The organism is Candidatus Wallbacteria bacterium (genome assembly GCA_028687545.1).
GTDB lineage: Bacteria > Muiribacteriota > JAQTZZ01 > JAQTZZ01 > JAQTZZ01 > JAQTZZ01.
The window spans coordinates 1-57,671 of the sequence record JAQTZZ010000007.1 but is presented as its reverse complement, the minus strand read 5'-3'; the positions used below and the strand labels follow the sequence as shown (position 1 = coordinate 57,671).

The following is a 57,671-nucleotide window of genomic DNA, read 5'->3' as shown; positions in this document are numbered from 1 at the left end:
ATTCCATCAACTGTGTACCAGGCATCGTTATGGTAACTCAGATAATATCCCCCGATGACCCACATTTTATTATCAAACACCACGCTGGTGTGTCCAGATCTGGCTGCAAAAGCAGCACTCGCAGTCGCCTGAGTCCAGGTTGCTCCATCAACTGAATACCAGACATCGTTACTAGCATCATTATTTGGCGCAGTCACGCCACCTATGACCCACATTTTATTGTCAAACACTAAGCTGGTATGAGATATGCGTTTAGAAAATGCCGCGTTTGAAGTGACTAAAGTCCAGGTTTTACCATCTGATGATGACCAAACATTGTTTGTATAGCTACTGTTGTCAAATCCCGCGATCACCCACATTTTGTTATTGTAAACTAAACTCTGGTGGTCAACGGCGTATGAACCGGTTGCAGAAGTTTCGCAAGTGTAGACTGCTCCGTAAATCGCAGAAAATGCCATGCTCTCCACGCTGTCACCTAAAGGCATTGTTATCTCCTTGGTTGCCGGGGTGTTCCAGTTGGTAGTCGCTTTGCACTCGATGGTGGCAGGAAATCCTCCCGAAACCGGCGCGCTCGTGCCGCTGTTGCGCCAGGATCCTTCGCCGGCCAGTCGCCATTGCGCACCTTGCGTAACGGCCAGATCCGGCGTCAGGTTGACTGTCAGCGTGTAAACGACCACATTGATTTCTATGGTCCCATTGAGCGTAACCGCTCCTTCGGTGTGAGTGGTTGTGAAAACCGCTTCTTCAACAGCACCTGGAGCTGTATAGAGATTGCCCACCAAACTGCCGCTGCCGGAAGTTTTGGTCCAGGTGATGTTCCGGACAACAGAGGTTCCATCATTATAATAGACTTCGGTAGTGGAAGGCAGAGTATAGGAAGTACTGACCTCAATCGTTGCTTCATGGGTGGATAGAGCCAGATTCACCGGTGTTTTCGCAGCACCGGACAGTTCCGAATACCAGACGTCATTTTTCTCGCCGCTGGAATCTCCTGCGATTACCCACATTTTGTTGTCAAACACAAGGCTCGTATGAGTGTCTCTTGGGGGGAAAGCGGCATAGGCAGTAGCCTGAACCCAATCCACTCCATTGATAGAATGCCAGACATCGTTTTTCTGGGCCCCGTCCGTTACTCCTGCGACTTCCCAAATATTATTGTCGTAAACCAGGCTGGCAAGGCAGCTTCTGGCGCTCCAGGCTGCGCTGGCTGTAGCCTGTGTCCAGTTGATGCCGTTTGTCGAATACCAGACATCATGCAGATCCCCGGTTTCTCCGGAATATCCACCGATCACCCACATTCTGTTGTCATAAACTATGCTGGAATGATAGCTTCTGGCGGAAAAATCAGCATTCCCTGTTGCCTGTGTCCAATTTATTCCGTCAGCCGAGTACCAGACATCATTTTTATCGATTTCCCCATCATTTCCGCCGATCACCCAAATTTTATTGTCAAAAACAAGGGAAGCATGGAATGCACGTGCTGAGAAGCCCGCTGTTGCAGTAGCGGATGTCCAGGTGCAGCCATCTGCAGAATACCAGACATCATTTTTCTTGTAGTTATATTGTTCCATACCGCCGATCAGCCACATCAGATTGTTGAATACTACGCTGGAATGATAACCTCTGGCGGAAAAACCTGCTCCAGGATAATTTGTTTTGACTTCAGTCCAGGCAGTTCCATCAGTGGAAGACCAGACATCGTTCTTTGGGCTGCTGACCATCCCATCTACCATCAATGTCCCGCCGATCACCCACATCTTGTTATTGAATACCAGACTGGAATGAGCTTGCCGCTTAGAAAATGCTGCGCCTGCGGTTGCCTGTATCCAATCTGAACAGAGCTGGCGAACCAGCAGATGCGCGGTGATTGTTTTGCCGTTTCCGGTGTAGCTGACCTCGATCGTGTCCACTGCCGGATTCGGTGCAGTGTAGATGCCGGTAGTGACGTTTCCTACCTCTGCCGCAAAACTCAAGCTGCCTGTTTCAGAGCTGGTCCCATTGGAATCGTAGATTGTGGCGGAAATCGAAGCAAGATTGCTGGTACAGCCTGCATAAGTTTCAAGAGTAACCAGATTCAGCGTCATGTAAAGAGGCGTGACTTCTACAGTGCCGCTGTCTGAGTACCAGACATCCTGAAGATAATCACCGTTGTCATCCTGCCCTGCAATCAACCACATTTTATTTTCATAGACGAAACCGGTATGCAAGCTCCTAGGTGTAAAATCCGCACTGGCAGTGGCTTGAACCCAATTCACTCCATCAGTGGAATACCAGATATCGTTAAAGCAATTGGATTCATCACAGCCGCCTATCACCCACATCTTATCATCATAGACAAAGCTGGTCTGGGCGCAGCGAGGGGAAAATGCAGCATTGTCCGTAGCTTGAACCCAGTTTGCCCCATCGGTTGAATACCAGACATCATTATAATAAGCTCCGCCTTCACCGTAGCAATATCCTCCGATTACCCACATTTTGTTGTCATAGACAAGACTTGAGTGGCTGCTACGGGCAGAAAAACCATTTCCGACAGGCTGCAACTGAACCCAGTTTGCGCCATCTGTTGAGTACCAGACATCGTTCAAGTAACCGTCGCCAATACCACCGATCACCCACATTTTGTTGTCATAGACAAGGCTTGAGTGGCTGCCACGCGCAGAAAAACCATCTCCGGCAGGTGGCACTTGAGTCCAGCTTGCGCCATCCGGGGAACACCAGACATCGTTCAAATAACCATCCCAGGCGCCACCTATCACCCACATCTTATCATCATAGACAAGGCTGGTGTGACAGTAACGTTCGGAAAAAATACTGCCTCCTGGTGTATGGAGATTCCAGACTTTTCCGTCTGCCGAGGAATAGACGTCATTTACTAAATATGGGTCTTCAGCTATCTGTCCGCCAATCACCCACATTTCGTTTTGGAAAACCATGCTGGAATGAGATACACGCGGGGAAAAATCTGCACTTTCTATTGCCCGATGCCAGACTGCACCCTGGCCTACGACCCGGATTTCCATTGTCGAAGTGAGAGTGGAATAAGTTGCGGAAAGTACCGCTTCCCCTGTGGTTTCTGAAGCTGTGTAAACATTGCTGGCATAGCTGCCGCTGCCTGAAACTTTGCTCCAGATGATGTCATGAACAGTGCATGAACCGTCATTGTAATAGACTTCAGTAGTGGAAGGCAGAGTATAGGAAGTATTAAGCTCGATCGTGGCTTCGCGGGTGGACAGGGCAAGATTCACTGGTGTGACCATTGCTGTGCCATTGCCTGAGTACCAGACATCATTTAAATAGCCGTTGATATCTTTCCCTCCGATCACCCACATTTTACTGTTGTAAACTATACTTGCATGGCAGTCTCTGGCGGAAAAATCCGCATTCGCTGTAGCCTGTATCCAATTCACTCCATCCGTGGAATACCAGGCTTCATTGTTGGAAGAATTCCCAGACATGTCCATAGAAACTGGCCCGGATGGGGAGGCAGGCATACCCGCTGATGAACTGCCACCGATCACCCACATTTTATTATCGTAAATCATGCTGGAATGCTTGTTTCTTGCAGAAAAATTTGCACTTGTTGTGGCGCAGGTCCAGTTTTCCCCGTCAGTCGAATACCAGGCATCATGCAAACAGCCGTTGATATCTTTCCCTCCGACCACCCACATTTTGTTGTCATAGACTATGCTGGAATGACCAAATCTTGCTGTAAAAGGTGGATCTGCTGCCTGGGACCAGTTAATTCCATCCGCGGAAAACCAGATATCCTTCATGGGGCTGGAGTAATCCTGACCGCCGATCACCCACATTTTATTGTCAAAGACCAGGCTTGAGTGGCTGCCGCGTGCGGGGAATGCTGCGGATTCTGACGTCAGAGTCCAATCTGCGCCATCTTCTGAGCACCAGACATCGTTGTAAAAACAGCCAGCCCCATAGCTGCCACCGATCACCCACATTTTATTCTGAAAGACCAGGCACGAATGATTAGAACGAGCAGAAAAATCATTGGTAGTTTGTTTCTGAGTCCAATTTGCACCGTCAGTTGAATACCAGACATCATTTTTATACTCGTTATCATTTCCTCCGATCACCCACATTTTGCTGTCATAGGCAAGGCTTGCATGATCAGATCGAGCAGGAAATTCCGCGGTTGCTGCAGCCTGATGCCAAAGCGAACCCTGGCTGACAACCTTGATTTCCATAGTCGTGTTGAGAGTGACCAGGTTTTCAGTGTAACTGGCCTGCAGTTCAATGGTATCAGTAGTTCCCGGGGCTTTGTAGCTGTTGCCTGACAGCGTTCCCTTGAGTGAAGGATTGCTCCAGCTGATGTTCTGAACGAGGAATGATCCATCATTATACTGGATCTCAGCAGTGGAAGGCAGTGTCAGGATTGAATTGACTTCGATAGTCTGCGACTTCTGCGCGAGCGGCAGATTGACCGGAAAATCCAGAGCAGTGGTTTCGCTGTACCAGACATCTTTTGTAACAGCAGAGCCGTTGCTGCCTCCGATCACCCATGTTCTGTCATAGAAAACGATGCAGGGAAGGTCCTGCCGTGCACTCCATTCAGCTGCAGCAGTTGTTTGGGTCCAGCTTGCGCCGTCAATGGAATACCAGATATCGTTCAAACCGCTGGTGGCGTAACCGCCACAGATCCATAACTTGTTGTCAAAAGCAAAACCTGCTTGACCCCATCTTGGAGTCCAGGCAGCTCCTGAAGTGACCAGAGTCCACGATTTGCCGTCAGTGGAGCACCAAACGTCGTTTAAATTACCGGAACCGCTGCCGCCGATTACCCACATCTTATTATCGTAAACAATGCTGGAATGATTGTTTCTGGCGCTGAAACCTGCGCTGGCTGTAACAAGATCCCAGCTGGCCCCGTCTACAGAACACCAGACATCATTGTGATTGAGACTGCCGTCGTAACCACCGATCACCCACATTTTGCCCTGATATACCAGGCATGAATGACCCCATCTGGCGCTCCATCCAGCAGTCGCAGCCTGTGTCCAGCTGCTGCCGTTTGCCGAATACCAGACATCGTTTTTAGCGGTAGTTCCGCTTTCCCAGCCACCCAGAACCCACATTTTATTATTGAAAACAACACTTGCATGTGCGCATCTTGGGCTCCAGTCTGAAGAAGTCGCGATCTGGACCCAGGAGATTGCATCAGTGGATGACCAGACATCATTTTTATCCGATGTGCCTCCGCCACCGATCACCCACATTTTCCCGTTGTAATTTAAGCTTGTATGGGCTCCACGGCTATCCCAGGGTGCTGCAGCGACAGCCATGCTCCAGGAAGCACCGTAAATAGCTGAGTAAGATCGGATCTCGATACTGTCAGCTCCAGGCATGATCGCAGAATAAACCCCTGGCCTGGTCCAGTTGGAGAGAGTTTTGCATTCGATGGTATAGCTTGAACCCTGCTGGATTTCAATTGTAGTTCCTGTGTTTTTCCAGGTCGCCCCGCCATCTGAGCTCCATTGAGAACCTGCTGCAACAGCACCTGCAGGTGACAGATTTATTGTCAGAACATGTAAGATCGCAGAATAGTCCCCTGTCTTTATCTCATCGCTGCCGCTCATCGCGCCAGTAATTGACTGAGGTGGATTGAAATTCGGGACTGTTTTGAAGGTGATTTCATAACTTGAGGCCTGCTGAATTTCAACTGTAGCTCCAGTATTTTTCCAAGTAGTACCACTATCAGCGCTCCACTGTGCACCGGCAGTGACAGCCCCGACAGGGGAGAGATTGACTGTCAGAACATGGTAAATCGCCGCATAATCCCCGGTTTTCACTTCATCGCTGGCGATTGCGCCTGTGATCGCAGAAGGAGTATTGAAATTTGCAATCTGTTTGAAGGTGATTTCATAACTAGTACCCTGTTGGATTTCCAGGGTTGAACCGCTGTTTTTCCATGTTGTGCCGCTGTCCAGGCTCCACTGTGCGCCGGCAGATACGGCCCCGGCAGTGGAGAGATTGACAGTCAGGATATGGTAAATCGCTGCATAATCCCCTGTTTTCACCTCATCGCTGCCGCTCATTACGCCAGTGATCACTGGTGGCGTGTTGAAATTTGCTGCCGGTTTGAAGGTGATTTCATAGCTTGAGGCCTGCTGAATCTCGGCTGTAGCGCCGCTGTTCCGCCAGGTAGTACCTGAATCCAGGCTCCATTGCGCGCCGGCTGCGATTGCAGAACCAGGAATGAGGTTGACTGTCAGCACACGATAGACAGGCAGATAGTTCACTGTTTCCACTGTATCCGAATTTCCCATGGTTTTGAGCAGATTCGCTGGAGTCGCATAGCCTGTTATGTTTTTGAAAGAGATTTCATAGGTCGAGGTTTCGGCAATTTCAGCTGTGGTTCCGCTTGATTTCCATGTGTTTCCGCTGTCCAGGCTCCATTGGGCTCCTGCAGTCACCGCTTCTACAGGAATGAGATTGACTGTCAGCAGATGAACCGGCCAGGCCGATACTGTCAGCACAAAATTCCTGGTCAGTGTAATTGTGTCTGTTACACAGGCAGCAGTAATTTCAGCTGTGCAGGGATAGGCTGCGGCAGTATAGATCAGACCTGCCAGGCTGCCCGGCCCTGCCTTGACCGCCCAGCTCAGGCCTGCTTCAATGGTCCTGCCGCTGTCATACACTACTTCGCCTGAAGCAGGAAGGCTGAGAGTTTCGGCTGGCAGCAGAGTGGTTTTGGGAAGTGTGACAGTCAGGTTCAGCGGAGTCTGAACAATATTGATCATGAAAGGAGCAGTTCTTGTGATATCGCCGTCAGTACTGATAAAGGTGATTTCCGCTGTCCCTGAGACTGCAGTTGCAGTGTAGGTGGATCCTGACAGCTGACCGCTGCCTGACAGAGTATAGGAAATACCTGATGCGGTGGCAGAGCTGCCGTTTGAATAATGGGCGCTGACAGTGATCTGGGAGAGGTCGATCACTGCATCAGGAAAAACGGTTTCACTGGTGGATGAAAGTGAGATATAGGAAAGAAATGGCTGTCCGATTGTGCCGAAGACAGGGCTGCTGCCGGCGCTGGAGCTGCTTATGAAGCGCTGAGGGCTGGTGCCGTCCGAGTGCATGATGAAAATGTTGTCGGCTCCAGAGCGGTCGCTTGTAAATGCGACCAGAGTCCCGTCAGGCGAAAAGCTGGGGTTTCTGTCGTCAGCAGCATTATTGGTCAGACGCGTGAGCTGAGTCCCGTCCCCGTGCATCAGATAGATCTCATTGTTCCCGCTGCGGTTACTGACAAATACAATCTTGCCGTCAACTGAAAAGCGCGGCTCAATCTCTGATGCTGAATTGTCGGTCAGCCTGGTCACTGCGCTGCCGTCATTCCGCATCAGATAGATTTCATTGTTTCCATCCCGGTTTGAGCTGAATACTAATTTCTGCCCGTCAGTAGAGAATCCAGGATATTCGTCGTCTGCCGGATTGCCGGTCAGATTCACTTGATTTCCTCCGTCAGAGTCCATCAGAAAGATTTCGCCGATCCCTGCAGTTTTTCTGACAAAGGCGATTTTAGATCCGTCAGGGGAATAAACAGGCTGTCCGTCGTCAGACCCTGAGGTGAGGGCAGTCACAAGAGTACCGTCGATATACATTTTGAAAATCTGACCATCCAGATTGCGGTTACTCTGGAAGATCAGTTTGTTTCCGTCAGGGGAGAAGGATGGGAATCCGTCGATCCAGGAATTTGAGGTCAGCTGCGTCTGCTGCAGTCCGTCAGAGCTGCTGAGGCAGATCTCGGAAGATGGACCGGACAGCAGATTGTAAGCAAGCCGCCAGTTGCCGCTGGGCGGGACTGGTGCCAGCACATGCAGCGTCAGGTCCAGGCTGCAGATAGTGCCTGCCAGGTCAGCCGACAATGTCAGGACAACTGTGCCTGGAGAATCAGGAGCAGTATATAAATTGTTCGCAATGCTGCCTCCGCCTGATTTAACGCTCCAGTTGAAATTCATGATCTCCACTGTGCCGTAGTCGTCGAAAACTCCGATCACGCGGGTTGAAGAGAGATCCAGACTGTCTGCCGGGTAAAGACTCTGTTCAGGCAGAGTGGCCAGCAGTGCGATAAATTGCGGCTGATGCAAAGTGACTTTATCGGATGTGCCGAGCACTGAACTCTGGTTGAAACCATAGTCTATACCAGCCTCAGCGAGCTGTGTGGTGGCGAAACTGTTGCCCTGATAGAGGTTTGTGGTGCCTGAGTCATTGACAGTACCGGGAAGCACGTTGATTTTCCCCTTCAGTCCGCAATACTGAGGCTGATTCTGGTCGTCCAGGGCGATTGCGAACAGGGTATAGCTGTTTCCTGCCAGTACTTTCACTTCACCGCTGTGCAGGCTGTAATTGAAATCAGCGAACCCTCCGAACGTCATCAGGTAATCCCCGTTTCTCATCTTTTTTCCGTAATAAGCTGAGGGAGAGAGAGTAGGATCAAACTGTTCTGCGCTTACTTCTCCAGTGACAGGAGAAAGATGCCAGAAAATCAGGATTATTTTGGCTAGATTTACCGGAGTTTTCTGGCTTGCTCCGTTTTTGAGGTATGAAGCCTGGGTAAATTCAAGGTTGATTTTGACCGGAACTTCTATCTGAGGAGTGGTTGATACCAGGTCGCTTAGAATGCCACCGCCACCGCCTCCGCCACAGCCGTAAATTATCAGCGAGATCAGGATCAGAAAAGAAAAGATGATCGATGCGATTTTAATATTTGTCCTGGCCTGCATTTCGCCTCCCAAAAAATAAATTTTAAAATAATGATTAAGGTAATCTGATTAAGGATAATCTAAACAATGATCAAGAATCAATCTGAAAACTATTCGAGACAAATTTTATGAAGAAAAATGAAAAATCAGACCTTCCAGACACAGACGGGCTGATTTTCAATGAAATTTCAGATCAGGGTTTGAGGATTTCTCCGTCATTTGGACAGAATTTCCAGTGAGGAAGAGCTTCCTTGCCGCAGACCGAACAGTTTTTTTTCTGGCCGACCGCGATTTCGCGCAACAGTTTATTAAGCAGGGCCGGGTCAAAGTTCTTTTTTTGCGACACGTAATCCTCCAAAAGTAAATCTAAGACTCTTTAGTATTTTATCGGAACATCTGGATTTAATTTTACTGCACCCGACTACCAAAGAAATTTCAGGCAACATACAGGGGAATTGCCGATTTTCTTGACTATCTGGTGGCGTTTTAGTAAATTTATCTGCAGATTGATTCTTTTGTAAGAGGCTCTATGTATAAGTTTCTGGATTACCTTGAAGATGATCAGAAGAGTTGCGTACTCGAAGATGACATTGCAGTTTCTGCAGGTGCAGGAGCCGGAAAAACCAGATCTCTCATCTATAAAATAATCCACCTGATCGAATCAAGGAAAATTGCTCCTGAGAAAATCCTGGTGATTGCCCCTGACCTGTTTTCGATCCGCTGCCTTAAAGAGGAAATGGAACTCTTTCTCGCTTCTTCACTCTCCAGGATCAAATTTTCCACCATTTCAGCTTTGGCAATTGATTTTTACCGGTTCCTGAGCGGAAAAAAAGGTACGGTTTACGGTTATGCAGATCTCTGCGAAAATTCGGAACTGCTGCTCAAACTGAACGAAAAGAAACGTGAAGAATTTCTCTCAAACTGGTTGAACTTTTACCAGAGTGGTGGTGATATCTCAAAAGACGAGGAATTTCAGAAAATCAGGCAGGAATTTGAAGAAAAACTCAGCAAACTGAGCATCTCTGTACCGGAAAAACTGATCTATGACGCCTATCATTCTGAAAAGAAGAAGCTGGATGATTTTTTCCTGGAAAAGGAATTCCTGATCCTGGACGGACTGGAATTACTGACACCTGCCGAATACGAACTGTTCAAAACAATCGCAGACGGCAAAAAAATCTGGGTCACTACAGACGGGGAATATTGCATTACAGCAGGCAGCAGACTTTCCACAGCCAGAAAAGACATCTCCATTACTGAAGCCCGTAAAGGTGAGCGGCTCAAATGCGCTGCCGGATTCGGCAAGATCAGCGAGGGACGAGTCGAGGAAATAGAGAAGAAGAATTATCAGGGACTGGTAATCAGAATTTCTACCAAAGGCGGCAGAGAGGTTGTGGTAACCCCGAACCATCTAATGTTTGCCCGCATGAGCGAGGGTGAAGGATATAGAGTCGCTCTGGTCAGGGACAAAAACGGCAGCTGGCTTTCATTGCTTGAACACGATTTTGAACGCAACCATTCCAAAAAAAAAGAAGCCATAGTCAGAATCTGGATTTTAAGGACTTTCCGGGATTCCTCCAAAGCCCTTTATTATCAACAATATCTTTCCTGCCTTTACGGGATCCCGTTTTTTTCGACAGTGCAGCGGTTGAAATCAAGCGAGGTTCTCAAATTTAAGGAAGCCCTGGAACTGGATCAGAAAGTGGAACGCCTCAAACGGGACTTTTTCCTCTATGATTCTTATCCCCATTATGCATTACAGGGTCCTGACGGCAAGCATCTGAAAATGATTTTTTTCGGCGGTGAATTCAAGGAACGCTGGCATCAGCATCTGCTTAAACTGAACGCTGATCCCAAGATTTTCGATCGCGATCTTAAGCCCATCAAATCCAAGGGTGAAAACTGGTATGTCCAGACTGAAAAGAAGAAATTCGAGGATGCCTTGAAGTTCGGCGCAACGCTCAGTTCAATCGAAACCCTGGAAACCCTCAAACTGATCAAGGCCACAGACGGAGCCCCGTTCCAGTTCATGCCGGCAAGCCATGTCCAATCCGGCATGTGGATCCCGGTAGTATGCGGGGACAGGATCAAAGAAGATACCGTTGCATCAGTGGACTGGATGGAATACAACGGTGAAGTATTTGACCTGAACCTTCCTGATTATAGAAATTTCGTGGTGGAAGGAATTGTGGTCCATAATTCTTCTCCTGCGGGATTCAAGGGGCAGTTCAACTCCCTGAATGCCCTTATAAAGGATTTTCCAAATCTGAAAACCCGGAAGCTTACCAGGAATTACAGGAACAATCCGCAGATACTGTCTTTTGCAAATGAATTCCGAGAGGAAAAAATGATATCTTCCCAGACTGAGGAATCCGAACCTCAATCCAGAATCGTTCTTTATAATGCCCACGACGAGCATGGTGAAGTAAATTATATCATCGACAAGATCCAGGCCATTATTTTCAAAGAAGGCCGGGCTTATGCAGATTTCGGGATTCTCTACCGCCTGCCCCGCCAGGCTGACGTTTTCGCGGAACAATTCAATAAGAAAGGCATTCCCCACCGGATCATCAGCAGCGAAAATTATTATATCTATAAAGAAATCAAGGATCTCATCTCATATTTGCGTGTGATTTTCAATACTGAAGATGATCTCAGCCTGAAGCGCATCATTAATGTACCACGGCGTGGAATCGGGGAACGGACCATTGACCTGATCGAAGAAAACATGAAGAAAACCGGCTCGTCTTTTTATGACTCTCTGAAAGCCGTGCTGCAGCTGAAAGAATTTCCCCTCAGATTCGTGAAACAGGTCGAAGGTTTCAGGGACCTGATTGAGGAACTGATCGTGGATTCAGGAAAATTTTCCCCGACCGAGTTTGTTGATGTAATGATCAAAAAGAGTGATGTGATCAGTGAGATCTCCAAAGTCAACAGCAACAAGTCCTTTGATGCGATCAGCAATGTCAAACTGTTCCCTGAAAAAATGCGCGCCTTTTTTGAAGGCCATGCCGATCGTAGTCTGATCGATTTTCTGGATTACCTAGTGATCCAGAATCCGCTTGATGATTATTGCGAGGAAAATGCGATCCTGCTTACTGATTATTCGATAGTCCACCAATTGAATTTTCCGGTGCTTTTCCTGCCCGGGCTTGAAGACGGGATTACACCCTACAGGCTTTCCCAGGAAAGTAAAAGAGAAATGGATCTGTTCCTGAGAGCTCTGGCTTGTGGGAGGGAGCGGATTTTTCTCAGTTACGCTTCCTATCGCAGGCTCCCTGGGGAGCAGAGCAGTGGAAAATTGACACCTTTCCTCTCCAAGTGTCTGGGCAAGATTTTTACGGAGGAAAAAGAAGAACAGTCCGCAGATACCAGAAAAGCAGTGGCTGACGCCGGTAAGAAAAACATTAAAGCCGGGGTTCAGATCGGAGACATGGTATCTCACAGGATGTGGGGTCGCGGCGTGATCACTCAGATCGACGGGTCAGGTGAAGAAGCCATGCTGACGATCGAGTTTGAGAACGAAGGTCAGAAAAAACTGATGATGAAATACGCGCCGCTGCAGAAGATGTGAGTTTATTAGATGCCTGTTTATAATTTGAAACCGACGCACACTGAATGTTTCGATAAAGCCCTGGAAAAGTTTCAACCTGAAACCCCTGAGGACAATCTCAGGAAATGCTCGATCGAATTCATCACTTATGATTCGGACGAATCTTTGCTTACTTTCCGGCTGAACCTGCAGGACAACATTTCCAATCAGGCAGAATTGTTTCTGAAAAAGGCACTCGCCGAGATTTTCCCGGGTTATAAGGAGGTCAGGCTCTCATATCGGAAGAAAGAAACACCTTCGTTTCCGACCGTCAAACCTACGGCAGAGAAAGCAACCCCCCAGCAGAAAAAAAATTCCTCTTCTCAACGGGCGATAATGATCTCCGAACTCGCTGATTTTGAAGGCAAGCAGGTCACGATTTACGGGGAGATAACTCAGATTGAAAAGATCGAGACTAAGAGCGGTACCAGTTTCATAAAGTTGGATGTCTATGATTTTACCGATTCCATTTGCGTGAAAACATTCAAGAAGGATAATTTTTCGAGTGAAAAGGGCGATTTCGTAATGGTGCGCGGCAAGGTGGAATTCGACAAATTTGAACAGGAGCAGGTAATCCTGGCGCAGAGGATCGAAGCTTCCGAACCCGCGAAGAGGGTGGATACTGCCCCGGAAAAAAGGGTTGAGCTGCATATGCACAGCAAGCTGTCCGCGATGGACGGCATGAGCGACATTGGAGAAATTGTTGCCACTGCCAGGGAATTCGGGCACAAGGCCATTGCTCTCACTGATCATGGGGTTGTACAGGGTTATCCTGATTTTTACGAAAAAGCTAGGGAGGCGGGACTCAAGCCGATTTTCGGCATGGAAGGTTATCTGATCGACGATTCAGACAAGAAGAGCGACCTGAAAAGCGCCAGGCGTAATCATATCAATATCCTGGTCAAGAACAGGACCGGCCTGAAAAATATTTATAAACTGGTTTCTTACTCCCATCTTGACGATTTCTACAAGAAACCGCGCATCAGGAAGAGCCTGCTGCTCTCTCACCGTGAGGGGCTGCTCCTGGGTACGGCCTGCGAAGCCGGAGAATTGACCAGAGCTTATCTGGAAAGCCCGGAAAATACCGATCGCCTCCGCTCAATTGCAGGATTCTACGATTTTCTGGAAATCATGCCCAAATCCAACAATTTGTTTCTGATACGGGAAGGCAAGCTGCACTCTGAACAAGACCTGGAAAGGATGAATCAGGCATTCTTCCAGCTGGCGCTGGATACGGGAAAGCTCTGCGTGGCGACCGGAGATTCCCATTACATCCACCCCCATGATGCGATCAACCGTGAAATCATACAATTTACTCAGGGATATGAAGAATCCTCCAATCAAGCCGGGTTATTTTTCCGCACTACAGACGAAATGCTCGCTGAATTCAATTACCTGGGTGAAGAAATGTCCAGACTGGCAGTGATTGTCAATCCTGCATTGATCGCGGCGCAGATCGAGGAGATTGCCCCGATCCCCAAGGGTTTCTACCCGCCAAAGATCGCCAATGCAGAGGAGGAGTTGAAAAAGATAGTCTATGAAAATGCCAGGATGCGTTATGGCGATAAGCTTCCAGAGATCGTGGCAAAGCGTCTGGAAAAAGAATTGACACCCATCTGCAAACATGGATTTTCCGATCTGTATTACATTGCACATAAGATAGTGAAATTTTCAGTTAACAGAGGCTATCAGGTTGGTTCAAGGGGGTCTGTCGGAAGCTCTTTCGTTGCAGCGATGGCCGACATCACTGAAGTCAACCCGCTGCCCCCGCATTATTTATGCATGGATTGTGGATATTCCGACTTTGAGCATGGAATCGCAGTTGAATGTGGAGCAGATCTGCCTGACAGGAATTGCCCGAAATGCGGGGTGAGGTGTCAAAAGGAAGGCTTTCTGATTCCTTTCGAAGTCTTTCTGGGCTTCGAGGGCGACAAAGTGCCTGATATAGACCTGAACTTTTCAGGGGAGATTCAGGCAGAGGTCCATCGTTACACGGAAAGCCTCTTCGGAGCCAATAAGAGTTTCAAAGCAGGCACTATCAACACATTCCAGGACAAGGCAGTCAAAGCCTGTATCGATAAATATGTCCGGGAAAAGGGGATCCCGCTGCGTAAGGCTGAGGTCAGGAGACTGATCAATGAATGCGTAGGCATCAAACGTACCACCGGCCAGCATCCAGGTGGAATCATCGTGCTTCCGGAAGACAAGGAGATTTTCGATTTCTGCCCTGTGCAGCATCCCGCTGATGACAAGGGCAAGCAAGTGATCACCACTCATTTCGATTATCATGTGATGGATAAGCAGCTGGTTAAGCTGGACCTGTTGGGGCACGACAATCCCACGATCATCAAGATGCTAGAGGAAACCACCGGTCTTAAAGCAGATCAGATCCCTCTTGACGACAGGGAAACTCTGAAACTTTTTCAGGACGTGAAGACTCTGGGAGTCCCGGAATTCGGCACTTCATTCGTACGCCAGGTGCTGGAAGACGTCAAGGTCAAGAATTTCGGCGACATTGTCAGGGTCTGCGGACTTACCCACGGCACGGATGTCTGGCTCAACAATGCTAAAAACCTGGTGGAAAAGGGCAAGGAATTTTCCAGTGTAATCACCATGAGGGACGACATTCTGAAATATCTGGTTTCAATGAAACTTCCTGAAAAGACAGCGTTCGAGATCATGGAATTTGTAAGAAAGGGTAAATTCAACAAACTTAAGCCGGAACAGATTGCATTAATGCAGGAAAATGGCGTTCCTGAGTGGTACATAGAGTCCTGCAGGAAAATCAAGTATCTTTTCCCCAAGGCTCACGCGGTGGCTTACGCGGTAGCCTCGTTCCGGATCGCCTATTACAAAGTCCATCATCCGCTGGCTTTTTATTCCACTTATTTTTCGATCAGGCCGGACGTTTTTGATTATGAGAGTGTGATCTGCGGTCGTGAGGGGATCAGGAAAAAAATCAATTATATCAGCACTCTTTCCAAGGAAGAAAAAACCAAACGATACGAGGATTTGTCGGGGATCCTGGAAGTGGCTTTTGAGATGTGTGAGCGAGGTTTCGATTTCCTGCCGATTTCCCTGGAGTCATCGGATTCGAACCAGTTTATCGTCAGGAATGAAGGTCTGACCTGCCCGTTTTCAGCCCTGGATGGGGTCGGATCTCAGGCTGCGATCAATATCGTCGAAGCCAAGAAGGAAAAACCGTTCAGTTCTGTGGAAGACTTGCAGATCAGGGCCAAGCTCAACAATACCGTGATCGAACACTTGAAAAAGGCTCATGTCTTCCGTGATCTGCCTGAGACTGAGCAATTGTGTTTCTTTTAGCAGCTGGCAAGTTACACTTGCCCTGATAGTTATGCGCTGGAAGTGGGAAGATCACTACATTACGTTGGTTATTGATTATGAAAATCGGCATTCTAACCATGTATTACCCCCCGGAAGTTGGCGCTCCCCAGCGCAGACTGTCCGAACTTGCTGATTTTTTCGTAAAAAACGGGCATTCAGTGACAGTGTTCACTACATTTCCGAATTACCCGGATGGCAGGTTGAAAGGGAAGTATGATCAGATTTTATTCAAAAATGAAATCAACGGAATCAGAATAATCCGCAGTTATTCCCATTTCCGAACGGATCCCGGGATCTTTGATCGACTGGCATCCCATCTTTCGTTCATGCTAAGTTCAAGCATAGCACTAGTTTTTTCGCCGCAGCTTGACCTGCTGATCGTGGAATCACCGCCGCTGTTTCTGGGCCTGACCGGGGTGTTCGCCCGAATCTTCAAAAAATCGCGGATGGTGTTTCACGTATCTGATCTCTGGCCCGACAGCATCAGGGAACTCGGGGCTTTGAAGAATGAGAGCTGCTTGAAGATGCTTGAATGGATCGAGGAATTCATCTACCACCGCTCTGCCGCTATTGTGGCTGTTACAAAGGGGATTCACCGGAATCTCAAGCGCAGAGGATTCAAGAGGCTCGCATTCATCCCAAACGGTGTGGACCTCGACCGGATCACAGTGCGAGCTGATAAATGCAGCCTGACTCTTGATAGATTCGGGCTTACCAGCACGGATTTTATTGCATTGTATGCCGGGACTTTTGGACTCGCTCATCCGCTGGAACTGATTATTGAAGCGGCCAGCAGGCTGGAATTCAAGCTGCCTGATCTGAAGTTTCTGCTGGTCGGCGGAGGGGCAAGGTTTGAGGAGATCAGGGCTCTGGCTTTTAAACTCTCAAACGTGATTGTGGTACCGCCTGTTCCCATGGAGGAAATGGACGGACTTCTGTCTGTTGCCGACACTTTAGTGCTTGCACTGAAGGATCTCCCGCTTTTTTCAGGAGCTCTGCCGTCGAAAATTTATGAAGCAAACGGAGCGGGAAAACCGGTTCTGGCACTGTTGGACGGCGAGACAAGAAGTTATTTCGAGAAATCCGGGGGAGGCGAGGCGCTGGGTTTTGGAAGAGCCGATCAACTGGCCGGAAGGCTTCACTATTATTATCATCACAGGGAAGAGCTGGCTGTGATGGGCCGGAAAGGCCGTGCCTACGTAGAACAGAAATACAGTCGTGAAGCCCTGGGACGAAGGTACCTGCGGCTTTTCGAGCGGATCATGAAAAAAAGACATCAGTAAAATGAATTTTTCCTACATAACAACTTACTAACTTACCAACAGACAAACTTCAATTCATGAACAGGCAGTAACAGATATCATCTGTACTAAAGTGTCCCTGATTTCACTTCCCCGGATGATTTGATTTCTGCCGTGGCTGCAGCATCCGCCTGAGCAGAAGTTTCAATCGTTGTTTCTGTGGTTGTCTCAACGGTTGTTTCCACAGTTCCAAGCAGGATCTCACTGGTGGCAGAAGGAACCGCAGGAGCTGCAGGAACTTCCGGGGATTGAACAGTATTCACAGGCTGAGGCTGTGGAACAGCAGGAGCGGGCGGCTCATTTTTCGGCTGTTCGACTGGTCTGACGGTTTCAGCTGGCTGAGCAGGAGCTGAAACAGTTTCCGCAGTTGCTGCAGGCACAGGGACCTGAGGTTGTGCTGCGGTAGAGGTCTGCTGCGGAACTGTATTTTGAGGAGCAGGCGTACCTTGAGGAGTAGCCGTCTGAGCTGGGGCCGGGGCAGTGGTGGGTTCAGGCTGGGATGGAGTAGTGGTCGGGGTCGTTGGAGCAGTTGGCTGAGGTTCCTCTTTCTTGTTTTTTTTCAGGAGCAGATCCAGCAGTTTCTTTTTCCCTGTTTCCACAGCTGCGTTGATCGCCACTTTTTTGCTGATATTGATCAGGTTTTCCGCCAGATTAAGGTCGGGCGCAGTCAGCGTTCCCTTGATGCTGAAGGGAAATGTAAAGTCTTTTGAGCCGAGTTTATCGGTAAGTTTCATCTGTTCAATCAGTTTCTGCTTGAAAGTAATTTCTGCCTCTGCGTTCATGTTCCAGGCCAGGTCCATGTTTCCATGAGTAGTGATCGCGAGCATGTCGGAGTCGATTCTGCTGTTCTGGCTGGAAAGTATGCCATTAGCGATTGCAACGTTCCCCGCGAACTCGGAAGTCGTGATTTTTTCCAGAAAATCGGCCTTGAAATATTTGCTTAGCATCTGGGACAGCTTGACCAGAACCGGCAGGGACTGGATAGTTCCTTTGCTGACCTGGTAATCCATCTTGCCTGTGACGGTCTTGATATCGGAGCCGCTGCCGGAAATTCTGCTGTTATCGACACTCACCGTGCCCAGGATGTTGTTCCGGAGCGGAGTATTAAGGGAGAGAAAATCGTTGACATCAGCATCTTTCAGGCTGACCCTGAAATCGTATCCAATCGGGGTTTTATTGACTTCAACTGTACCCTCGCCCACTGAAGTACCCTTGAATGTATTGAATTTCAAGTCCCTGATATGCAGCAGCCATGTTTTATAGGCAAAGGAGCATTTGGCGGATAGCTCAGAAATCGGACACAGCAGATTCTCGCCGGGTGCCTTGGGATAGATGATTCCCAAGGAATCGGATTTAAGGTCTGCATTGATCAGAAAGTCGAGGATGTCACCCTTGAGACTCCCTGTTGCATTGGCTTCACCGGTGAAGTTCAGACCGCCGAATGCGAAATTCTGCGGGAGTTCCGCCAGATTGTAGCCTGGAATCTGGAAAATGAAATTGAGGATTCTGAAATCCGTGATGTCTCCGGAAACAGTAGCCGTACTATTCAAAAGCTTTACTGTTGTCTGAGGGATTTTAACTCCCCGGCCGCTGACAACTATGTCTGTCTTGGGTATTTCAAGTCTGTTCTTAAAATTCGGGGGTATGAAAGAGAAATCCCTGACAGCGACAGTCCCTGAATAATCCGGCAGTTTAAGCGCACCGGTTTTAGCGCCTGCGGGAGGGAGGCTGCCTTTGACCTCGAAATCAAGGGTCACTTTGCCAGCAGGTTTATATTGATCGAGGATCGGCTTGTATCCCTTGGGAATGAAAGAACTGAGCTTTTCCATCACCAGTTGGGAGCTCTTGATTTTCAGGTTCAGCACAGGCTTGGAAAAATTGGTGACAGTACCGGATACATCCAGATTGCCGTCAGGGGTTTCCAGCTTCAGACTGGAAATGTTGCAGGCATTTTTCTCTATCCTGCACTTTGCTGCGATGCTAAGCTGCTGTGGATAGAACTTCGGGACCGATATTCTCAGGGTAGAATCGTTCATATCCAAAGAATTGATGCTGATTTCAAAGGAGCCTTTTTCATTCTTGAGCATTCCCTTGAGGTCGGTTTTGAGGGAAACTGCTCCAGAGAGTTTGAAATCTGATCCGAGAGTTTCCATGATGTCGGATTTATTTAGATCTGCAAATATTTTTACCATCCTCATGATATCATTCGTGATATTGAAATTATCAGCATCGAGATTGAAGTTTAACTCTCCTTTTCCCTGATAGTCGGAAATGTTCCCTGACAGCTTAAGCTTGTTGCCGAAAATCTGTGCAGTCAAGCCGGGAGTGGAGATGTTCTTACTGTCAAGTTTGACCTGTCCGCTGATGTTTTCCAGTTGTACGCCGTAATCAGGGATTCTGAAAGAGGCATTGTCCAGGCTGATGCTTCCCTGCAGAGTGAGTTTTTCGGGTTCTGCCAGATTGGCTGCAGCGAGATCAAAGCCGGTATTTCCATTTGCTGCTAGCTGCATTGCTTTTTTTACCGGCAGTTTGCCCAGGTCGATTTTTTTACTGCTCAGCTTGAGAGAGCTGTCCTTTGATGACATATCCGTGTTCAGATTGAAGGAAACTTGATTTTTGAAAACATCCAGGTTGCCGTCAGCTTTCAGTTTGTTGTCGACAAGGGACAGGCTGGAGTTGATGTTTTCGAGGGTCAGCGCCGACTGGGTGAGATACACTCCGAGGCCGGAGTCCTGATAAGTGACTCTGCCCTTGCGGATCCGGATGTCGCTGAAATTCAGTGAAAAATCACCGGCTGAAGCTGTCAGCGAGCAGAGCGCCAGCTGCTGATGAGGCAGTTCGCCAAGCAGATCGGAAAAGTTGTATTTCCCATCCTGCAGCTTTTTCAGCCTGATATCCGGATTCTGAAACAAAAGTTCAGTCACCTGGATTTTCTTCTGGATCAGAGCTGAAATAGAAAGCTTCAAAGAAAGGCTCTGACAGGAGATGAAATTTTCGCTGTCACCCTTTTCACCTACTTTAACTCCTGCCAGATTGACGGAGAGCGGGAAAGGTGTGATATCAAGGCTTTCAATCGTGATGTTGCGTTTCAACTGCTCAGAAATCCTGGCGATTGCCATTTCCTTGATCTTATCCTTGGGGACAAGGTAATAAGCTCCAGCCAGGACAAGACAGAAAACAACGGCGATCACGCTAAGAAAGATCAGAAGTTTCTTCATAAAGAAAAACCCTCGCTACTCTTTGATTAATATTACAGGTGATTTCATAGCTGATGGTTCCCGCGATTTTTGCCCACTCAAAGGCGTCGAAACGCAGGGTTCTGCTTTTTCCCATCAAAATCACCGGTTCTCCGGTTGAAAAATCAGGATCAGGTCCGATGTCCACCATGATCTGGTCCATGCAGACCCTGCCGATCTGCGGGTAGAATCTGTCCCTGATGATCACCTTCCCTTTGCCCGAAAGATGACGGTTGTAGCCATCCGCATAACCGGCCGGCAGAGTGGCTACGCAGGTCTCACGCTCTATCTGGTGTGTGCGCCCATAACTGATGGTTTCGCCGGGATAGCAGCGCTTGATGAAACTGATCCTGGTGACCAGCGTCATTACAGGTTCAATCGGCACTGATCCGCTGACTTCTCCGGAAGGCGGATATCCGTAAAGCATGATGCCTGGTCTCACCATCTCCAGATAGGTCTCCGGAAGATCAAGGATCGCACCGCTGTTCGCAGTGTGCCGCAATTTGATGGAAAGCCCGGATTCGGATAGTTTTTCACAGATCGAATGGAAAATTTCAAGTTGTTCCAAAGTAAATGTCTTATCTTTGACATCGGAAACCGGGAAGTGAGTCATGATCCCTGCGATCTGCAAATTCTTCAAGTTTGCGATTCCTTGGATTTCCTGAACACATCTGCTGCTGTGGAAGCCGATGCGCCCCATCCCGGTATCAAGCTTGATTTGAATCTTAGCTGTTTTTCCGAGAAGTTTGGCCTGCCTGTCGATATCAACAGCCAGCGAAGTATCAGCTACTGAAATCTCAAGGTCATGCTGCAGGGCCACTAAAATCTCCTCAGGCAGGCAGGGGCTGAACTTCATGATCGGCAGATGGATCCCTGCTTCCCTGAGCTCAATCCCTTCAGGGATTGTCGCCACTCCGATGTAATCCACAATTCCCGATTTCTGTGCTTCATGGGCAAGTGGAACTGCGCCATGTCCGTAGGCATTAGCCTTCAGAGCCACACAGATCCGGCAGTGCGGGCCGATTTTCTTCTTGATGGCCTCGAGATTCTGGCGGAAGCGGTTTACATGGATATAGGCTCTGGTGAGCTGAATCATTTTGAAAGTTTGAGAAATGTGTTCAAATCGTCTACGAAAGTGTCCACCTCGAAGCCATGCGCAACCAGTCCGTCCTTGAGACTCTCGAAAGTCGCAGCGAAACAGCCGATGCACCCCAGGTTGTGCTGGGAAAAGAAGGCGATGGCTTCAGGATATTTCTCGAGAATGCTTGTTATAGTCATGTCTTTGTTGATCATGGTTTTCCTCCTGCTGCAGATGGGTGGATTTTAACAGGGGAAAAGGTGTTTGTCAAAATTTGGAAATTTTACTATTCTGAGTGTATGATGATAAAAGGGGCAGACATGATAAAAACAATCTTTTTCTTGATAATGCTTCTGGTGTCAAGATCCGGTCTTTATGCTGCACAGACAGGCGAGCTTGAATCCGGTTGGATTGAAAACACGCCACCAGGGATGGATTTTTCGCTGAAAACTCCTCCAGACTGGCTCTCCCATACTGAACAGCCGGGTTCCGCGTTTCAGGTGCTGGCTCCAAAGGAAGACACACTGGAGTCGATGCCCCGCAAATTCAGCGTCCGCACAGAGAGGGTGCCTGTGGGAATGACACTCAATGAATATCTGACTGATTCCGAATCTGAAATCAGACAGTTTACCGGATACAGGCTGCTGTCAACGCAGGAGATCAAAATCTCTGATCAGACTGGTGTCTGCATGCTGTTCATGTACAATCTCGGTTCCCTGACCCTGGAAGTGAATACCTGGATCACGCTCAGAGACAGGAGAGCGTATGTAGTCACTGCCACTGCCGAGGAATGGCGGTTTGCCCGGGCTCTGCCTCTTTTCCGCCGGATTTTTTTGACTTTCAAGTTCACCAGGGTCCAGGAATCCGGCAGAAGCGGGAGCATGGAAGTGGACGCTTACAGAGACGGACGATATTACAATTACAGATATGGATTTTCGCTCGAACCCCCGACAGGCTGGGCTAGACCTCCCAAGTTCATGGGCTTCATTTTTTCGGCAGTGGCTCCTCCGGACGGAGCTATGGATGCTTTACAGGAAAACATGAATCTCAACTGCGAAACCACGGGAGAAGTATCACTGGAACGTTATTCTGAAAGGACCTACTCTGGAATCAGAAACCTTCTGAGCGATGTTGAAATCATTGATTCCGGCGAGATCTCAGCCGGGGGTTTAAAAGCCAGATTCATGGTTTTGAAATATCTGATGGGCAAGCTTGAAATACAGGCGATGCAATTCTTTTTATTGCATGAAGGCAAAGCCGTTCTGGCTACGTATGCTTCTGAACCGAAGGCGTTTGGAAAATACAGAGCTGTATTCGAAAAATCGTTTTCCACTTTCAGGACTGAGGAGACCAGGGTTTTCAATCACAGCAACGAAATCAGGATTTCGGGATACTATGAAAATTATGACCTGGGTTTCAGCGTGAGCTATCCACCTGACTGGGAACTCAATCAAGGCGTGATGGGAACACAGATCATGGTAGTAAGCCAGCCGGCAGGTGATAATGATACTTTCCGGGAATATTTCAATCTGATCCTGGAAGAGATCCCTGCAGGAATTTCAGAGGCTGAATTTCTAAAAAACGAAAACCGCAACCTGCAGGCCATGCTTCAGAAATTCACTGTTTACAGCAGAGGAGAGGATAATATTTTCGGTTATCCTTCGCACTGGATGGTGGCGACATACAGGATGGGAGTAGTAGAGATAGAAGCCCTGATAATCAGGATTGTCAAGGATAACAAAGTTTTTTCATTCACATTCTGCTCTGAGCCGTCGTCCTTTGAAACCTATTTTCCGATCTTCAAGGACATCGCAGGCAAGATCAGGATATTTTAATCAAGACAAGAATTTCTTGAGGAAATACCAGCCTTCTTTTCTGAATTCAAATAGAAATTTGAGCAGGTCCCTGAATCTGTGATTGCGCAGATAAAGATAAAGATAAGAGCTGAGTTGAAACAGTTCCAGAGTGCGGCGGGATAAATTATCAAGTTCCAGAGCATTACCAAGCTGATTGTTGTAATCCGAAAATCTGCGGGTGATCAGTCTTAGACCTCCGTAATTCATGGCCGCGAGAACATTATAAACAGTACCAGGATAAGGAGTACCGATGGAAATTGATGCCATCTCCGGATTGGTTTTGCCGATCAGGGTCATTGTTTTCAAAATAGAGTAGAGATCTTCGTTTGGAGCTCCAAGAATGAAATTGAGGTCAAGAGAAATTCCAGCCTGTTTCACCATTTTCGCCGCAGACAGAATCTGATTTCTGGTTATCCCTTTTTTCCATTCCTCTAAGATTCCAGGATCACCGCTTTCCGCGCCTATGATCAATTGCCAGCAGCCTGAAACCTTCATCTCAGATAAAAGTTCCTGATCCAGCAGATCTGCTCTGGTGGAAGCCGCCCATTTCAACTTGTGCTGAAGATTTTGATTTCTGATGGCAGCCAGCAACTGCAGTGTATATTCTCTGTCCAAAGTGAAGGATTCATCTGCGAATTCCAGATAATCGAAGCTGTAATCACGGAGCAGTGTCGCGATTTCGCTTGCGACATTTTCAGGAGTTCTCCTGCGCAGATTCCTGCCAAGTACAGATCCGCAGAAAATGCAGGAAAAAGGGCAGCCCCGGGAGGTCATCACGAACATTTTTCTGAAATGGCCGGTATATCCGCTGTAATCGGGAAGAGGCAGCTTGTCTGTATCACTGCAAGCCTTCACAAGAGGGCCGTGATAAACAACTCCCTGCTCGCGGTAAAAGAGATTGGGAATCCTGCAGAATTCAGATGAAGATAATTTATCGCAGGTATCGCTCACAGTTTCTTCTGCTTCCCCTCTTGCAACAAAGTCGAGGAAGGGATAATAAGAAAGCAGCTGCCTGGGCATGGCATTGGCATGGCTGCCCCCGAAAATCACGGGGATGCCGGCTTCATGGAGAGCTTTGGCTATCACGAGACCGCGGGAAAAATCGAAAGTTCGAGAAGTAATGCCGACGAGATTCGGCTTTTCAACTCTGCAGGCCTGGATCGCCTGGGCTGTGGAAAATCCGTTGAATTTGGAGTCTATGATCTTGCAGTCATGCTTCCTGGAACGCAATGCCCCACAAAGGTACCCGAGACCAAGATGCGGATATTGACGGTACTCATGGAGATGTTCGCCATTGCTGGGAGAGGGAGGATTGATCAGGATCACTTTCATCTTTCCATCTTATCACATGGAAAGATATCAGATGAAGGATTTCATGGAAAAAAGAAAGACTTTTGGTAAAAATGCAAATTCATTTTACGGGAAATATTTACCCGTTAAGAAGCATTATACGGTAAAAAATAAACGAATCTGTTTAGTTCGGATTTCTAATTAAAGGCATTGAAATGCATTATTTGAAACAGAAAATAAGATTGGTACAATTATTGCTAAATAATCATTGCTAAAGCGTGTTTTACTAAAACTCAATACTTGAATTTATACTAGTTTAATGACTAAAGCGTTAACTGCTAAAATTTAGATAAAAGTTGGCAACCTGGTTTTGCTAGAAGTACTCGGTAGCCCAGACGTATACGGGAGTTTTTAACCTGCCTTTTTCGCTCCCGTTGTTTGCCTGGATTACCGGCACCCGCAAAGGTTGCCTCTTTTTTTTGTAAACAGTTATAAAACCCGAGCTCCATGCGAGGGGGTTATTACTGTTTAAAATCCCCGAAGTTCCACCGCAGAGTGCGGAGGAACTGAGCGGGATAACTCAATTATAAAATTCTCAGATAATCCAACCGTAGGGGTAACGCTCGCCGTTACCCGTTTGCCCCATGGCAGTTCGGGCACCCGCAAGGGGTGCCCCTACAATTTCCCCAGATGCAGCAGCGGCAGATATTTCCCGTTGTGGAACAGATTCGTCTCCAGTTCACCGCAGAAACCGCAACCATTACAATATTCGTTCATATCTGAGAGGCCTGCGATCTTCTTGACCCAGTCCTGTTCAGTGATCGAAGGCAGGTCGCTTGGTGATTGATCGGAAAATTCGCAGGGAGTGATTTTACCATCGCTGCGGATACTGAAAAAAAGCTTGCCTGCGCTGCAGGAAAGTTTTCCAAAATCCGGGCTGGAATAAATATGCAGAAGGCCAGTCAGCGAATTTCTGATAAAACCTGACCTGGCAGTTGTTTTCATCATCATCAGCTGATCAAGGGCATTCTTGAACTCTGCCTTAGCAGGTTCAAGTTCGCGTAAAAAGGTAATGCCGTGATGCTTCAATGGCTGAAAACCTACAAAAGTACCGTAGATGCCTGCCAGATCCACAATTTCAGTCAATCTATTGATATTGAGGCGGTTGAGGGTAGTGGTGATGTGGAATCTGATGCCCTCTGTATCGCAGGTCTCCATTTCCCTGATGATCCCGCTGAAACTGCCTGGAAAAAATAGACGGTCATTCACTTCCTCAGTGCCGTCCAGCAGGAAATTCACATGGTCCAGCTTGTTCCTCAGCTCTCCCAGTGAGTCAAGCAGGCAACCATAAGAAGTGGCGGTGATGGTGATCCCGTTTTTTATCAATTCCTGAAGAAGAGGACCTGATTCACTTACTGGGATTTCAGACAGGCCTTCCAGTATAACCTTGAAGACACCGAGTTTCTTGAGCTCTGGTATCACATCGAGAAAAATGTTCACCGGTATCCGTTCAGAGATACTGCCAGGTTTTGAGAGATATTGGATCCTGCTTTCTGACAGCGTTAGTTTAACGGAAAAGGGGAGCTGCCTGCCCAGCAGCCTACGCAGAAAAATTTTGCCTGCTTGAAGAAATTTCATGAGAAAATGATATACAGTTGAATTGTTTTTCTCAATCTTTAACAGTAATATCTGTCTATAGTTGTTTCAGGCAGCGGACGGTACGGATTGTTTAATAAAAATATTCTGGTATAATCTACTCAAATGAAGAAGTTATTGATTCTGCTTATTTTAGCCATTGTTGTAAGTGTATTTTCTGCTGAGCAGCAGATCTCTCCCGAAAACAGCATTAATCTGCTTTTCACTCTGGCGAAATTCTATGCCAGGTCCGAGCAGTATGACAAAGCAATCCAGAAACTGCAGGAAATCCTGAAACGCGACCCTGAAAATCTAAAAGCAATCCAGCTGCTGGAAAAATACAAGAAAATAGGAGAGAACTCCAAGGGTACTACTCAGAACGAAGGTACTGTTGAAATTGTGCTGTCTGTCTATGAGCAGAAAATTGTAAACGAAAGAGAAGGCCGGGTCAGTGAGCTGATCAGTGTCGGGGATTATGGAAAAGCCCTTGAGCTCCTCAAGGAGATGATCAAGCTGGTTCCCAGGTATCCGAAGTCATACTATCAGAGCGGAATTATCTATATCAACCTTGGCAAACCTGCTGATGCGCTGACATTTTTCGAAAAGACCCTGGAAATTGAACCGAAAAATCCTTTTTCCTGGTATTACAAAGGAGTGGCTCTGCAAACCCTGGGGAAAACCAAGGAAGGGTTTGAAGCTATGGACAAAGCGATTCATCTGGCTCAGACAAATGTGATGTTCAGAGCCAAGATAGGATACTATTACATGCGTTTCGGCAATTACAACCTGGCTGAGCAGTATTTACAGGAGGGGTTGAAGATTGATCTGAAAAATGAAGAAGTCCTTGGATATCTTGGAGAAATCGCTCTTCTGCATCGCGAATACGAGAATGCCCTTAAATACTTCAATATTCTGGCAGACATGCACCCTGATTCGTTACCTGTAATGATGAATCTGGCGTTCGTCAAAACCAAGAAAGGCGAGATCACTGATGCGGAATTGATCCTGGACAGATTCAAGACCAATGAGGGTCTTGAGGAATATCAATTGGTGAAGGGCGTGCTCCTGATGGCTGAAAACCAGCGGAATCTGGGGATCGATATTCTGGACAAGCTGGTGTTGAATGACCCTCAGAATATCAGGGCTCAGATCGTATTGTGCGAATTTTACTGGCAGATGGCCAACTATGAAAAGACCAAGGATTATTCAGAGCGGATCGTAAAGTACGATACCTATAATTACATAGCCAATATCTATCTGGCTCAGATCTATGAAAAGCAGTCCCAGAACGAAAAAGCTTTTGCCATCTACTCCATGCTCTATCAGAAAGGAAATGCAAGCATGGAACTTTATGAACGCTATGGACAGATGCTGGCTGGAAATGGCTATTTCGCACAGGCGATTGAGATTTATCAGAAAGCTCTTACCCTTGCCGACGAAGCCAAGAAGGAGTACCTGAAAGGTGAGCTTGCCAAATGGCAGGATCTCTATTATAAGCAGGTCAATCCTCCATCCACCATCCAGGACGATTCAAACAGTGGAAGTTCCTCGTCGGATAGTTATTCGTTTTAGCATTAAGGATGCATCTTTCAATTCAATCGCTTGTTCACTGCTTGAGGTTAGTATGTTTGTATGTTGGTATGTTAGTATGTTTGTATGATTTTCTTACAACCTACTAACATACAAACATGTCAACTTCGTTCGTGAAAGAAGCGATCGTTTGTAAAACAATGAAATATGATTTTAATCATCTACGGCCCGACAGCATCTGGTAAAACCTCCCTGGCGGCTGAAATTGCCCGTAGATTCGGGTCCTATGTGATTTCGGCCGATTCCATGCAGGTGTATCGGGGTATGGATGTCGGGACCGCGAAGCCTGGAGCGACGGATCTCAAACTCTGCCGACATTTTCTGCTTGATCGGTGCAATCTCGCAGAGCGTTTCAGCGCAGGCGATTTTGTACATGAATGCCTGGCAATTCTGGCAGAAAACAATACGAGCCTCCCGGTCGTAGCCGGCGGTACAGGCCTTTATCTTTACAGCCTGATCAACGGGATCCACGATTTTCCTCCGATACCTGAACGTCTTAAATTAATGGTTTCTGAAATGACTATGACTGAACTTAGTACTGAATTGCTGAAAGCGGACCCGGTAACTTCAGCCAGGATCTCAGCTCACGACAGGAAGCGGCAGGAGCGGGCACTGTCCATCATCCTGCATACAGGGAGAAAATATTCCTCCTGGATCCATTCTGACGAAAAGACCGTGCTGCGTCAGAAGTACCTGATGATTAATTTGACAATTCCGAGAGACGAACTTTATAATAAAATAAAATTTCGAGTAGAGTCAATGTTTTCTAACGGCTGGGTGGAGGAAGTCAGAAATCTTCTGGAACATTACCCTGAAGATTCATACGGCTTCCGACAGGCCATCGGCTACAGGGAAATCTGCCGCCATCTCCGCGGCTTGATAGACCTGAAACAGCTGAAAGACCTGATTAAACAGAAGACATGTGCCTATGCCAAACGCCAGCTGACCTGGTTCAACAAATTCCCCCATGGGGTGTTGACGGACAACCGGCAGCCCGGAGAAACTCTGAAAAAAGTGGAAAGCCTTTGCAGAGAATTCCAATCCGGAAAGATTTAAGATAAAGTTAATAATATACAGGGGGAATAAATGGCCAAAAAGATCAATCTACAGGACAACTTCTTGAATCAGGTGCGTCAGGACGGCATGGAAGTTACGATCTTCCTGACTAACGGGGCCAAAATCAAAGGCATGGTGAAAGGCTTTGACAGTTTCACGCTGGTGGTTGAAGTGCTTGGAAAGCAGGAACTGATTTTCAAGCATGCCATTTCCACCATTGTGGCCGGCAAGAAGGTGAAAAACCTGTTCCAGTATGAAGACTCCGACGGAACCGGCGATCAGTCCGAGGACTCCGACGAGAATTGATATCACTGTCATGAACTTATAATTGGTCTACCGGTCATTTTGATTTTGAGATTCGGATGAGATTTTATATTTTCTTTTTATCATTTTGAGCCGATAAAACAAATAACCGGTGCTGGAGACCGGGGGAGGAAACATGCTCTCTGAATTTATTGGGCGCAAAAAGATCGGCCAGATCTTTCTGGAAATGGGTGTCATTTCCCAGGATGTTCTGGCTGAAGCCTTAGAAAAGCAGAAGGAATCCAGCCAGCTTATCGGACGAACCCTGATCGAAATGGGATGTTTCGATGATGTCGTACTGGCGCGCGCCCTGGCTAAACAGTTCGGTGTACAGTTCCATGATCTGGAAGAATTCTTTGTTGATCCCAAGCTTGTGGAAATGCTGCCCGAAGACCTGATCAAGCTTTATAATTTTGTGCCATATACAGTTACGGACAACCGGATGACCATCATTGTCTACGATCCGGGCAATGTGGCGATGTTCGACGCTATCCATATCGTCACAGGCATGGAGATCGATTATCTGGTCGCACCTGAATCCAAATTAAGGAAGACCATTGAGGATTTTTACACTGTCAGCACCGAAGAGCAGAAAACCCTCAATGACGTGCAAGTGAATGATATCCTTGATGACGTGAACGTGGAGATGGCCAAGGATGGAAAAGGTGCTGCGAGCGGAGACCGTGAAAAGAAGGAAAATCTGCTGGCAGCTGCAGATCAGAAGCCGATCATAGCCCTGGTCAACAAAATTCTGCTGGAAGCGATCAAGGAAGGCGCGTCAGACATTCACATCGAGGCTGAAGAGGATATTCTTCAAGTCCGCTACCGTATCGACGGGAATCTTTACAACAAAATGCCGATCGCCAAGAAAGCGATGGGCGCGATAGTCTCCAGGATCAAGATCATGGCCAACCTCGACATCGCTGAACGCAGGCTTCCCCAGGACGGAGCCTTCACAGTGATTTTCGGAAAGAGCAAGGTGGACTTCCGTCTCTCGATCCTGCCTTCGATCCACGGTGAAAATGTAGTTTTGCGTATTCTGTCCAGGGAAAACATCCTGCTTGACTTGAGGACGCTCGGCTTCAACCAGAAGCAGTATGAAATTTTCACCAGAAATATCAAGAAACCATATGGAATGAACATTACTTCCGGACCTACAGGATCCGGAAAAACAACTACGCTTTATGCAGCTCTCAATGAGATCAAGGATCCTGAGATCAAAATCATCACGGTTGAGGACCCGGTCGAGTATCAGTTGGCTGGTGTCCAGCAGGTGCAGGTCTTTATCAATAAAAATGACCCGCAGCGGTCGCTGACCTTTGCCTCAGGTTTGAGGTCGATCCTGAGGCATGACCCTGATGTGGTGCTGATCGGAGAAATTCGAGACAATGAGTCTGCTGAGATCGCCATCAACGCAGCCCTTACCGGTCATCTTGTTTTCTCCACTCTCCACGCCAACAACTCCCTGGACGTGATCGCGAGACTCGCGACCCTTGGCGTAGAAAAATATCTCCTGAGTTCCGCGCTGAACATGGTGATCGCCCAGCGGCTGATGCGCAGGCTATGTACATGCAAGCAGCAGGAAGAGGTGTCACAGCAGACGTTTCAGAATCTGGGATTGAATTATGAAGAGCAAAAGGACAAAGTGTTTTACAAGCCTGTAGGCTGTGAAAAATGCAGCAGTGTGGGTTACAAGGGAAGAATCGCGATTTACGAAATCCTGAACGTGACTTCCGAAATCAAGGAAATGATCCTGACCGGTGAGAATATTTATGAGATCGGGAGAATAGCGCGCAAGCAGGGATTCAACACTCTGATGGAAGCCGCTTTTGAAAAGGCTCAGGCAGGAATCACCAGCCTGGCAGAGGTTGCAGACTACATAGTTGACTGACACATGGAAAACTTAAAAAAATACTCTAAAATTGCTATGCTGAAATCGTTGATTTTTCCCAACAACGAAAAAATCGCAATTGATATCGGAACCAGAAGCATCAAATACATCGAGATCAAGAAACCAAAAAACACAACTGATCCGATCGAAGTGTTGAACTTCAAATCTATTCCTACACCCAACGACAGTCTGCTGGCGACATATACCGAAAATCCGGTCGTGAATCCGGGAGCCATCCAGGATGCACTTGAGTATCTGTCTAATTCCTGCAGCCTTAAAAACCGCGACACGAACCTGGTGTTATACGATTCCACGGTGATCATCAACTGGCTGAGCTTGAATCCCGGTCCCACTGATGTGATTCAGAATCTTGTGCTGGAAAAACTCTCGACGTTCCTGCCTGTTCCGGTCAGCGAATGGTTTGTCGATTTCGCAGTACTCGAGGAAAAAAAGGATTCCAAGGTGATCATCAGTGAGGCGATGCTGAAGAACAATCTGTTCGAGTTTGGAAAATTGATGCAGCGCACTGGTTTCAACCCGGTTTCCATAGACATCAGTTCATTCAACGTCGTGAACTCATTTCATAAATATCTGATGGAGGCTGAGAACGCTAAAAAGAACATTGCAGTAGTCAATATGGGACACAACAATACCACTGTGATGATTTTCAAGGAAGGGGTGTTGAAGAACCTGCGAAGCCTTGGTGTCGGCGGCAGGGATTTCACCCAGAACATCATGGAAAGCAAGGGATTGACCTTTGAAGATGCCGAAAAATACAAGCACGAGGAATTGTTTTTCCTCTCCGACGCCTCGGAAGACCAGAATAAGAACGAAAATTACAACATCATCAAACCCAGTTTCGGAAAACTGATCAAAGGAATGTATGATTCATTCGATCATTATCTGGCTAAATTCAGGGAGTTCAAGATTCATGAAATCATACTTTCCGGAGGGGCAGCCAATTTTACCAACATCAGATTTCTGATTCACAGACATCTCAATATTCCTGCCAAGAACGGATCAGAACTGCTGAATTTCAAGTTTCAGGGTAATGAAATGCTCGAAAACGACAAGAATCTGTTTTCTTCTGCTGTTGGAGGTCTGCTCAGGGAATCATGAAGATAATGATGGATCTGCTTCCAATCCAGTACAAATGCGAAAAGCGGGATTATCTTGCAATCGCACTGCTCGTTTTTACCGTTGCCGCCGGAAGCACTTTGACTTTGCTGGTCTTTTTGTCCATGCACACATATTACAAAGTACTTGAAAGTTCCATCCAGTCTGATGTAGCAAGGATGGAATCAGATCTCTCCAGTTCCAACCAGCAGGCAGACGGTTTGAAAGAGCGTCTGAGTGCCATCTCGTTTGATGCTGAAGGACAGCTGCACCTGAACGATGAGATCGAGGCTTTCAACAGAATCGGCAAAGGCTTTGCCTGGAGCAGATTTTTCAACCGCCTGGAACAGGCTATCCCGAAACGTGTCTGGATCAAGGCCTTTGATATTACCAGTCTCCCTCATTTCACGATGGTCTGCGAATCAGCCGATCAGATTCTCCCGATCGTCTTCGAACAGCAGATGATGCTGGACAGCAAATTTTTCAAGAATGTCTTTCTGGGTGATACAGTACTTGATAAAAAAAACATGGCAATTGTTTTCAGGATGTCTTTCGATTACTGCGGAGAATAAAGCGTGAGAACAAGAAGTACCTCTTTATCTGAAAAGTACGCAATCTATGGAGGAATCATAGGAGCGATACTGATCAGCCTTCTGGGAGCCTTTATCACCTACCGCAGCTATTCCACCAAGATTTCCGAACTGAAGGCCAGAAAAGAAGAAATGGCAAGCAAGGAAAACCAGTTGTCCCAGGAGCTTTCGAAAGTCAAGGCTCAGATCCAGGGTTTAAACGCACAATTGAAGGATAAGCAAAGCAAAATTTCTCAGGAAAAAGCTGATTTCGAGAAAAAAAAGAAGGAGATTGGTGAAATCATCCAGAAAATTCCACCAATCTACATGAAATCACTTCTGCGCAAGAGCATTCTTGAGAAAGCCAAATTGCTGAATATTGATGTACTGAAATACAGCGCAAGAGAAGTCACTCCCGAAGAATTTTCGAACCTGGACTTTTTCCCGCTGGAATTTTCAATGGAGATTGCAGGGGAATATGCCTCGATCAAAAAACTGATCAGCTATCTGGACACAGTAATGGAACTGAAAGACGTCAAGGATGAAAGCAGGCAATGGAGATTCATAGTGACGATTCCACGCGAGGGAGGATTAACTCTGGTTGACCCGAACACCAGGTTTTACGGACCGGCGATTCCAAACGCTGGCCCGGCCCCTGCCGCGGGTGGGCCGAACCAAGGTACGCAGGAAATCAAACTCGATACTCTGGAATTGAATACCTTCACCACATACAGGGAAGGGCTGCTGATGGACGACAAGCTCGAAGTCAAACTGATCCTGATCACATATTTCAGGAAGGATACATAGATGCCGAAGCAAAAGATGATCATTTACGGCGGTCTTGGTCTCCTGGTGATTATTGTAATCATCCTGAAATTCACGGTTTTGCGCAAAAACGCAGTCGATACCGCAGATATGACCGGAGCCCAGGCGCCTGCCCCGGTTGCTGAAGCTCCCCAGACATCCCTGAGAAACATCACCCCTCAAACTGCGGTGAATCCGGTACCTCCCAAACCACAGGCCGCGCAGCCTGGAGCGCCGTCACAGACTAAACCTCCGGTCAAACGTGAGTTTCACGGGTATTCTCAGATAAACGATGTATTTCAGTCAAGTTCCGAGATCACGGTTGAAACCCAGATCGAAGTGATCCAGAATGTGTTCCAGGACTTTAAGAGATCGCTGGAGCAGAAAAACAAAGCCAAGGCTGCCCGGTTGAAGGCCGACGAAGCCATCAGCAATCTGATGGCTGTTATCTCCAAGCTCAGGGAGACCAATCGACGCGCCATGGAAAAATACCTGGAGTCTCCCAAGAATTATGTGGATCTCGCGGACAAGAATTTTGCTGACGGCAGTTATCTGGAGGCTGAGAATTACGCCTACAAGGCTGTCAACCTTTGCGAATCCATGAATGTCAACACTCTGGAAAAACTGATCCGGGAAACGATCACCTTCAAATACAAAGGCTTTTACAATGTTGGGGAACAGAAAGTAGCTATCCTGCTTATGATCAGGAGTGCGAGCGGAATCATCGAAGGTACTACGAAACAGTATATTAATGTGAAAGAGGGGGATTCAATCAATGTCAACGAATACAATAATTTCAAGATCGACACCATTGCCCCTGAAAATGTTCAGATGACAAATATTGCTGAGAATAAGAAGCTGAGCCTGGATTTCGAACTGAGCCAGACCGGCAAGGAGAACAAATAAGCGATGGCTGACTTCATCTATGAAGGTACGAACAAGAATGGAGTGACCATCCAGGGGCGGCTGGAAGCCCTCAACAAAGAAGAAATTAAGAAAATTCTCGACCGTCAGGGGATTTCTCCTACTAAAATCAAACCCTGCCCTGAACTGACGCTGAAAGAAATGCTGACCTCCGGTTCTTTCAGTATCAGCACAAAAGACATCTTCCTGTTCACTAAATATTTTGCAATCGTCCTCAAGGCAGGAATTCCAGTGATCAAGGGTCTCTCGATTTTAAGGGACCAGACTGTAAATCTCCGTTTCAGGCGGCGCCTGAGCAAGATCATTGCCAAGGTGGAAAGCGGATCCTCCCTGCATCAGGCATTCGAACTTTTTCCCGACATATTCACACCTATGTACTGCAGCCTGCTCAAAGTCGGCGAAGAATCTGGGCTGCTCTACGAGATGGTCTTGAGGCTGGCCAAATACATGGAAAAAGCCAATACGCTTAAGCGCAAGGTCAAGGGTGCAATGATGTATCCGGCTGTCATCATGAGCGTGGCTTTCTGTATCGTATGTTTCCTGCTGACTTTCGTAATTCCGAGATTCGCCAAGATGTTCCAGAGTTTCGGTGCGGACCTGCCGATGCCTACCAGAATTCTGATCGCAGTTTCCGATTTTTTCAAAGCCCATATCGTCCTGATCCTGCTTGTGATTGGCGCTGCAATATTTACTTTCAGATATCTAAGCAAAACAGCTGCAGGCAAGTATTTCCTGGACGGACTGGTCCTGAAGCTTCCGGTTGTAGGCACACTGGCCCTGAAATCAGCCATCAATGACATCACTAAAAACCTGGCAGTATTGCTGCGGAGCGGAATCCCGATTTCCAGAGCTCTGGAAATCACTGTCTCTGCGATCGATAATATCATCATTAAAAACCAGATCATTACAGTCAAGGTCGATATCGAGGCCGGCGTGGGTATCTCCCCGGCTTTCAAGAGAGCTTCCTGCATTCCGTTCATGGTCTCTGAGATGATCAATGTGGGTGACACCACAGGTACGCTGGAGGCAATGCTTGACAACATTTCAGAATTTTATGAGGAAGAAGTCGACAACCTGGTCAATAATATGACTGCACTCGTGGAACCGCTGTTCATCGTATTCCTCGGTGGTGTGGTCGGTTCTATAGTAATCTCCATGTTTCTGCCGATATTCAAGATATCGAGCGCAGTAATGAAAAGTACACAGCAATAAGCCAAGGAGAAGATATGAAAATTCCAGCGCGAATCATGTTGGTGATTTTCCTGAGCCTCATCAGTGCGGCTTTCTGCGAGGAACTGACCAAGACAGATGTCCTGACCCTTGGGAAATCGGCAATCCTCAAGCTGGAATTCAAGTCCAAACTGCCTGTTTATAAGACCATCAACGCTGGAGAATTCCTCCAGATTGATTTCATGGACGGAGAATTCGACGGTGAAAAGACATATCCTGTCTATAAGAATAATCTGAAACTTTATCGCATAATCCCGCTGCCTGAAGAAAAGCTTTTACGCGTGAAAGTTGTGTTGTTTAAGAGCGTGGAACCTGTGATCGAGGAGAATGGATCTGCACTCACCATCAAAATCGGTGATTCGGAAGTTTACGGACCTGTCAAAACAGCCGAAAAAGAAGCGGTCGACGGCGAAGCTGTGGCTGGAAAATATTATCTGAGAGCTCTGGAACTGATGAAAGTGAAGGAATGGGACAGGGCCCTTCAGTATCTCGAAGATGCCAAAGCCAAAGCGCCTGACAACAGCCGGATCGTCGAAGCCTACAACATCTGCCAGACCAAGCTGAATAAATTCCAGGGAATGCAGACTGAGTTCACTGATGCTCAGAAATATTACGCCTCGGCTGAATACGAGAAAACCCTGCAGATCCTTGAAGTGATGGTGAATAAATATCCGGACTTTCTGGAAGCCCGCGAACTTCTGATGAAAACTTATTTCAAGACCAGGAATTACGAATTCGCAGTCCGCGAAGGCAATAAAATCCTGGAGCTGAATCCTGTTTACGACAATAAAGAAGAGATTCTGGACCTGCTCAGAAAGTCCGAAGACTATCAGAAGCTGAAATGGGGCGTTTCCAGGCTGACCTTCACCTGCAACGAAGAACCGATCGAAGATGTGCTTTACGCTCTTTCGAAGGAAACCGGGATGCGCTTTAATTATCTGGGAGACAAAGACCTGAGAATTTCTCTTTCCCTTCAGGACGCCACTCTCGACGACCTGATTGCTTCGCTGTTCAAAAAAAACCATCTGGAATACGAAATCAAGGAAGGAATTGTAAATATCAGAAAGGCCGTGCTGCCTAATGACCTGGTCAACGGCCTGAAACTTTTCCTGCCGCTCGGTAACACTCTGAAGGCTCTGGCAGAACTCCTGAACATCAATGTGATCCTGAATCCGGAAATCGACATGGAAAAGTCCGTCAATCTGAATATCAGCAACGCCAACATCGGCAAAGATGAACTCTTTGACCTGATCCTGAAGAACAACGACCTGGTGAAAGTTGCTTACAACCAGAATACTTTCTTTATCGCACCCAAGAGTATCGCCAAGCAATATAATTATCAGGACCGACATTTCAGAGTCTTCAAGTTTGCCAACATCGAACCTGAGGAATTTCTCGGTATCATCAAGAGCATGAGTGAACTCAATCAGAGACTGGATTTCTCAAACATAGTGGTAGCTGATCTGGATGAGAACAGCAACATCATTGCCACTACTCCTACCATGGTTTACAAAACAAAATACAGCAAAGACGACCTTGAACTTGTCACATCGATCAAGGAAAAACTGGAGAAATTGAATCCAACGAATCAGCAGGCAGTTAAGAAAAAAGCGGCAGAAACCGAAACCACCGCTATCGAAGAAGTCGCTGCAAAGGAAGAGCAGAAGGCTGAGCAAAAGAAAACAGAAGATCTGATCAGGCTCGAGGGAGAGCAGCAGAATATTTCCAAGCGAGTCAATCCAAGCATTCCAAATCAGGATAGTGTTATTTCCAGCAGCAACACTGTAAATCCTTACACCAGGGATTTTAAGAATTTCAATTCCCAGGGAGCTGAGCTGAACAAGACTGTTCTGCCTTCCCGAAAAGTTAAAGCGCTGCTTGTGTATGAGAGTGAAGAGAATCTGAAATTACTGGAAAAACTTGTGCAGGATTTCGATCTGAAGCGCCCGCAGGTAATGATTGTGGTGAAAATCATCGATGTAAATACTTCAGTCAATCAGAAACTCGGGCTGTTACCTACATTTGATGGTGAAACGAATAAAATCCAGATGAAAAAACTGGGAAACATGTCCAGGATTCAGCTGGATGCCACGCTTGATTTCCTGGAATCAAAGCAGTATCTGAAAACCCTGTCGAATCCAACGATCAGGGCGCTCGATGGGGCAGTCGGTGTCGTTCAGTCCGGCAAGTCACGCACAGCCAAGCATGCGGAACTGAAACAGGTGCTTGAATCAGAACCTGTAGGCGGCGGAAACACACAGAGTTTTCAGCAGAATCAGCGTTGGGTCAACATGTGGGTATATGAAACGATCCAGTCAGGCATTGAAATGAAAATAGTCCCGATCGTGCATGAAAACAGCGAAGTTACTCTTGGAATCAATTTGACTCAAACAGATAAAGGAGCCAACGGTTCTGAAGACGACATCAGGGCTTATCTGGCATATCCTGGAGAACTCGTTGTTTCCAAACCGGATGTGCTTGAAACCAGAAAGTACAATACTGATATCAGGATGAAGGATGGTGAAACAATTATTCTGGGCGGCTTGATCTCTGAAAATCAAACAGATTCTGATCTCGGAACTCCGATCATGAACAGGATGCCAATCATCGGCAGGCTGTTTAATCACAATCAGTCTGACAAGAGCAGGGTGGAAATGGTGATCCTGATCACCCCGTATATAGTTAACAAGGATTTTGACGACAAGCTGGAGAAGATCAAGCAGGCTGATCTGACAGACAGGTCTTATGCTGAATACATGGAGCAGTTGAAGAAGAAGCTGCGCTGAGTATTAGAAGATGAGATGAAAGAAAAATCCACTCGGAGTTAACGAGTGGATTTTTTTTAACTTGATTTTATGATAGTCAAAGTGTACAATTAAAGTGAACATTTTACAAGGAGAAGATCATGAGAGCAACGATTCTTGACCTCAGGCGGAAGATGAAGGATATCTTCGGGGCTCTGGACAGGAATGAGCCTGTCACCATTCTATATCACGGCAAGGAACGCGCGATAATGCTGCCGTCGAAAGCTGATAGGAAGAACGGAATGAAATTTGCAGATCATCCTGCTTTCGGCCTTTGGAAAGAACATGAAGATAAAAAAGATGTTGCCAAGCATGTAAGAAATCTGCGTACGGGACGTTTCAATGATTTTTGACACAGATGTTCTGATCTGGTATTTGCGCGGCAATGCCAAAGCTGCCAGAACTCTGGATCGTGCTTCTGATCATCAACTGTCCATAGTATCATTCATTGAATTGCTGCAGGGAGCGCGTAACCGCGATGAAATCAGAATCTGTAAAAGGTTCTTGAATGACTGCGGTTTTCAGATCCTGCCCATCACCGAAAACATCGGTCATCGAGCTGCAGTCTATGTCGAGGAATATGTTCTGAGCCATGGAATCTGCCTTGCCGATGCCCTGATCGCAGCCACAGCAGCGGAGCACAGTCTGCCTCTCTGCACAGGAAATACAAGACATTACAAAGTGATAAGTGAAATCGAACTGATCCCTTTCAAGCCTTGATTCTACTTTGATGATTAGCCTTGAAGATAAGATTTTCAACTACCAAAAAGCATCTCACTTTTGTACCAAACGCAATTTAACTTGCGTTTGGTGCCGCTATCTGCAATACTTGATGTATGAAAATACGGAAACTCCGGTTGGACAAAATCTTCGAATCCTGAAAAAACCCGCTCAATGGAAATCAAATTTACAGGTCTTGAAAACTTGAGGATTGGGAACTGCACTTGAAGTTCTACATTTCGCATCTGAGGAGAACCTGGAAGAAAGAGAAAGCGGAACTTTGGAATTGATTTAAAAGATGCTGCCCTACTCCGAATCCGAATTTTATCGTAAGGAACTCAGATACCTGAAGGGGATCGGACCCAAGCGCTGCCTGCTGTTCAAAAATCTCGGCATCGAAACCTGCGGGGATCTGCTGTATCATCAACCGCTGCGGCATCAGGACAGAAGCCTGACCGTTAAAATCGCTTACGCAGCTGAAAACGAAGAATCCCTTTTCATCCTGACCATACTTTCAAACAAAACCCGCCGCATCGGCCGGAGGATGCTGCTGGAGCTCCGTGCGACCGACGATTCCGGATGGGTGCAGCTGGTTTTTTTCAATCGGAATTTCCTTGCCGAAAAACTGAAACCAGGAGACAGGGTTTCAGCCTTCGGAAAGCTGGAAACTCACGCCGGCCGCCTGCAGATCACTCACCCTGAGCTTGAAATGCTGGAAAAGGGGGAAGAAGTTTCAGGCCGGATCGTACCGATTTATCCGCTGACCGATGGTTTGAACCAGCGGCTGGTCAGGAAATGCATGGAAACCTTACTCGAACTTCGGCCTGGGGAACAGGACCTGCTGCCGCCCGAAATTTCTGCAGCCCAGCTGCTGATCGAATATGATTTGGCTTTGCGAAATCTACATTTCCCTAAGAGTCTGGTGCTGGCAGAAGCTGCGAAGAGAAGGCTGGTTTTTGAAGAACTGTTTTACTTTCAGCTTGGAATTCTGTACAACCGTTCCCGCATGCAGAAAGAAAGTTCACCGTCACTTTCTTCAGCCGGGGAGCTGGAAGGCCGCCTCAGGCAGAAACTGGGGTTCGAGCTTACAGTATCTCAGGAAACTGCCAGAGCAGAGATCCTGAAAAGCATTTCGCTGACACGTCCTATGCGCACCCTGCTGCAGGGAGATGTCGGTTCAGGCAAGACAGTTGTGTCTCTGATCGCAGCATTGCATGCAATTGAGTCCGGGTATCAGGCGGCATTTCTCGCTCCCACTGAAGTGCTGGCTGAGCAGCATTATCTTAAAATCAGTCAAATGCTGGGAGACGTGATTGAAGTTGGCTTGCTGACCGGATCCATACGGGGAGTGGAAAATTCGGAAATCAAGGAAAAAATCCGCTCCGGTAAACTGAAACTCCTGATCGGCACACATGCCCTGCTGGAAGAGGACGTGGAATTTTCTAAACTTGGCCTGGCTGTGATCGATGAACAGCATCGCTTTGGTGTGGCACAGCGGGAAAAATTTGTGAATAAAGGCAGGCAGCCCCATCTGCTGGTAATGACTGCCACCCCCATCCCGAGGACACTCACACTTACGATCTACGGGGAGCTGGATGTAGTCTACCTTAGGGAACTTCCGCACGGCAGGCGGAAAATCAAAACCGTTGTCCGGACTCCCGAGGCTCTGCCGAGGGTTTATGATTTTATCAGGGAAGAAGTGGGACATGGGAATCGAGCCTATCTCGTCTGTCCTTTGATCGAGGAGTCTGAAAAATTGACTTTGAGCCATGTCACAGGCCTTTTTGAAGAGCTGAAGCGAGGCAGCTTTAAAAACTGCAGACTGGGTCTGCTGCACGGCAGAATGAAAGCGTCTGAAAAAGAAGGTGTGATGGATCGCTTCCGTTCAGGTGAAATTGAAATCCTGGTTTCCACTACTGTGATAGAGGTCGGAGTTGACGTACCTGAGGCAACAGTGATGGTGGTTTATGATGCGGAAAGGTTTGGAATATCTCAGCTGCATCAATTGAGAGGGAGAGTCGGCCGCTCTGATCTGCAATCTTATGCAGTACTGGTGTCTGAAAATTTACAGTCTGAACGGCTGCAGGCTCTCGTCAACAGCTCGGACGGATTCGAGCTGGCTGAAACAGACCTCAGAATCCGTGGCCCTGGAGAATTTCTAGGAAACAGACAGCATGGCAGGCTGGATTTCAAGTTTGCAGACATCATGCGGGACAGGGAGATCTTGCTGCAGTCCATTGAAGCTGCCAGGAATTATCTTTCGACAGACCCTGATGGGACGAGGCTGTCGCCTGTGCTGAAGGAATTTTTGCTTCGCAAGTACCATTGCTTTCACGACAGAATGGGTTAAATGTTATTTTTTCCGATAGGTATGTGATGAACAAGATACTGGCAATGATTTTTATCATTTTCCTGATGTCCTCTGCCCAGGCAGCCATGGATACTGCCGAAAGCAAGATCATGGACTACCTGGAAGGCCGTCTTCCTGTGCTGGAATTCGAGTTCGAGCGGATTGTTCCGTCGATTGAGCAGAACGCATCTTTTTACGAAGGAGTTGTGCTGGCTGAGACCAGGGAAACCAGGCAGATCGAGTTCCTGACCAGAAACATTACCGAAGAATTCCAGGAAAACTACCCGGGAGAATTCGGCAGGGCAGGCATGAGACTGGCTAAAGCCCGGGATTTCATCTGGCTTGCTTATCTGATCCAGGGAGATACTCTGGAACAGTGCTGCAATTCAGGCTTGAATGAACTGAGAATCCTCAAATCCATGTACCCTGAAGCAGCCTCGGAAAATCAGGCTGATTTCCTGGCAGCCATGATCTGGCAGGCTTTAGGGTATTACCAGAATTTCATTAAAGAAGACATTCCGGAAGCCAGAAACTGCTTCCTCAATGCACTGGCTGCTTTCGATTCGATTGTCTTGAAGAAATATACAGGAGTCCAGAAAGAACTTTCCATGCTTCTTCAGGGCTATGCTTATCTGCAGCTGGCCCAGACCGAGATCGACAACATGAATCTGATGAACTTTCAAGGTGATGTTTTCAAGGCTCAGAATCTGTTCGACAAGATCCAGCATTATCCGGAAGCCAAGCCGGAAATTCAGGCCGAATCATTTCTTGCATCCGGGATAGCCCTGCACAATCTCGGCAAAATGTACAAGCAGGTTTACAGTGACTACTTCCGCCTCAAGCAATATAATCAGCAGGCTCGCGATTTTTGCGGGAAATTCAGGGAAAGGTTTCCTGATATCAAAAAATTCCGCAACGAGACGTTAATGGTTTCGGGATACAGTTACCAGTCAGAACTGGATTTCGAACACGCAGTCACCTGCTACCGTGAACTCATCACTACTGACAAAAACAGCCGCTGGATGGGTTTTGCCTATTCTAACCTCTCCAGCTGCCTTTTCCTACTGCATAAATACGACGATGCACTGGATGTCTATAAATTCATCTATAAAAACACTTCTACTGATTATGATAAAGTGGTTTCTCTGATCGGAATGTCAAACTGCTATCTCAACAAAAGAGATTACAGCATGGGCTTGAAGTATCTGGCTCGAGTGATCGTGGATTTCCACGGCACTCAGGAAACAGACATCAGCGAGCAGCGAACTATTGCTGAGAGCAAGATCTGGGACATGATCAGCGTGCAGATCCTGCCGGAAGTTGAAGATGTGAAGCCGGGTGAATCACAGGAATTCACCTGTAAACTCATTTACAGGGACGGCAGGGATGTGCCTGTGCCGAAAAGCCTGCTGAGCTGGGAATGGTCATGCACTGGAAACGACGGTGACGGACACACTTTCACCTCTAAGGGCGACAAGGCGGTTTTCGGAGGTGGACTGCTGCCTTTCCAGCAGGTACTGATGAGAGCTAAATGCACGATCGACATGTATCCATTTTCGAATTTCATTTTAGGCAAGCACAAGGTTCAGCCAGGGGAAGAAGAAGGTCCTCAGCTGCAATTATTCCATTGATTACGTAGGGGCACCCCTCGCGGGTGCCCGAACTGTTGGTGTCGAATGTATCCACCTGAGATCGGGCAACGGCAAGCGTTGCCCCTACGATTTATACGGTCATTCCCCAGGCAGAGGCATGTATCTGAGCGCTACAGGGTCTACAGGCAGGGAGAGCTTTTCTGCGGCAGCATAGAGCAGCTTTTCTGCAGTCTGGCTGTTGAATCGTCTCAGGCATGAAAAATATTCAAAAAAAGCATTGGAATATAAACTTCGGGTAAAATAAAGATTGCCTGCCAGCATCAATCCCGTGCAGTCACTGTCAGATGAAGGAAAGATCTTTCTGATCTCTGAAAGTTTAGATTCGATTTCAGGTGAGTGCTCAACCGAGATGCCGACTTTCTCTTCCAGGAGTGGGATGCCCCTGTTTCTCGCGCAGATTGAAAGATTGTACCTGCGGCCGCTTTTGAAAACTCCAATGCAGCCCAGATAATTTTTCCGGGTGTGGAGTTCACGAATGGTTACGATTTTGTCGGTTTCTGCCGTGATTTTCAGCAGGTATTCAGTGGCGTTTTTCACAGGATACCAGATGATCACCTGAATTTCCTGATCAGTTCTGCCTCTTGGAAAAATAATGAATTTGGCAGGCTCTTCGGCAAAGGGCTTTACTGAAACAGGGGTTTTGGCTGAAAGGCCGATGAAAGGGTAGAGCAGTTCCTTCGGGAGTTCCTTGAAAGCTGTCTCGGCAGTGGATGTGTTCAGCTGGTCAGAGATCTCAAAGATCCTGCTGGAACCGACTATTTCCGTCCCTGCGAGATCCGGATCGTAAAACAGGATTCTGGCCCAGGCATCGGATTCAGTCCTGATGGTATCGTCCGAACAGATAATTGAATCCGGCTTAAGGAATTTTTCCACACCATTATGGGTAAGGCGGATTGTACCGGACATGGTAGTCACGAGACCCACTTCCCGGCCAGCAACTGATTGAGAAATTATCAAAGACAGCAGAAAAAAGAGAATGGTCTTCATAACCTGAGATCTTTCAGTGTCCTGTTTGCAGCCCAGAGCGGAAAGGCAATCGCGCAGATATACAGGAGAGTAATCATTGGATATACCCAGAAGACCGGTAAATGATGATGATGATAATGGGAGAACCCGGGAAGGCAGATCCGGAACAGGATGGGAGCCTGCAGGAGCAGAGTGAGGAAAGAGAGGAAAAATGCTGAAACCATGTAGAGTATGCCTCCGGCTGAAAAAGCTTTTTCCTCAGGTGATGTACTGGAATAATCAGCGAATCTGGCTCCGAAACCGAGCGACAGGCTGACGATAGCGACGGTCTGGAAAAATGAATTGAGCGAGGAAAAAAGCAGCACTTCAATTCCCCCCCTGATGAAATACAGCCCTCCGATCACGAGAACCTGCGAAAGAAGCATGAATGGTACCAGAAAATAGATGAATTTGGTGGAAAGATATCTCGCTGTTGACAACGGAGAAGTCCTGATCCAGGCTATGTTCCTGCCTTCAAGCCCGAAACAGGTGTAAGAGAATCTGGAACAAAGAGAGGCCACTATCATGGAAGCAAAACCGATGTTGAAGAGAACCACCCAGAGTTCAGTGACGCTGTCAGGTATCCTCTCTTTGATCTTATACATGTTGAAGATGTAGATAATGATCAGCGCTCCGATTAAAACCACCTGCGACAGCTGGATCTTGTCACGCAGCAGCAGTTTCCAGTCTTTTTCCATCATCAGCATTATCTTGTTTTCCGAATAGTATGGGTATGAAGCCAGTGTAAGTCGCTCCCTGGCTTCCCTGGAATATTTCAGCCATCCCTTGAAGTATTTTTTATCACCAGCCAGAAAGGCCGCTATTGAAAGCAGAAAAACACTAAAATAGAGGTACGAGAAATTTGAGACCAGGTTTTTTCCATCCTGATTGATCAAGCTGAGCAGCAGCTGGGAAACCCAGGAGCTGGGCAGGTATGGGGCAACCGGGGTTTTCATGGAATTGACGACTTCGATGAATTCTTTCTGAGCGTTCAGATCAACCAGATTCTCAGGCTGTGTGAGGCGCAGCAGCACTATCAGCAAGATACTCAAAAACAGAAGGGTTGCCACCAGGATTTCCCGGAATCTGGCGACATTCATCAGATTGAAAAGCGCCAGCATGCAGAGGGCGGACAACAGGTTGATGATCAGGAAGAAAGGCAAAATGCCGAGCAGTGAGCAATAAGGGAACCAACAGCCCAGGCCCAGGACTTTCGCAAGTGAGAAGAAAGATGTGAACAGAATCAGGACAGGAAAGAGCGAAGACTTGACCGTGTTTCTCAGGATCAGGTAATAAAAGAACACCCCTTTGGAAACAGGAGCTTTGAAAATAATCAGCTGATCTGCTGAATCAGTAAGTGTATAAAAGGAAATGAAGCAGGAACTGATGAATGTGAGTGGAAAAAACAGGATCAGCACCAGAGAATAGATCCTGCAGATGAAAGCCTCCGTGACTTCCTCGACTGTCTTGATATATCTGAAGCCTTCCAGAGTCATGAAATACACTGCTGCCAGGAAACACACTGCCAGCAGCAGCAGAACCCAGAAGATAGCGCTGCGATTCCGATTCTTCAGTTCGAGCAAGTCTTTCCTGATCAGCAGCATCATTCCCGCAGATACCTGAGCAGAGTTTCATATTCAACCCCGCCAGTCAGTTTGAGAAAGATCTCTTCCAGCGGGAATTCTATTTCAGAGAGTGTCCGAAGTTCAGGAATCGTACCGCAGGCAATGATCCGGCCTTGCTGGATGATGGCCAGCCTGTCGCAGAGCGCTTCGGCGATTTCCAGCACATGGGTGGTGATGAAAATGGTCTTTTTCTCATCCCTGAATCGCTTGAGAAGGACCTTGACCAGCTTGGCGCTTTTCGGGTCCAGTGATGAAGTCGGCTCGTCCAGGATCAGTACCTGAGGGTCGTTGATCAGGGCGGCACACAAGCCGAATTTCTGGCGGATGCCTTTCGGATAATTCCTGGACAGCTGATCTGCGAATGGGGTCAGTTCAAAAAAACCAAACAGACTTTCAATTTTTTTAGAAAGAGCAGCTTTGTTGATTGAATAAAGGCCGCCTATGAACCAGAGAAATTCGCGGCCCGTGAGATTTTCATACAAAACAGGCAGTTCCGGAAGATGGCCTGTGATTTTTTTTACAGAGGCCTCCTCAGCGACAATCTCCATGCCATTGATCAAAACTGTCCCTGAATCAGGAAGTTCAAGTCCTGATAAAATATTTACTGTAGTTGATTTTCCAGCGCCGTTCGGACCCAGAAACCCGAAAATTTCACCGTCACTGATCTCCAGATTGATGTCTGACAGGATCTCATGTCCTGAAATTATTTTGCACAGCCCTGAAATTTTAATCATATCATGATTATAAAGAGCTTCTTGCGGAATGTCCAAATCCGGATGCAGGATTTTGTAACTGATGAAACGCTGAAATATCGTGTATAATAATCATAGAAACTCAAAGAGTGCATGGAGTATTGGAGGGATTATGAAAAAAATGCTGCTGCTCATGATTCTCATTACAGCTGTTCTTAATGCCAAACCGCAGGAAATATTCAATCATTACGGCCTGAGTGCCTTCAACCTCGGGATCTGGGAATATCCTAAAATGGAGGAACCGTCAGGAAAACCGGTTGTGGATGTTCCTTTTTACGCCCCTGGGGAGTTCGAGAAGGCTGAAGGCGCTCTTTTCTGCTGGGACGATCATACAGGGATGCCGAAACTTCTCGCTCAAATGATCTGCTTTATTGCAGAAGAGTATAAGGTCTGGATCAGGATCAATCCAGGCGACTTGAAACGGGTTTCAGATCTTCTATGCTCCGAAAAAGTGAAGATGGAGAATCTCCATTTCATCGAGAGTTCCTGCGGGCTCAATTCAGCCTGGATTGGAGACTACGGTCCGACCTGGATCTACACACAGAAAGGGGACCGCGAAATTGTCGATCTGTTTTACCCGGATCCAATCGACGATTCCTTTAACGAGAAATTTGGGATGGAACTTGGTGTGAAAGTGAATCCTACTTCTTTTTTCAAGCTGGCTGATGACCTGGATTTCGACAGCTGCGGTGAAGACGCTGAATTAAAAAACATCCGCGATCTGAAATGCACTGCCATGATTTCAGTGTCGGATGAGGAACTGTTCGTGATCGATAAGCGCAAACAACTCACGCAATGGCTCGAAGATCTCTACAATGTGCACAAAGTCGGCTACTGGCCCAGGCTGTCCCATGAAATGTCAGGCAGCATCGACGTGGTGATGAAGCTCTTGAATCCGACCAGTCTCATGCTGGGACATTATGAGACCGTGCAGGCTGCCGCAGACGGGGATGACCCGCCCCAGGCCGGAAAATTCGGCCCTCTGAATGGTAATTGTAATCTGCTGATTGATATCCGGGCGTCTTTTAGCGGAGTTCCGCCCTGGACTAATGCCCTGGATCAGACCTACAAGCTGATTGATGTTGCAATGCCTGCTGTCAATAAATCCGCCAAACTTTACGATTACAATGTAACTCCATCCTTCAATCAAATTCTGATCGTCGGACGGAGGGTGCTTGTGCCGTCTTACGGTGGATATGACGGGATCGTGAAGACAAGTATTGAAGAAGCTCTGAAGAATCGGGAAAACCAGAAACGCTATCCGCAGGGTTATCTGATCAAGACCTTTGATGTGGCCGCAGTGAACGGCTATTTCGGATCACTGCACGCAGTGGCCCGCACGATTCCTGCAGATCCTCTGACAATCACCCATGAAGGGCCGCGGAAAGCCACAGTCGGCGAAGTCGTTCCCCTTGAGATCAAGGTGGAAGGAGTCCACCCGGTCGACCAGGAAAAAACATTCCTCTATTTTTCCACAGGCAGCGACGAAGTCAGATTCCAGATGGCGAAGGAACTGGGCAATGGAGGAATTTTCAAATCCGTGATTCAGGGAATTACCCATGAAGTCACGGTAAAATACCATTTCAGCGCTGAAGACAGCACAGGCATGCTGGAAACTCTTCCTGACAAAGCTCCTGAACAGACCTTCAGCCTGGAGTTTGTGAAGCCTGAATCACGGAATGACGATGACACCGGGGAATCAGGGAAATAAATTTTCCGGACTCCCGGAAAGCGCGGCTTCCATCGCCTGCCGGCCTCGTTCCGCCAGGAGGTCAAGCTTGTGGAACTCATGCATCAGGGTGCCTGATGTATCGGGATATACTTTTATGTCTGCCTTCTCCATCTCCAGGCTGCCGATCCTGTAATTTACCAAATAGCGGTTGTGGAGATAGAAAGAGAAAATGTTCGGGATGCGGAGCAGGGGTTTATATTGTCCGTAAGCGTGGCAGGCGATCAGTGTGCCTCTGCCTTTCAATGGCTCGACCGGCACCAGTGAAGCAATGCCGCCGTCCACCAGTAGATGCTGCCTGTACCTGACCGGCGGAAACACGACCGGCAGTGACATTGAAGCGAGCAGCAGCTTTACCAGCGGACCTTTTTCGAAATAAACAGGAAGACCAGTCTTCAGGTCTGCGGCAGTGATGATGACAGGCAGCTGCAGGTCTTCGATCAGCTTTGAGCCGAAAATCTCCTGAAAGAGCTTCCCGATTCGTTCGGTTCGGAACACAGCCGGATAAAAAAATGGATTGATCGAAAAAAGTCCCCAGGTTCTGCCGGAAAAGGCTTTTTTTACTGCTGCGATCGCTGCGTCTGCACTGCCCAGCTGCGAATACAGGGCAGCCACGATCGCGCCCATGCTGCAACCGGCAATGACTGCTGGTTTGAGCTTTCTCTCGTCCAGGCATTTCAGCACGCCCAGATGAGTAAATCCCCAGGCTGAGCCTCCCCCGAGTGCAAGACAAATCGGTTGTCCGGAATCAATTTTCAAATCAGGGTTTTCCTGGCTGTTCCTTTTCATTTTTTTCCTGGTTCTTTTTGTCCTTGCGTTCTCCTGCTTTATCCTTCAGGTTTTCCCTGAAATCTTTCTGCATTTCCTTGAATTTAACTTTCTGATCCTCGCTCAACAGTGCCAGGATTTTTTCTTCGCAGCCGGCTTGAACTTCCTGCATCTGCTTTAAAATTCGGCTTTTCTCGAAAATGTTGTTATTCGAGGCTTCAGCATTGTCCTTGATTTTTCCCATTTGTGTAAATTGATCTCTGTAAAGGGCTTCAATTTTACCTGCCACTTCGTCAGTAAGCTTCAATTCCTGTTTCAGGGTGTTCATGATCTTTTCCACCATGGCTTCTACCGGGGATTTCTCCAGCCTGGCCAGGATTTCCTTGAACTTAGTGATCTGTTCTGGATTCAAAACAGTTGATGCATCGCTCACCAGCTTTTCCTTGAGAGCAGGAATTTTTTCCATGGCCTGTTTCCGGGATGCATCGTCGTCTTTCACAGATTCCTTCAATTTTTTCAGCTCTTCCAGGTAAGCATTGATGATTGGTGTCAGTTTGATTTCCTGGTCAGTGGTAAGGCCGAGTTCCTTACTGATGTCCGGGAGAATGTCCAGAAGATTACCTGCTTTTCTGGGTTCTTCCGCGTAAACTGCAAAAGACAGGAGCAGCAGAATCACAATCCCGGTTTTCATTAGTTTCATGAATCCTCCTCAAAGTGAGCTTTTCTTCAGTCAGAATTATGTCATAAAATACCAAAATTCACAAGCCTGATTCCGGGTTTTGTGATTGGCTCAAGATTGCAGTTAAACCTGAAAGTGATATAATCATTTCAGAATCCATCACAGGAGGATATCAATGAGTAGAATCGCGATTCTTTTGCTCTGTGTACTGTTTATCGCCTGCAACGTTTCTTATGCAGGACCCGCATGCAATTGCACCGGGTGCGATGGGAAAAAGGTTCAGCAGAAACCCATGCTGAAAAATGAAATGCTGCCCCCTGGAAACCCTGAAATTATGCCCCTGAGATTTTTCAGGCAGGAACGGGAGATAGTAGGTACAGAAGACGGAGGAATTGTAATCCTGGACGGTAACCGTCTGTTCAAATTCGACAAGAAGCTGAAACCAGTCGCTAAAGCGATTGTTAATTTTGGACCCCAGCCAAAGAAAATGATGATGGAAAGGCCGCAGAAGATTAATCAGGCTAAAGTTATGGAAACAGGAGAAAAGTGCTGTCAACCTGGACAAACCTGTATAGAGCAGTGCCGGAATAATATGGCTTGTGCAGGGATGGGAAAAGTTTGTGACAAGAGCGGAAATTGCCTCATTGGAGAAAATAAATCTCTGGACCGGACTCTTTTTGCCAATGGTAAATTGAAATCCCAGACTTGGAAACAGAGATATCTGAACAACCTGGACCGCCAGACTCCAAATGGGGAGAACAGGGTTAGCAGATACGGGAAACAATGCAAGGGCAATTGCTCTGGAGTCGTGTGCGGCATGAACAAACCCTGCCTGAAAATGGACAGCAAACCTATGTGCCCCGGATGTGCCATGATGAAAGACAATCAGAAATGCCCTGGATGCGCCATGATGAAAGACAATCAGAAATGCCCGGGGTGCGCCATGATGAAGGGCAACCAGCCATGTCCGGAATGCGCTAAGATGTTAGACCGGCCCATGCTTCCACCTCCGCCGGAAATGATGGGGCCGAAATTCTTTGCCCCTAAAATGATCGCGACCGAAGATGGCGGAGTCGTGATCATGTGCTGCGGACAGATCTTCAAATTCGACAAGAAGCTCAAGCAGATCGGAGCCGCTAAAATTGGTCCTTCGGCTGAATTCAAGAAAATTCACAAGGAAAAGAGTCTGAAGAAAGTACACAAGGAAAAGAAGGAAAAGGAAGCTTTGAAGAGCAAGGATACTCAGGAAGTTGAAAAAGAAGAACCGAAAACTGAAGGCAAGTAAAATCTAACCTACAATGCGGTGCAGGACCAACTGCACCGCAGTTTATTAAAACCACCGCTTTAAGCGGGGATTATGATGTTGTTGCTTTTACATTCACAGTACCTTGTAATTCTGCCCCTCATGCAGCGACAACCCGGAATATCCGACCATCGAAGCCAGGGAAGGATTCAGGATCGTGGGCCGGGTGATGTATGTATGGCGAAAGGTGAAGTATGATTTTTAAAAGTACGCTCATCATTATTTTACTCATTTCAATTTCAGCAAATGCTTTTCAAAATGAGCCTACTGGATTTAGAGGCATTTCTTGGGGAACGGATATTTCCAAGTTAGAAAACATGAAACTGTCAACCCCTGGAAATACACCATCATACGAAAAAATAGGCGAAAAGTTTAAAATTGGGGATGCTGATTTAGAAAATGTTTATTACATTACATATAAAAATAAACTTTTTATGATTCAAATCCCTTTCAAATATTTATTTAGCTTTTCAAGAATAAAAAATACTTTTTTCGAGCAATATGGAGCGGTTGAAAAAGCTCAAATTTTTCCTGAAAAATATATTTGGACCGGAAAAAACATTCATATTTCCCTTGATTACAATGAAATAACGGAAGAAGGATCGATATTTTATATTTATCAACCGATTTTCAAATTAAAAGACAAAGCCGATAAAGAGAAGGCCAAAAAAGCTGCATCCGATTTGTAATTGTAAAAAGATTGATCCGAAAGCCTCGATCTGTCCTTATTGTCGCAGCAATTTGAGGGAGGAGTAAGACAAATTATGGGACTCTGCATTTACTGTGGAAAAGAAGCCGGATGGTTTCGGAAAAGGCATAAAGAATGTGAAGCAGAATTTCAAGCCAAAAAAGAAGCTGAAGAGGTAAGGAAAGAGGTAGAGAGAATCAAAACTGAAAGATTGATGCAAGAGACTAAGCTGAAAGAAACCGGTATTTTAAAAGAATATAGGCAGCAAGCCTTGATGCAACTACATTCGGAAAATTACGATGATGATAAATTGAATGAAATTTCAAAAGAAATAAGCGATAAGCCAGCTCAATATCAGCAACTTGTCTCTGCCTTCGAATCTGCTGTTGATGATTTTTTAGATGATTCAATCCTCACAAACGAAGAAGAAAAGAAACTGGTAAATTTCATTAATCATTTTCAATTGAATGTTGGGAAAAATCCGATGTATATTCAATGTGCCAAAGCTGCGATCCTGCGGGATGTTGTCGAAGGTAATATCCAAAGCAGAATAAAAACACCGGAAGGATTGCCCTTCAATTTTCAGAAAAGTGAAATTCTGATCTGGACATTTCCCGATACAGAATATTATGAACAGAAATCAAAAAAGGAGTATGTCGGCAGGTCCGCAGGGGTAAGCGTTAGAATCGCTAAAGGAGTTTACTATAGGACTTCAGCATTTCGTGGTTATCCAGTAGAAACCCAATTTATGGATCTCACTGCCACTGGGTTGCTCGCCGTTACCAATAAGCATTTTTATTTTACGGGTAACGGAAAAAGTTTCAAAGTACCTTTCGCGAAGATCATTACTTTCAATCCTTATGATGATGGTATAGGTTTTTGTAAAGAAGCTGTAAACCCCAAACCGCAGATATTTAAAACAGGGGATGGCTGGTTTGTTTACAACCTGGCTACAAATCTCTCTAAGTTATGACGGACACTTGACGGATGTGAAGTTATAGACGATAATTAAGACAGAGGCCCGGCGTGTAGGCGGCGTAAGACCGCTAAAAAGATGGAGGAAACATGGGACAGGCAGTATGTAACCCTTTTGCTTTGAATCATTTCGTTGACAACATTGAATACAAATCCCACATCATGAAACGCAGTAAAGATGATTCGGCAATAAAATGCTTTTATTACGGCTGTTATCTTGCTTTTCAACTTAGAGGGCTTGTTAAGTGCTTCAAACGCATCCGAACCTCAAAACTGAATCTTGATTTCTCAAAAGATCCTTCAATGAAAAAGATGCTTCCCAAGATGAAAAACATTTTAGTTTTTTTGAAAAAGGGGCCAGATTTCAAATTCCCGCCACTTAATCGCCTTATAAATCATTATACTGAAATTCTCGATGAAGATTATTTTGATTTTTATCTTGCTGCAGATGCCGAAATTCATGATTTGCTTGATCAGGTAAACCAGAAAATAGATTCAAACAAAAATGCCATCAATCGAAGTCAGACAACCTGACGGTTTCCCCGCAGGTTTGAAAGATGTCCTGAAAAAGTTTTCCAATTCAAAAGAGTTTATCCTTGAAGAAATAATAAACATCTGTTCAGAGCCTAATTCAGGCGAGTGGTGTCCTGGATATGGGAATCATAAAGTCCACAAGAATCGTATTCCGTTAAAAAAGTATAGAATGTCGCAATCAGAAGGTTTAAGGCTCTTCCGTGCTATATATGATCAATTTGCAATACCGTTGTTTATTTATAAAAAGGGTGATGTGTCAGAGATAAAAGCTGTTGAAATGGTAAGAGAAAGATTAAATATTCTGAACAGCAACCCAAATCTACTACTTCCTCCCAAACTTGACGAATCCTGAAATCTGATTCATACTTTCTCTATGATCCCGGAAGGTTTTGAACATCTTCCACTTGAAAAACAGCTGAAGTTTCTGCATGTCCCCCTGACTCAGATTCCTTACCCGTCAATAGGGTATCAGTTGGAATTTCCCGAGAGGAAAGCCCTTGATTATTTCAAGTCCTAGGGATGGGAAGGATTGAAGGGAGAGGGCCGCCCAATCATGACGATCCTGAGATTGCTGGCTTTCGACCGGCCCGAAGACCACCGGAACTATGACCTGACCTGGTGCTGGATGTCCAGGAGCGCGTTTTATCATCCTGATCGCTGTTCACATCGAACGCACGGCGATGGCCAGGGCGACGCTGGCGCGATCCTGGTTGTGAACGATGAATGGAAAGAGCCGTGTTAAAATGTTGCAGGCACAGGAAAGGCAAAATATTCCTGGTCAGTGAAAATCCGGATTATAAAGACATCGAAGCAAGGGAAGGATTTGTGATTATGGGCAGAGTTGTTGCGATTTGGAGAAAGGTGAAGTTATGAAAATATTTTCTGGTATTGTCGGAGGATTAATTTTAGGATTGATCGGTGCTTTTTTAATCGTCACCGCTTTTGCTGAATTAAAAAATGCTTCCACAACTTTAGGATTTATTGCCTTGTTTATTATGTGGGGAGTGGGAATTTTAATTGCCATTCAGGCTCCATCAACCGCCAAAACATGGAGAAGAATTTTAATTACAGCGGGTATCATGTCTTTTTTGCTACCCTTAGCAGGAGTGTTTTATTCCACTACTTATACGGCTATAACTGCAAATAAGGGCGGAGAATATTCCGGAGCGGCGACCGCCGGAGCAATGGTAGGAGGAGGGTTAATAATTGGATTTTTGGGAATTATTGGTTTTTTCATGGGATTGATTTTTTTGATCATTGGATTACTTACCGGACGCGATAAACAGGTTGTTTATATTAAAATCCCGACACGAAACAAAACGGAAATAATGCAAGATGATTCTTTATATCCCGAAGATTCCGTCCAATTAAGGCCTGCTGCGATAAAGTCGTTTGAAAACACATTGAATGATAAAGAACTTACTGATTGTCTCGAATGCGGAATACCTCTTGTTCCCGGAGATAATCATTGCAGACACTGCGGGAAAGCCCTGATTATTAAGGATACTCTAACACCAGTCGAACAAAATGGCTTAAAACTCACAATTTCGGGTTTGGTTGTGATAATTATTCTTGCCGGGGTTTTTCTCGCGAATCAATATGGAATGTTTCCTCATGAGAAAACAGCCGCTGAAGTTTACAAAGAAAAATATATGAATTCTTCATATACAGATTCGGATATAGCGCCAATTACTACCGAAAATACTGATTATTGGAATAACATAAAAAAAAGAAACGCAGCATCATCCAAAACCATTGATTATAAAACCGTCCGCTCATGGAGCATTCCCAATGGAGGATACGGGAAAGCTATTATTATAAATAACCAGAATCGTAATTACGATGACATGAAAGCACTCGGAGAGATACTGAAGAGAGATTTTGCAAATGATCGAAATGCCTTTATTTTCATTTTCGACGATACGCGGGCTGCGGTATTACAAGAAAATGCTACAAATTTGAATAAAGACGATGGTGATTTTTATGATCAGCATTCTATTGGAATGTATACCAAAAACGTCAACACCGGGTATCATAAAATGCAGATATTCCTTGATGGAAATAACGGATCGGTTTCAGAAGTAAATTACTAACCTTCCTCGCGATCCTCCCCAGGAAAGTGAAAGTTAATTTCCAGGGTGAAATTATCTGCCACAGCAGTTCTTGTATTTCTTACCACTTCCACAGGGGCATGGCTGCCGCCTGGCAGGGATTCCGTTCAAATCAGCCACCAACCCGGTTGAAGTAATTATCTTTTTTGGCGTGGAAATATTAAAATCAATGCATTCTAAAGATGGAAGTCTAAATGAGAATGCCGTTTTACCCTCAAAGTTAGTAACAGCAAAATCTCCCTGGCCCATGATATCCATTCCGATCAGGATGTCAGTTCCGGAGAGATTGCCTTCTGTCACGCGCAATTCCTGAAATCCGACACCATTAGGTAAAATAATATTAATCATGTAAACAGGCATTCGGAATGCACCCGCCGCAGTGCCCACATCAGTGAAGTTTATAATAGGAAGGCCTAAATCAGTAGCGACCTTATTGGTGATCACAGTTCCCGTGGCTCCGGTATCCCAGATGGCGATATATTTCAGATGTTTAAATTTAGACTGTTGAGAATGATCGTGCGCTGCTGCAATAATGGCTTCAGTTTTTAAAACATTTAATCGGGCAGGAGCTTTAGAGGTGAACGTTTTTACTTCAATCTTCAGATCTGGCATGATTTGAAACTAACTCTTGAATGGAAAGTCATGGTGTAATCATCCGGGCCAGGAGAGCATTTTTGAATTATAGCCTTCCCAAGAAATTCTTTGTCAGATACAAATTTGTAAGCTTCTGGAATGGTATCAAATGTTTGGAGTATAGTTTGGTCTTTGATCACAAGAAATTTCCCATTATATTTCTTGACGAATTCATCCTGGTGGGCGAGATAATATTCAAATTCTTTCTCAAGTGGATGCGGCATGAAATCACCTCCATCTACCTTAATTATCATCATTTTCGATGATCTGTCAATAATCCATAGCTACCCGATACCTTTCCAATGATCAATTACATCAGCCTTCATGATTATGTTGAGGTATTGCAGCTGATTTCAAAACCGCATAGTCTATACTCCGCCCGGAAACTGGCATAATAAGGCTTTATTTACCGATAGAATAGTTCTGACCTTCGTTATTATCCCAGTAATCATAACTCTTAGTCTTGATATGCAGCACGAATTCCATGTTCCCTTCATTGGTTTCTTCCTGCGGGATCAGATATGAAACGCTGAGGATGCCTTTCTGAGCATAAAACTCATGGCTCATTTCCATTTCCTTCGGTTCTGCCCAGCTGCCCTGACTGACCGCTGAATATTTCAGGGTGACGGTAAATGAATTCTCGTTTTCAGCTACTACATTCCATCTGATTTCTATGCCCGGACCGAGTCGAGTGACCCTGATGCAGGAAGTGGAAATCAGCCTGTTGATAAGTAAAGATAATTGTTCTGCAGGTCCTAACTGATAGACAGTTCCGCTCTGGAGGATAATGGAGATGGTTTCCCCATCGAGTACCAGGCTGTATGGCTGATATCTGATAGCAGACAGAGCATCACGGCTGCTTGTAGCAAGCGGTTCGCCGCCATTGACGATCAGATTTTTCAGATAATCCCTGACCTCGCTGTCGATTCTCTGCCATTGCAGCTGATCCACATAGACTTTAGCATTAGGACTGCAGTAGATGACATGCCGGTCAGAAGCGCTGAGCAGCAGGCTTGTGAACAGCAATAGTGTGACTAAGAGCTTTATCATTCTTATCCTCCGTAGAAGCGGGTCGGCTGTTGAAAAACGGACATCTGCTGCGTTGCGCTTTTCCTGCGCAGCTCGTCGTACGATTAAGTACGTCTCGCTTTGCGCGGATTCGCGCGCCTTGCATCTACCCGTTTTTGAACAGCCGGTTATGCTTCATGAGATTTTTTAGCAAAGACTATGCCAACTCCTGGAAAAGGCTTAACCACAACTGGTGTGAGGCGTATTAATGAATTCGGATTGCTGTCGAAGATTTAAGCAGAAAGTAATTCCTGTGTGTTTTTTACGCAGGCTAAACTAAAGTTCAGCCTAAATAATATTTTATAAGAGGCTCACAGATTTTTCTGATATAATACAAATCATGGAAAACCTAGGCCCGCGGCTAAATTGCCCCAGATGTCAATCCCCCCTGAAATGCGTAGAAAAATCAGGTGTTACTCTCGATTATTGCTGTCAATGCGGCGGCCTCTGGTTCGATTCAGGAGAACTCGGGCAGCTTCTCAGCAACCCTCAACGCTACGAGACAATGATGCGGAACATGCAACTTGTTGGTCCAGGCTGTACATGTCCTTCCTGCGGTGCCGGTATGACAGTCTTAGCGTATTTGAAGGATAAGCTGCGGATCGAAATTGATTACTGCCCAGACTGTCAGGGGATCTGGCTGGACAAAGGCGAGCTGGAACTGCTCAGTGCGGCAGTTGCCTATGCTTTCTTCAGGAAACCCATCTTCAGCCGAGCCATACCTGCGAGAGACAGTTCAGGAGCT

Annotated in this window: 42 protein-coding genes (1 of these 42 running past the window's edge); 27 read left to right on the top strand and 15 right to left on the bottom strand. The window is 46.5% G+C overall.

Annotation, left to right across the window (positions count from 1 at the left end; all coding sequences use genetic code 11):
- Positions 1-8,735, bottom strand: the 5' portion of a protein-coding gene (locus PHW04_05010; GenBank protein ID MDD2715235.1) for an Ig-like domain-containing protein. It extends 721 nt beyond the left edge of the window; the window shows 8,735 of its 9,456 coding nt (coding positions 1-8,735); it begins with the start codon at positions 8,733-8,735; its stop codon lies off the left edge, out of view.
- 172 nt (positions 8,736-8,907) lie between these two features.
- Complete coding sequence (locus PHW04_05005) at positions 8,908-9,060, bottom strand: hypothetical protein (protein MDD2715234.1); 153 nt, start codon at positions 9,058-9,060, stop codon at positions 8,908-8,910.
- A gap of 183 nt (positions 9,061-9,243) precedes the next feature.
- On the opposite strand from PHW04_05005, the gene PHW04_05000 reads away from it, so the two are divergent.
- The 3 genes from PHW04_05000 (at position 9,244) to PHW04_04990 (ending at position 16,934) form a co-directional block, all read left to right on the top strand.
- The gene (locus PHW04_05000) at positions 9,244-12,288 is read left to right on the top strand and encodes a 3'-5' exonuclease (GenBank protein ID MDD2715233.1); all 3,045 of its coding nucleotides are present in this window, start codon (positions 9,244-9,246) and stop codon (positions 12,286-12,288) included.
- 9 nt (positions 12,289-12,297) lie between these two features.
- Entirely contained in the window at positions 12,298-15,630 is a 3,333-nt protein-coding gene (locus PHW04_04995; GenBank protein ID MDD2715232.1) for a PolC-type DNA polymerase III, read from the top strand.
- Positions 15,631-15,707: 77 nt separating this feature from the next.
- On the top strand, positions 15,708-16,934 hold the full coding sequence (locus tag PHW04_04990) for a glycosyltransferase family 4 protein (protein ID MDD2715231.1): 1,227 nt from the start codon (positions 15,708-15,710) through the stop codon (positions 16,932-16,934).
- Positions 16,935-17,020: 86 nt separating this feature from the next.
- Here the strand turns inward: PHW04_04990 and PHW04_04985 are convergent, their stop codons facing one another.
- The 3 genes from PHW04_04985 to PHW04_04975 are packed head-to-tail and all read right to left on the bottom strand — an operon-like array spanning position 17,021 to position 21,481.
- Entirely contained in the window at positions 17,021-20,170 is a 3,150-nt protein-coding gene (locus PHW04_04985; protein ID MDD2715230.1) for an AsmA-like C-terminal region-containing protein, read from the bottom strand.
- A complete protein-coding gene (alr, locus tag PHW04_04980; protein ID MDD2715229.1) occupies positions 20,145-21,284 on the bottom strand; it encodes an alanine racemase in 1,140 nt (379 codons plus the stop codon). The genes PHW04_04985 and alr overlap by 26 nt, the downstream gene beginning before the upstream one ends.
- Positions 21,281-21,481 (bottom strand): DUF1858 domain-containing protein, encoded by a 201-nt coding sequence (locus PHW04_04975; protein ID MDD2715228.1) that lies wholly within the window; start codon positions 21,479-21,481, stop codon positions 21,281-21,283. Before PHW04_04975 ends, alr begins: the two co-directional genes overlap by 4 nt.
- A gap of 105 nt (positions 21,482-21,586) precedes the next feature.
- On the opposite strand from PHW04_04975, the gene PHW04_04970 reads away from it, so the two are divergent.
- On the top strand, positions 21,587-23,101 hold the full coding sequence (locus tag PHW04_04970; protein MDD2715227.1) for a hypothetical protein: 1,515 nt from the start codon (positions 21,587-21,589) through the stop codon (positions 23,099-23,101).
- Here the strand turns inward: PHW04_04970 and PHW04_04965 are convergent, their stop codons facing one another.
- Entirely contained in the window at positions 23,102-24,454 is a 1,353-nt protein-coding gene (locus PHW04_04965; protein MDD2715226.1) for a radical SAM protein, read from the bottom strand.
- 633 nt (positions 24,455-25,087) lie between these two features.
- On the bottom strand, positions 25,088-26,050 hold the full coding sequence (locus PHW04_04960) for a hypothetical protein (protein ID MDD2715225.1): 963 nt from the start codon (positions 26,048-26,050) through the stop codon (positions 25,088-25,090).
- A gap of 123 nt (positions 26,051-26,173) precedes the next feature.
- On the opposite strand from PHW04_04960, the gene PHW04_04955 reads away from it, so the two are divergent.
- The 14 genes from PHW04_04955 to PHW04_04890 all read left to right on the top strand — a co-directional run bounded on the left by PHW04_04955 (position 26,174) and on the right by PHW04_04890 (position 43,035).
- Positions 26,174-27,619 (top strand): tetratricopeptide repeat protein, encoded by a 1,446-nt coding sequence (locus PHW04_04955; GenBank protein ID MDD2715224.1) that lies wholly within the window; start codon positions 26,174-26,176, stop codon positions 27,617-27,619.
- A gap of 165 nt (positions 27,620-27,784) precedes the next feature.
- Positions 27,785-28,693: a tRNA (adenosine(37)-N6)-dimethylallyltransferase MiaA gene (gene miaA / locus PHW04_04950; GenBank protein MDD2715223.1), complete on the top strand. Its 909-nt coding sequence runs from the start codon at positions 27,785-27,787 to the stop codon at positions 28,691-28,693.
- A gap of 30 nt (positions 28,694-28,723) precedes the next feature.
- Complete coding sequence (hfq, locus tag PHW04_04945) at positions 28,724-28,999, top strand: RNA chaperone Hfq (protein MDD2715222.1); 276 nt, start codon at positions 28,724-28,726, stop codon at positions 28,997-28,999.
- Positions 29,000-29,132: 133 nt separating this feature from the next.
- Positions 29,133-30,887 (top strand): GspE/PulE family protein, encoded by a 1,755-nt coding sequence (locus PHW04_04940; protein MDD2715221.1) that lies wholly within the window; start codon positions 29,133-29,135, stop codon positions 30,885-30,887.
- Between the two features lie 36 nt (positions 30,888-30,923).
- Entirely contained in the window at positions 30,924-32,006 is a 1,083-nt protein-coding gene (pilM, locus tag PHW04_04935; protein ID MDD2715220.1) for a pilus assembly protein PilM, read from the top strand.
- On the top strand, positions 32,003-32,575 hold the full coding sequence (locus PHW04_04930) for a hypothetical protein (protein ID MDD2715219.1): 573 nt from the start codon (positions 32,003-32,005) through the stop codon (positions 32,573-32,575). Before pilM ends, PHW04_04930 begins: the two co-directional genes overlap by 4 nt.
- Positions 32,576-32,578: 3 nt before the next feature.
- Complete coding sequence (locus tag PHW04_04925) at positions 32,579-33,379, top strand: hypothetical protein (GenBank protein ID MDD2715218.1); 801 nt, start codon at positions 32,579-32,581, stop codon at positions 33,377-33,379.
- Positions 33,380-34,282: a hypothetical protein gene (locus PHW04_04920; protein ID MDD2715217.1), complete on the top strand. Its 903-nt coding sequence runs from the start codon at positions 33,380-33,382 to the stop codon at positions 34,280-34,282. It begins immediately after the preceding gene.
- 3 nt (positions 34,283-34,285) lie between these two features.
- Entirely contained in the window at positions 34,286-35,512 is a 1,227-nt protein-coding gene (locus PHW04_04915; protein ID MDD2715216.1) for a type II secretion system F family protein, read from the top strand.
- Between the two features lie 14 nt (positions 35,513-35,526).
- Complete coding sequence (locus PHW04_04910) at positions 35,527-38,316, top strand: hypothetical protein (protein ID MDD2715215.1); 2,790 nt, start codon at positions 35,527-35,529, stop codon at positions 38,314-38,316.
- A 119-nt stretch (positions 38,317-38,435) separates the two neighbouring features.
- A complete protein-coding gene (locus PHW04_04905) occupies positions 38,436-38,687 on the top strand; it encodes a type II toxin-antitoxin system Phd/YefM family antitoxin (protein ID MDD2715214.1) in 252 nt (83 codons plus the stop codon).
- Positions 38,677-39,054 carry a PIN domain-containing protein gene (locus tag PHW04_04900; GenBank protein MDD2715213.1) on the top strand — a complete coding sequence of 126 codons (378 nt, stop codon included), beginning with the start codon at positions 38,677-38,679 and terminating at the stop codon, positions 39,052-39,054. Before PHW04_04905 ends, PHW04_04900 begins: the two co-directional genes overlap by 11 nt.
- A gap of 298 nt (positions 39,055-39,352) precedes the next feature.
- Positions 39,353-41,404, top strand: coding sequence for an ATP-dependent DNA helicase RecG (recG, locus tag PHW04_04895; protein ID MDD2715212.1), 2,052 nt, complete (start codon positions 39,353-39,355; stop codon positions 41,402-41,404).
- Positions 41,405-41,448: 44 nt separating this feature from the next.
- Positions 41,449-43,035: a tetratricopeptide repeat protein gene (locus tag PHW04_04890; protein ID MDD2715211.1), complete on the top strand. Its 1,587-nt coding sequence runs from the start codon at positions 41,449-41,451 to the stop codon at positions 43,033-43,035.
- 99 nt (positions 43,036-43,134) lie between these two features.
- On the opposite strand, the gene PHW04_04885 is transcribed toward PHW04_04890, so the two are convergent.
- From PHW04_04885 to PHW04_04875, 3 genes are read right to left on the bottom strand one after another with little or no spacing between them, the layout of a single operon-like run.
- Positions 43,135-44,043, bottom strand: a complete 909-nt coding sequence (locus tag PHW04_04885) for a hypothetical protein (protein ID MDD2715210.1) — start codon at positions 44,041-44,043, stop codon at positions 43,135-43,137.
- Positions 44,040-45,665: a hypothetical protein gene (locus PHW04_04880; GenBank protein ID MDD2715209.1), complete on the bottom strand. Its 1,626-nt coding sequence runs from the start codon at positions 45,663-45,665 to the stop codon at positions 44,040-44,042. The genes PHW04_04885 and PHW04_04880 overlap by 4 nt, the downstream gene beginning before the upstream one ends.
- Positions 45,665-46,420: an ABC transporter ATP-binding protein gene (locus tag PHW04_04875; GenBank protein ID MDD2715208.1), complete on the bottom strand. Its 756-nt coding sequence runs from the start codon at positions 46,418-46,420 to the stop codon at positions 45,665-45,667. The genes PHW04_04880 and PHW04_04875 overlap by 1 nt, the downstream gene beginning before the upstream one ends.
- A gap of 130 nt (positions 46,421-46,550) precedes the next feature.
- On the opposite strand from PHW04_04875, the gene PHW04_04870 reads away from it, so the two are divergent.
- Positions 46,551-48,149, top strand: a complete 1,599-nt coding sequence (locus PHW04_04870) for a hypothetical protein (GenBank protein MDD2715207.1) — start codon at positions 46,551-46,553, stop codon at positions 48,147-48,149.
- Here the strand turns inward: PHW04_04870 and PHW04_04865 are convergent.
- Both PHW04_04865 and PHW04_04860 read right to left on the bottom strand, forming a co-directional pair.
- Positions 48,138-48,956 (bottom strand): patatin-like phospholipase family protein, encoded by an 819-nt coding sequence (locus PHW04_04865; protein ID MDD2715206.1) that lies wholly within the window; start codon positions 48,954-48,956, stop codon positions 48,138-48,140. The genes PHW04_04870 and PHW04_04865 overlap by 12 nt on opposite strands.
- Complete coding sequence (locus PHW04_04860; GenBank protein MDD2715205.1) at positions 48,928-49,635, bottom strand: hypothetical protein; 708 nt, start codon at positions 49,633-49,635, stop codon at positions 48,928-48,930. The genes PHW04_04865 and PHW04_04860 overlap by 29 nt, the downstream gene beginning before the upstream one ends.
- Positions 49,636-49,789: 154 nt before the next feature.
- Here PHW04_04860 and PHW04_04855 point away from each other — a divergent pair, with 154 nt between their 5' ends.
- The 7 genes from PHW04_04855 (at position 49,790) to PHW04_04825 (ending at position 55,207) form a co-directional block, all read left to right on the top strand.
- Positions 49,790-50,899, top strand: coding sequence for a hypothetical protein (locus PHW04_04855; protein MDD2715204.1), 1,110 nt, complete (start codon positions 49,790-49,792; stop codon positions 50,897-50,899).
- A gap of 212 nt (positions 50,900-51,111) precedes the next feature.
- Entirely contained in the window at positions 51,112-51,606 is a 495-nt protein-coding gene (locus PHW04_04850) for a hypothetical protein (protein MDD2715203.1), read from the top strand.
- A 75-nt stretch (positions 51,607-51,681) separates the two neighbouring features.
- Complete coding sequence (locus PHW04_04845; protein MDD2715202.1) at positions 51,682-52,578, top strand: hypothetical protein; 897 nt, start codon at positions 51,682-51,684, stop codon at positions 52,576-52,578.
- A 92-nt stretch (positions 52,579-52,670) separates the two neighbouring features.
- Entirely contained in the window at positions 52,671-53,114 is a 444-nt protein-coding gene (locus PHW04_04840) for a hypothetical protein (protein ID MDD2715201.1), read from the top strand.
- The gene (locus PHW04_04835; GenBank protein ID MDD2715200.1) at positions 53,086-53,466 is read left to right on the top strand and encodes a hypothetical protein; all 381 of its coding nucleotides are present in this window, start codon (positions 53,086-53,088) and stop codon (positions 53,464-53,466) included. Before PHW04_04840 ends, PHW04_04835 begins: the two co-directional genes overlap by 29 nt.
- 201 nt (positions 53,467-53,667) lie before the next feature.
- Positions 53,668-53,856, top strand: a complete 189-nt coding sequence (locus PHW04_04830; protein MDD2715199.1) for a hypothetical protein — start codon at positions 53,668-53,670, stop codon at positions 53,854-53,856.
- Between the two features lie 127 nt (positions 53,857-53,983).
- Positions 53,984-55,207, top strand: coding sequence for a hypothetical protein (locus tag PHW04_04825; GenBank protein MDD2715198.1), 1,224 nt, complete (start codon positions 53,984-53,986; stop codon positions 55,205-55,207).
- A gap of 51 nt (positions 55,208-55,258) precedes the next feature.
- On the opposite strand, the gene PHW04_04820 is transcribed toward PHW04_04825, so the two are convergent.
- The 3 genes from PHW04_04820 to PHW04_04810 form a co-directional block, all read right to left on the bottom strand.
- The gene (locus tag PHW04_04820; protein MDD2715197.1) at positions 55,259-55,837 is read right to left on the bottom strand and encodes a retroviral-like aspartic protease family protein; all 579 of its coding nucleotides are present in this window, start codon (positions 55,835-55,837) and stop codon (positions 55,259-55,261) included.
- On the bottom strand, positions 55,825-56,082 hold the full coding sequence (locus tag PHW04_04815; GenBank protein ID MDD2715196.1) for a hypothetical protein: 258 nt from the start codon (positions 56,080-56,082) through the stop codon (positions 55,825-55,827). The genes PHW04_04820 and PHW04_04815 overlap by 13 nt, the downstream gene beginning before the upstream one ends.
- 178 nt (positions 56,083-56,260) lie before the next feature.
- Positions 56,261-56,908: a carbohydrate-binding protein gene (locus PHW04_04810; protein ID MDD2715195.1), complete on the bottom strand. Its 648-nt coding sequence runs from the start codon at positions 56,906-56,908 to the stop codon at positions 56,261-56,263.
- Between the two features lie 358 nt (positions 56,909-57,266).
- On the opposite strand from PHW04_04810, the gene PHW04_04805 reads away from it, so the two are divergent.
- Positions 57,267-57,671, top strand: a 405-nt coding sequence (locus tag PHW04_04805; protein MDD2715194.1) for a zf-TFIIB domain-containing protein, incomplete at its 3' end; no start/stop codon positions are given.

What these genes read in the sequence shown, in the direction of transcription:
- PHW04_04855 (MDD2715204.1), top strand. Translation starts at nt 49,790, where the DNA reads ATGAGTAGAATCGCGATTCTTTTGCTCTGTGTACTGTTTATCGCCTGC.
- PHW04_04940 (MDD2715221.1), top strand. Translation starts at nt 29,133, where the DNA reads ATGCTCTCTGAATTTATTGGGCGCAAAAAGATCGGCCAGATCTTTCTG.
- pilM (MDD2715220.1), top strand. Translation starts at nt 30,924, where the DNA reads ATGCTGAAATCGTTGATTTTTCCCAACAACGAAAAAATCGCAATTGAT.
- PHW04_04815 (MDD2715196.1), bottom strand. Translation starts at nt 56,082, where the DNA reads ATGCCGCATCCACTTGAGAAAGAATTTGAATATTATCTCGCCCACCAG.
- PHW04_04975 (MDD2715228.1), bottom strand. Translation starts at nt 21,481, where the DNA reads ATGATCAACAAAGACATGACTATAACAAGCATTCTCGAGAAATATCCT.
- PHW04_04845 (MDD2715202.1), top strand. Translation starts at nt 51,682, where the DNA reads ATGGGACTCTGCATTTACTGTGGAAAAGAAGCCGGATGGTTTCGGAAA.
- recG (MDD2715212.1), top strand. Translation starts at nt 39,353, where the DNA reads ATGCTGCCCTACTCCGAATCCGAATTTTATCGTAAGGAACTCAGATAC.
- PHW04_04850 (MDD2715203.1), top strand. Translation starts at nt 51,112, where the DNA reads ATGATTTTTAAAAGTACGCTCATCATTATTTTACTCATTTCAATTTCA.
- PHW04_04835 (MDD2715200.1), top strand. Translation starts at nt 53,086, where the DNA reads ATGCCATCAATCGAAGTCAGACAACCTGACGGTTTCCCCGCAGGTTTG.
- PHW04_04870 (MDD2715207.1), top strand. Translation starts at nt 46,551, where the DNA reads ATGAAAAAAATGCTGCTGCTCATGATTCTCATTACAGCTGTTCTTAAT.
- PHW04_04995 (MDD2715232.1), top strand. Translation starts at nt 12,298, where the DNA reads ATGCCTGTTTATAATTTGAAACCGACGCACACTGAATGTTTCGATAAA.
- PHW04_04970 (MDD2715227.1), top strand. Translation starts at nt 21,587, where the DNA reads ATGATAAAAACAATCTTTTTCTTGATAATGCTTCTGGTGTCAAGATCC.
- miaA (MDD2715223.1), top strand. Translation starts at nt 27,785, where the DNA reads ATGATTTTAATCATCTACGGCCCGACAGCATCTGGTAAAACCTCCCTG.
- PHW04_04825 (MDD2715198.1), top strand. Translation starts at nt 53,984, where the DNA reads ATGAAAATATTTTCTGGTATTGTCGGAGGATTAATTTTAGGATTGATC.
- PHW04_04885 (MDD2715210.1), bottom strand. Translation starts at nt 44,043, where the DNA reads ATGAAGACCATTCTCTTTTTTCTGCTGTCTTTGATAATTTCTCAATCA.
- PHW04_04990 (MDD2715231.1), top strand. Translation starts at nt 15,708, where the DNA reads ATGAAAATCGGCATTCTAACCATGTATTACCCCCCGGAAGTTGGCGCT.
- PHW04_05000 (MDD2715233.1), top strand. Translation starts at nt 9,244, where the DNA reads ATGTATAAGTTTCTGGATTACCTTGAAGATGATCAGAAGAGTTGCGTA.
- PHW04_04820 (MDD2715197.1), bottom strand. Translation starts at nt 55,837, where the DNA reads ATGCCAGATCTGAAGATTGAAGTAAAAACGTTCACCTCTAAAGCTCCT.
- PHW04_04880 (MDD2715209.1), bottom strand. Translation starts at nt 45,665, where the DNA reads ATGCTGCTGATCAGGAAAGACTTGCTCGAACTGAAGAATCGGAATCGC.
- PHW04_04830 (MDD2715199.1), top strand. Translation starts at nt 53,668, where the DNA reads ATGACGATCCTGAGATTGCTGGCTTTCGACCGGCCCGAAGACCACCGG.
- PHW04_04905 (MDD2715214.1), top strand. Translation starts at nt 38,436, where the DNA reads ATGAGAGCAACGATTCTTGACCTCAGGCGGAAGATGAAGGATATCTTC.
- PHW04_04985 (MDD2715230.1), bottom strand. Translation starts at nt 20,170, where the DNA reads ATGAAGAAACTTCTGATCTTTCTTAGCGTGATCGCCGTTGTTTTCTGT.
- PHW04_04955 (MDD2715224.1), top strand. Translation starts at nt 26,174, where the DNA reads ATGAAGAAGTTATTGATTCTGCTTATTTTAGCCATTGTTGTAAGTGTA.
- PHW04_04915 (MDD2715216.1), top strand. Translation starts at nt 34,286, where the DNA reads ATGGCTGACTTCATCTATGAAGGTACGAACAAGAATGGAGTGACCATC.
- PHW04_04965 (MDD2715226.1), bottom strand. Translation starts at nt 24,454, where the DNA reads ATGAAAGTGATCCTGATCAATCCTCCCTCTCCCAGCAATGGCGAACAT.
- PHW04_04810 (MDD2715195.1), bottom strand. Translation starts at nt 56,908, where the DNA reads ATGATAAAGCTCTTAGTCACACTATTGCTGTTCACAAGCCTGCTGCTC.
- PHW04_04840 (MDD2715201.1), top strand. Translation starts at nt 52,671, where the DNA reads ATGGGACAGGCAGTATGTAACCCTTTTGCTTTGAATCATTTCGTTGAC.
- PHW04_04910 (MDD2715215.1), top strand. Translation starts at nt 35,527, where the DNA reads ATGAAAATTCCAGCGCGAATCATGTTGGTGATTTTCCTGAGCCTCATC.
- PHW04_04865 (MDD2715206.1), bottom strand. Translation starts at nt 48,956, where the DNA reads ATGAAAAGGAACAGCCAGGAAAACCCTGATTTGAAAATTGATTCCGGA.
- PHW04_04960 (MDD2715225.1), bottom strand. Translation starts at nt 26,050, where the DNA reads ATGAAATTTCTTCAAGCAGGCAAAATTTTTCTGCGTAGGCTGCTGGGC.
- alr (MDD2715229.1), bottom strand. Translation starts at nt 21,284, where the DNA reads ATGATTCAGCTCACCAGAGCCTATATCCATGTAAACCGCTTCCGCCAG.
- hfq (MDD2715222.1), top strand. Translation starts at nt 28,724, where the DNA reads ATGGCCAAAAAGATCAATCTACAGGACAACTTCTTGAATCAGGTGCGT.
- PHW04_04920 (MDD2715217.1), top strand. Translation starts at nt 33,380, where the DNA reads ATGCCGAAGCAAAAGATGATCATTTACGGCGGTCTTGGTCTCCTGGTG.
- PHW04_04890 (MDD2715211.1), top strand. Translation starts at nt 41,449, where the DNA reads ATGATTTTTATCATTTTCCTGATGTCCTCTGCCCAGGCAGCCATGGAT.
- PHW04_04900 (MDD2715213.1), top strand. Translation starts at nt 38,677, where the DNA reads ATGATTTTTGACACAGATGTTCTGATCTGGTATTTGCGCGGCAATGCC.
- PHW04_04930 (MDD2715219.1), top strand. Translation starts at nt 32,003, where the DNA reads ATGAAGATAATGATGGATCTGCTTCCAATCCAGTACAAATGCGAAAAG.
- PHW04_04875 (MDD2715208.1), bottom strand. Translation starts at nt 46,420, where the DNA reads ATGATTAAAATTTCAGGGCTGTGCAAAATAATTTCAGGACATGAGATC.
- PHW04_04860 (MDD2715205.1), bottom strand. Translation starts at nt 49,635, where the DNA reads ATGAAACTAATGAAAACCGGGATTGTGATTCTGCTGCTCCTGTCTTTT.